Genomic DNA, 56,314 nt, shown 5'->3' on the forward strand with positions numbered 1-56,314 from the left:
TCGAGCCGGGTGATGAGCGCTCCCCCGATGATCGGTCCGAGCGCGCCGGAGATCCCCGCGACGGCGCCCCAGACACCCATCGCGGCGCCCCGCCGGTCGGCCGGGAACACCTCCGTGATGATCGACAGGGTCTGCGGCATGAGCAGCGCCGCGCCCAGCCCCTGGACCGCGCGGAAGGCGATCAGTTGGGCCGGGTCCTGCGCGAGGGCGCAGGCCAGGCTGGCGAGCGTGAACACGGCGACGCCCGCCATGAACAGATTCCGCTTGCCGCGCAGGTCGCCGAGCCGGCCCGCGGTGATCAGCAGGACGGCCAGCGCGAGGGTGTAGGCGTTGACGACCCACAGGATCTCGTCGAGGGAGGCGTCCAGGTCCTGGCCCATGTCGGGGATCGCGATGTTCACGATCGTCAGGTCGAGCAGGGTCATGAAGAACCCCAGGGAGAGCGTGACGAGGATCGCCCATGGGTTGCCGTGCCATTTCTTGAACACGATGTGTGTCTCCTTGTGCCGGAGCTGCGAACTCGCGTTCAAGAGGGCGCTCCCGCCGACGGGTGTGACGCCGGACGAGCGCCCTGAGACATACGTCACATCCGGCCCGTCGGGTGTCACATTCGGACCGCCTCCGCCCCTCGCAGTAGTGAGCACACCAAGGGAGGCGAGGCATGTCCGAGAGCCACCGAGCGGGGACCGGCGGCGTGGGTCCGGGCGCGGGTCGCGCGCCGGCCGGCGCCGTCGAAGGGGGGTCGCGTCCGCGTGGCGCGTCACCCGGCGGCGCCGAAAGGCCCGGCGCGCCCGACTGGACGTCGCCGGGCCGCCGTTCGGGGACGCTCCAGGAGGACGGGCCGCACGGCACGAACGGCGGGGCGGACGGCACGAACGGCAGGGCGAGAGGCACGCAGGGCGACGGGGCGGGCCGCCCGAAGGGCGGGCCGGGCGCCGGAACCGGCGGGCCGGGCACCGGAAACGGCAGGCCGGGCGGCGCGGACGGCGCGACGCGGGTCTTCGTGGACCACCGCGAGCTGCTGTTCGCGATCGTCTACAACATGCTCGGCAGCGTCGCCGACACCGAGGACGTGCTCCAGGAGACCTGGCTGTCCTGGCAGGGCCGCGCCGGCCGCTCCCCGCTGGACGGGATCGCCAACCCGCGCGCCTACCTGGTCCGGATCGCCGTGAACCAGGCGCTCGCCCGGCGCGCCGCCATCACCCGCCGCCGGGAGACCTATGTGGGCCCCTGGCTGCCGGAACCGCTGCTCGACGAACCGGCCCCCGCCGGCGCCGCCGATGACCGGACCCTGCGCTCCGAGTCCGTGTCCCTGGCGATGCTCGTGGTGCTGGAGTCGCTGACCCCGCTGGAGCGCGCGGTCTTCGTCCTCAACGAGGTGTTCGGCTACGCGCACACCGAGATCGCCGGAGTCCTCGACCGCAGCCCCGCCGCGGTGCGCCAGCTCGCCCACCGGGCCCGGCAGCACGTGCACGCGCGCCGGCCGCTGTACCGGGCCCACCCCCGGGTGCGCCGGCAGGCGACCGAACGCTTCGTGGAGGCCGCGCTGGGCGGTGACATCACCGCGCTGATGGAGATCCTGGCGCCGGACGTCACGGTGTGGACGGACGGCGGTGGCAAGACCCCGCGGGCCGGGCTGCGGCCGGTGCACGGGCGGGACAAGGCGGCCCGGCTGTTCGCCGGTTACGCGACCCGCCGCGCGACCGGTCTGGACATCCGCTACCGGCGGGTCAACGGCGACGACTCCGCCGTGATCTTCGAGGGTGACTCCCCGTACGCCGTCATGGTCATGAACCTCGCGCCCGACGGCGAGCACGTCCGCGACGTCTACATCGTCACCAACCCCGAGAAGCTCGCGCACGTGCGGCGCGAGGAGGAGACGGACGGCCAGGAGGGCAGGCAGCCATGACGACCGGCGAACGGCACGGGACGGTCACCCGTGCGCACAGCGCCGCCGAGGGCCCCGACACCGGGACCGCGGCACGCCCGGCGGGCACGGCGTCGTCCGGCGAGCGTGTGGCGGACTGGTTCGACGGCCGGCTCGGCATCCACGCCTTCGGCGCGAAGTACCTGCGCAAGGTGTTCCCGGACCACTGGTCCTTCCTGCTCGGCGAGATCTGTCTCTACAGCTTCGTCGTGCTGGTCCTGACCGGGGTGTACCTGACGCTGTTCTTCCACCCGTCGATGAACGAGGTCGTCTACCACGGCAGTTATGTGCCACTGAACGGCATCCGCATGTCCGAGGCGTACGCGTCGACCCTCGACATCAGCTTCGACGTGCGCGGCGGACTGCTCATCCGGCAGATCCACCACTGGGCGGCGCTGATCTTCCTGGCGGCGATGCTGACGCACATGATGCGGCACTTCTTCACGGGGTCGTTCCGCAGGCCCCGCGAGGTGAACTGGCTGTTCGGCTGGACTCTTCTGCTCCTCGGCTTGTTCGAGGGCCTGTTCGGCTATTCGCTGCCGGACGACCTGCTGTCGGGGACCGGCATGCGGTTCGTGGACGGGGCGCTCCTGTCGGTGCCCGTCGTCGGCACGTATCTGTCGATGTTCCTCTTCGGGGGCGAGTTCCCGGGCCATGACATCGTGCCGCGCTTCTACTCGCTGCACGTACTGGTGATCCCCGGCATCATGGCCGCGCTCGTGGTCGCGCACCTGATCCTGGTCGTGTACCACAAGCACACCCAGTTCGGCGGGCCGGGCAGGACCGAACGCAACGTCGTGGGAACGCCGTTCATGCCGGTGTACATGGCGAAGGCGGGCGGATTCCTGTTCCTGGTGTCCGGTGTCATCACGCTGATCGCGGCGGTCGCCAGTATCAACCCGGTCTGGTCGTACGGCCCCTACCGCGCCGACCAGGTGTCGACGGGCGCCCAGCCCGACTGGTACCTGGGCTTCGCCGAGGGCCTGGTGCGGGTCATGCCGGGCTGGGAGATCACGCTGTGGGGCCACACCCTGGTGCTCGGCGTGCTCATACCGATCGTCGTCTTCCCGTTGCTGCTGGTCCTCATCGGCGTCTACCCGTTCGTCGAGGCCCGGGTCACCGGGGACCGGCGCGAGCACCATCTGCTGGACCGGCCGCGCAACCGTCCGGTGCGCACCGCGCTGGGCGCCGCGTGGATCAGCCTCTATCTCGTCCTGCTCGCGGGCGGCGGCAACGACATCGTGGCGACGCGCTTCCATCTGTCGATCAACACCGTGACGTGGACGGTGCGGATCGCCCTGCTGGTGGTGCCGGCCGTCGTCTTCGTCGTCACCCGGCGCGTCTGTCTGGGCCTTCAGCTGCGGGACCGTGAACTGGTCGCGCACGGCCGTGCGACAGGGGTCGTCAGACGCCTGCCGCACGGCGAGTACGTCGAGGTCCACCGGCCCCTCGACCGTGCCGAACTCCACACGCTGACCGAGCACGAGCGGCGTGGGCTGCCGCCCGCCCACCCGGCCGGCCCGTCAGGCGGCGGGGACCTCCAGGCGGCTGATCCTGATCGCGCCGTCGGACGCCCCCGGGTGGGCGCCGGTCATGACGAGACGCAGCCGTGAGCCGCGCACCGCGTCGAAGGTGATCACGGTCGGGGCGTCGGACGTGGTGGCGCGGTCGAGGACCGCCCCCTTCACGGGCACGTACCGCTCGCCGTCCCACACGGAGACCTCGACGGAGGCGGGCTGGGCGTGGGTCGCGTCCACGGTGAAGGACACCTCGACGCGGTCGACGGTGCGCGGGCGCGCCCAGGTGACCGAGACCCAGTCCTCGGCACGGGGGCCGTCGAAGGCCGGCAGCAGGGCCGTCGCCGACTTGTGGAAGGCGTTGGACCACCCGGTGCCGGCGTCGCCGTCGAGCATGGCGGCGGGCAGGGTGTCGGGGCGGCCCGAGTAACTGGCGTCCGCGTACGGATAGTTCGGGGCCGCCGGGTGGTCGGGCCCGAACACCGGCGCCGGAGTGGTCGCTCGCGACCCGGCCCGGGTCGTGCGCACGCTCGTGGTCACTCTGCGCAGGCCCTCCGCCCGGGCCGTCACCTTCAGGGTGCCCGACTTCGTCCCGGACCGGACGATGGCGAGCGCCTTGCCGTGGAAGGCGGTGCGGGTCGCGGCCTGATAGCGCTCGGCGCTCTCCTGCCGGCCGTTGTCGAGTCCGGCGACCGAGCCGCCGTCGACGTCGAAGGCGATCCGGTGCTCCGCGTCGGGCACGAGAACGCCGTGCGCGTCGACGACCTCCGCGGTCACGAACACGAGGGAGCGCCCGTCGGCGGGCAGCGACGTGCGGTCCGGGGTGAGGCGTATCGCGTGGGGGGCTCCCGCGGTGCGCAGGACGTCCGTCGCGACGACCTTGCCCCCGCGGCGGGCGACGGCCTTCAACTCGCCCGGCTCGTAGGCGACCTTCCAGGTGAGGTGGAGCTTGCCCGCGCTGCCGTTGGGGCTGGTGTAGCTGCCGGGGTAGGGGCCGTCGGTGAAGGTCTTGTCGTCGCCGGTCGCCTCGGTGGTCTCCAGGTAGGTGCGGCCGTCGGTGGTCTTCTTGGTGTCGAACCGGCGTGTGCCGAGGGATGTGCCGTTGAGGAGGAGTTCGACGGTGTCGACGTTCGCGTAGGCCCAGACCTCGACCGTGTCGCCCGGCTCGTGGTTCCACGTCATGGGCACGAGATGGACCATGGGCTCGGTCGTCCACTGGCTCCTGAAGAGGTGGTACATGTCCTTCGGGAAGCCCGCCGTGTCGACGGCGCCGAAGAAGGAGGCCTTCACCGGGAAGACGTCGTACGGGGTGGGCTCGCCGATGTAGTCGATGCCCGACCACAGGAACTCGCCCGCGAACCACTTGCGGTCCCGGTCCTTCTTGTGGCCGTACTCGCCGCTCATCGTCCAGGAGGCGAGGTTGTTGTCGTACGAGGAGGTCGCCCGCCGGCCGGGGGTGTGGTTCTCCCCGGTGTTGAGGTGCTGGGGCTCCTGGTAGGCGCCCCGGGTCGAGGTCTCGGAGGACGACTCGGACTCGAAGAGGAACAGGTGCGGGTAGGCGGCGTGCAGGTCGTCGACCGACTTGGCGGTGTTGTAGTTGAGGCCGAGCCCGTCCAGTTTGGCGAGCATGAGGTCGGCCGCCGAACCCTTCGCCGGCAGGCGGCGGTACTTGTCCGAGCCGATCACCAGCGGCCGGGTGTCGTCGGCGGCCCTGACGGCGGCGATGATCCGGTCGGCCATGGCGAGTCCGGCCGTGGAGGTCGAGTCGGGGATCTCGTTCCCGATGGACCACAGCACCACGGCGGGTGAGTTGCGGGCGGCGAGGACCATCTCGGTGGCGTCCTTCTCGCACCACTCGTCGAAGAACCGCCCGTAGTCGTACTTCGTCTTCCCGGTGCGCCAGCAGTCGAAGGCCTCCACCATCATCACGATCCCCAGTTCCTCGCAGACCTGGATCATCTGCGGGGAGGGCGGATTGTGCGAGGTCCGGAAGGCGTTGACACCCATCGACTTCATGACGGTCATCTGGCGGCGCACCGCGTCGAGGCTCACGGCCGCGCCGAGAGCGCCCTGGTCGTGGTGGAGGTCGACGCCCTTGATCTTGGCGTGGGTGCCGTTGAGGTGGAAGCCCTCGTCCGGGTCGAAGCGGAAGGACCGGATGCCGAAGGGGGTGCGGCAGGTGTCGACGGTCGTGCCGCCGGTGCGCAGTTCGGTCTCCAGCGTGTAGCGGTGCTGCGGCGTCGCGAAGTCCCACAACCTGGGCGCGGGCACGGAGAGTTCGTGGGTCTCGTCGGCCTGCTCGGCGACGGTCGCCGTGGTGGTCGTCCGGGCGGCCGTCCGGCCGTCGGGGTCGAGGATCCGGGAGATCACCTGGACCTCGGCCGGGGTGCCCGACGCGTTGACGACGGTCGTCCGCACCCGTACGAGCGCCCGCTCCTTCGTGATCTCCGGCGTGGTGACGTGGGTGCCCCACCGCTGGACGTGCACCGGCTCGGTGACGACCAGGCGTGCGTCGCGGTAGATGCCGCTGCCCGAGTACCAGCGACTGCTGGGGAGTTGGTTCTGCACCTTCACGGCGATGACGTTCGGGGTACTGCCGTCCGTGTGCAGCAGTCCGGTGAGGTCGAGGGCGAAACCCGTGTAGCCGTAGGGGTGTCGGCCGACCTCGGTGCCGTTGCAGTACACGTAGGAGTCCATGTACACGCCGTCGAACTCCACGGACACCCGCTTGCCGGCGTACGCGGGCGGCAGGGTGAACGTGGTGCGGTACCAGCCGAGACCGCCGGGGAAGAATCCCGTCCCGCTGGTGGTGCCGTGCTCGGTGGTGGGGGTCTGCTCGATGCTCCAGTCGTGCGGTACGGCCACCTCGCGCCACGCCGAGTCGTCGTGGCCCGGCCGCGCGGCGTCCGCGTAGGCGCCGGTGGGGTCGGTGACACCGCCCGGGTCGACCAGGGCGAAACGCCAGCCGTCGCGCAGTTCGACGGTGTGCCGCCCCGGGGTGTGCCCGGCCGCGGCCCGGGCGTCGGCGGCGCCCGTGAGTGCGCCGGCCGCGGGCACGGCCGTGCCTGCGATCAATACCGCTCTTCGTGTGACCGTCATGGCGGCTCTCCCTCATCAGGACCCAGAAGTCATCACAACTGATCGTGAACAAACAGATTCTGACGAGGCGACACACACGGCCGTCAAGGGTGCGGAACTCACTTCCGACCCACCGAACACATCCGCCGGAAATCCGCCCTCCGGATGTCGTCCCGTCGGCCCGTGTTCAGGGGTGCGCAGGGCGCCCACGCACTAGGCTGGAACCCGAGTGACGCGCTTGTTCACTGTGAGTGTGCGCAATGGAGTGGCGACGATGAGCCCGGTCCACCACCTCGACGAGGCAGCCACGGCACGGGCGGTCATCGACGAGCACGGAACCCTGATCCACTGGAGCGAGGGGGCCCGCCGACTGCTGGGGTACCCGCCCGACGAGGTCGAGGGCCGCCCCGCGACGGCACTGCTGGACCACACCGTCGCCGCCGCACCGTCAGAACCCGCCGGCGACCGCTGGAGCGGCACCCTGCCACTGCGCCACCGGGACGGCCACGTCCTGCCGGTGTGGCTGCTGGCGCACCGCCGCGACGAGGGCGACGGCTGGTTCGTCGTCACCCCCCTCACGGTCGCGGAACCGCCGCCCCGGGACGACCCGCTGATCCGGGCGGTCCTCTCCCAGTCGCCCTGCGCCACGGCCGTCTACGACACACGACTGCGGCTGCTCGGGATCAACGACGCGATGGCCGGGGTGCTCGGCCTCGTGGAGGACCGTATCCGGGGTCTGCGGATCTCCGAGATCGGTGGCAAGCGAGCAGGCGAGCGGCTGGAGGAGGACATGTACGACGTCCTCGCCTCCGGACGGGGCCGTGACGTGGAGACCACCATGCGGACGGGCGGCGAGGGCCGCCCGCACGCCTGGCTGGCCCGGATGGCCCCGCTCACCGACACCGACGGACAGGTGCGCGGCGTCTGTGTGGTCGCGCACGACTTCACCGAGCAGTACAAGGCCCGTGAGCGGCTGCAACTGGTCAACGAGGCGAGCGTGCGCATCGGCACCACCCTCGACGTCACCCGGACGGCCCAGGAGCTCGCCGACGTCTGTGTGCCCGTGCTCGCCGACTTCGTCCGCGTCGACCTGCTCGACCCCCCGGAACCGGGCACCGAGCCGCAGGCCGGCCGGCCGACCGCTCCGGTCACCCTGCGCCGGGCCGCCCACCAGTCGGTGCTCCCCGGCTCCCCCGAGGCGCTCGTCAAGCCCGGTGACGTCGACGTCTACCCCGCGTCCTCGCCCCAGGCGGACGCCGTGGTCACCGGCCGGACGGTCGTCACCGCGGACGTCGCGACGGCGTTGCGGACCTGGCTGTCCGAGGACGAACGGCGCGGGCGACGCGTCGCCGAGTACGGCATCCACGCCACGATGGCGGTGCCCATCCAGGCCCGCGGCCAGACGCTCGGCGTGGCCGTCCTGACCCGCTACCGGCGGCCCGACCCCTTCACCCCGGACGACGCCCTGCTCGCCGAGGAGGTCACCGCCAGGGCCGCCGTCTGCATCGACAACGCGCGCCGGTTCTCCCGCGAGCGCGAGACCGCCCTCGCCCTGCAACGCAGCCTGCTGCCGCAGTCGCTGCCCCGCACCGCGGCCGTCGACGCGGCCTCGCGCTACCTTCCCGCGGCGCGCGCCGGGGTCGGCGGCGACTGGTTCGACGTGATCCCGCTGTCCGGGATGCGGGTCGCCATGGTCGTCGGCGACATCGTCGGCAACGGCATCCAGGCCTCGGCGACCATGGGGCGGCTGCGCACCGCCGTCCGCACGCTCGCCGACATCGACCTGGCCCCCGACGAACTGCTCACGCATCTCGACGACCTGGTCGTCCGGCTGTCCGTGGAAGCCGGGGCCGAGGGCGTCACCGGCGAGATGGGCGCCACCTGTCTGTACGCCGTGTACGACCCGGTCTCCCGGCGGTGCACGCTCGCCCGTGCCGGACATCCGCCGCCCGTCATCCTCCGCCCCGGCGGCTCGCCCCACCTCGTCGACCTCCCCGCCGGGCCGCCGCTCGGGCTGGGCGGCCTGCCCTTCGAGGCGGTGGAACTCGACCTGCCCGAGGGCACGGTGCTCGCCCTCTACACCGACGGGCTGATCGAGGGCCGCGACCGGGACCTCGATGCCGGCCGACGCCTGCTGTTCCGGGCCCTGGAGCAGCCGTCGCGCTCCTTGGACGAGGCGTGTCACGCGATCCTCCAGTCCCTGCTGCCCGTCGGCGGCGCCCTGGACGACGTGGCCCTGCTGCTCGCGCGCACGCGCGGCCTGGCCGCCTCCCAGGTGGCCACCTGGGACATCCCGGCGGACCCCGCCCTCGTCGCCCCGATCCGCAAGCAGGTCGTCGAGCAACTGGACCACTGGGGGCTGAGCGAAGTGACGTTCACCGCCGAGCTGGTGGTCAGCGAACTCGTCACCAACGCCATCCGGTACGGGGAGCCGCCGATCCGGCTGCGCCTCATCCACGACCCCGACACGCTGATCTGCGAGGTCTCCGACAGCAGCCACACCGCGCCGCACCTGCGCCGGGCGAAGATCTTCGACGAGGGGGGCCGCGGGCTGCTGCTCGTCGCCCAGCTCACGCAGCGCTGGGGCAGTCGGCACACGCCGGAGGGCAAGACCATCTGGGCGGAGCTGACGCTGCTCGGCGAGGAGTGACGGCCGCAGCGGGGCGGGGCACCGGGCGTTTGATGTGATGGTGGGGCGTCACGACCATCCTCGGAGGACCGAACTCTGAACAGCCCGCTCGGCCCGGGCGGCCCCGCCGCCGCCGGCACCCCGCTCGCCCAGGCCCTCTCCGCCCCCCTCGGCAGCCCGTTCGCCGAGGCTCTTTCCGTCACCCTGCTCGTCGTCGTCCTCGTCTGCGCGGTGGTCCGGCCCTTCGGCTGGCCCGAGGCGGTGGTGGCGGTGCCTGCCGCGGCACTGGTGGTCGTCACGGGCGCGATCTCCTTGGACCACGTCCGCGCCGAGGCCGCGCATCTCGGTCCGGTGATCGGCTTCCTGGCGGCGGTTCTCGTGCTGGCCCGCTTCTGCGACGACGAGGGGCTGTTCCGAGCCTGCGGCGCCTGGATGGCGCGCTGGGCGAAGGCCCGCCCCGGACGGTTGCTGACCGCCGTCTTCGCGCTCGCCTCCGCCATCACGGCCGTGCTCAGTCTCGACGCGACCATCGTGCTGCTCACCCCGGTCGTGTTCGCGACGGCGGCCCGGATGGGAGCCCGCCCCAAGCCGCACGTGTACGCCTGCACCCATCTGTCGAACACGGCCTCGCTGCTCCTGCCGGTCTCCAACCTCACGAATCTGCTCGCGTTCACCACCAGTGGCCTCAGCTTCACCCGGTTCGCCGCGCTGATGGTCCTTCCCTGGCTGGTCGCGATCGGCGCCGAGTACGTGGTCTTCCGGCGCTTCTTCGCCCACGACCTGGGCGCGGCGGCACCCGAGCCGGGTGCCGAGGAGCCGCCGGAGATCCCCCTGTTCGCCCTGGTCACCGTGGGTTGCACCCTGGCGGGCTTCGTCGCCGCCTCCGCGCTCGGCATCGACCCGGCGTGGTCCGCGGCGGCGGGTGCGCTGGTGCTGGCCGGGCGCGCGCTCGCGCGGCGCCGGGCCACCCCGCTGACCGTCGTGAAGGCCGCGGCGCCGTCGTTCCTCGCCTTCGTACTGGCCCTGGGCGTCGTCGTCCGGGCGGTCGTCGACAACGGTCTGGCCGACGCGCTGGGCCGGCTCCTGCCGGACGGCAGCGACCTGCCCGCCCTGCTCGGCATCGCCGCGCTCGCCGCCGTGCTGGCCAACCTGATCAACAATCTGCCCGCGGTCCTCGTCCTGTTGCCGCTGACCGCGGCGTCCGGCCCCGGCGCCGTGCTGGCCGTCCTCCTCGGCGTCAACATCGGGCCGAACCTGACCTACGCGGGTTCCCTCGCGACGCTGTTGTGGCGGCGTATCGTGCATCAGCACGAACACGGCGTCGATCTCAAGGAGTTCACCCGGCTGGGTCTGATCGCCGTGCCCGCGGCGCTGATCCCCGCCGTACTGGCACTGTGGTTGTCTCTCCAGGTCGTCGGAGGCTGATGAGCATGCGGGTGGTCGTCTGGCTGGTCGAGGGGACGTGGCCGGCGTGCGTGGACGCCGTGCGCGGGCACGTGCCCGGCACCGCCGAGGTGGTCCTGCTGCACGTCTCGGAACCCGACGTGCCCGGTCTGGCGCACGGCGCGTTCGCCGGACTGCTCGGCCGTGCGCGCTCCGAGCCCGACCCGGGCGACCGGATGGAGACGCTGGGCACCACCTCGGCCGCGCGGCTGCTCGACGCGGCGGCGCGGCGGCTGGACCGTCCGGCCGCGAAGCTGGAGCGCGCGGGGCGCGCCGAACGGGAGGTCGTGGCCGCCGCCGAGGGCGCCGACCTGCTGGTACTGGCCCGTGACGGCGACCGGGCGCACCTCGGCCCGCGCAGTCTGGGACCGGCCGGACGGTTCGTCGTCGACCACGCGCCCTGCCCGGTGCTGCTGGTGTGGCCCGAATCGCCGCCGGACGTCGCTACGTTGCCGCCGCCTCCCCCGCACCCGTGATGGCCGCGTTCCGGTAGGCGCCCGGCGGCATGCCGTAGCGCTGCCGGAAGACACGGTTGAAGTGGAAGGCGCTGGTGAAGCCGGAGGCCGCGGCCACTCGTCCCACGGGCAGTTCGGTGGCTTCCAGGAGCCGGGCCGCGTGCAGCAGCCGCGCGTCGCGGAGCGCCCGCATCGGGGACCGGCCGAGCTGCTCCGTAAACAGGTGCGCGAAGCGGGACGGCGAGAGGGAGACCGCCGCGGCCAGCGACCGTACGGAGTGCGGCACGCTCGGGTCGGCGGCGATCAGGGACTCGGCGTGCCGGATCCGCGCGTCGACACCGGGGCCGCGGTGCTCGGCCCGCGCCGTGGCGAGCAGCACGATCTCCTCCAGCGAACAGAGCGTCAGCTCCCGGGCGGCGGTGCCGTGCGCCACCGCGACCCCGCCGGGGGCCGGCCGCACCGGACCGGGTGGCGGTCCGGCCCCCGTCCAGCGGGCGTCGGAGTACATCCGCCGGAAAGCGGTCTCGATACGGCTCCGAAGCGGACCGGCGCCTGTCGCGTCCGGCCCGCCGGGTCCCGCGTCGACGGTGACGAGGCCACCGGCTTGTGTGTCGCGGCCGACCGGCCCGCCGGAGGCCGTGCCTCCGCCGACCAACCCGCCGAATTCCGCGCCGCCGCCGACCGGCCCGCCGGATTCCGCGCCGCCGGATTCCGCGCCGCCGGTGTCCGGCCGACAGGGGTCCGCGCCGCCGGCGACCGGCCCGCCGGTGTCCGGGCGACAGGGGTCCGTGCCGCCGGCGACCGGCCCGCCGGATCCCGCGCCGCCGCCGACCGGCCCGCCTGATTCCGCGGCGTCCGTCTCCGGTCGGACCGCGTACAGCCCGTCGGTGAGCGCGTACGGCCGCAGCCGGGCCACCCAGGCGGGGCGGGCCTGGCAGTGCGCCCACCAGAACGCCCAGTGCCCGGCGCCCGGTTCGACGGAGTAGCGGTGCGCGGTGCCGGGTCCGAGAACCACCAGGTCCCCCGCGCGTGTCACGGTCCGGGCCGCGCCCTGTTCGAGCAGACCGTGGCCGCCGGTGGTCCAGGTGAACAGCCAGCTGTCCGAGCCGCGCGGGCGGTTGACTCGGTAGCCGGGGCGCTGGTCGAAGCGGCCGATCGTCACCAGGCCGGGCGGCGGCGACGGAGCGGCAGCCCCGGACAACTCGTCAGCACGCACAGGCATCCTCCGCTGGAACGCACCGGCCTAGCGTGGAACACCTGGCACACCGGGCGGAAGGGGCGGTCTCATGGCAGTCGGGGACAACAGCGGGGTACGGCGTCCCGCGAAGGCTTCCGGGCCGCGGCGGTGGGGCGCCGAGTTCGCGGAGCGGGGATTCGTCGTGGAGCGCGGCCTGTTCACCACCGCCGAGATCGACGAACTGTGCGCCGAGTTCACCGCGCTGCACGCCGCGGGACCGGTCCCGGGGCATTTCGAACCCCGCGCCGCGGAGAGCGACGGCCCGGCCGACCCGCTGCACACCCATCCCCGCGTCATGCACCCGCACCGCATCAGCGCCCCGGCGCTGCGCCTCCTGCTCGACCCCCGGCTGCGCGAGGTGCTGGAGTCCCTGCTGGGCGAGGAGGTCCTGGCCGCGCAGAGCATGTTCTACTTCAAGCCGCCCGGCGCCCGCGGCCAGGCGCTGCATCAGGACAACTTCTATCTGCGGGTCGAGCCGGGCACCTGTGTGGCGGCCTGGATCGCCTGTGACGCGATCGACCGCGAGAACGGCGGTCTGGAGGTCGTGCCGGGCACGCACCGCATGGACCTGTTCTGTCCCGAGGAGGCGGACCCCGAGGTGTCCTTCGCGCGCGAGTACGTCGCGCCGCCGCCCGGCCTCGCCCCCGTACCCGTCGACATGGCCCCCGGCGACGTGCTGTTCTTCAACGGCAGCCTCGTGCACGGTTCCGGCCCCAACCGCAGCGCCGACCGTTTCCGCCGCTCCTTCATCGGCCACTACGCCGGCCGTTCCGCGCAACGCATCGGCCGCTTCTACCGGACGCTGACGATGAACGGGTTCCCTGTCGCCCTGCCGGAGAGCGAGGGCGCGGGGCCCTGCGGCACCGAGTTCGCGCCGACCGGCCCGCACTGACGGTCAGGACGGCTCCTCGGGCAGCACGTCCCGCAGTTGCGCCCGCGCGGTGATGCCGAGCTTCGGGAAGATCCGGTAGAGATGGAAGCCGACCGTGCGCGGCGACAGGAAGATACGTTCTCCGATCTCGCGGTTGGTCAGGCCCGCGGCCGCGAGGCGGGCGATCTGGACCTGCTGCGAACTCAGTTCGGCGAGCGCGTCGTGGGACGTGGCCGACGGGGTGCCGGGGGTGACGCCCGCGGCACGCAGCTCGGCGCGGGCCCGCTCGGCCCACGGGCGGGTGCCGAGCCGTTCGAAGACCTCCAGGGCCGCCGTGTACAGCGGGCGTGCCGCCGACGCGCGGCGCCGCCGGCGCAGCCACTCCGCGTAGTCGAGGCGGACCTGGGCCCGTTCGAAGGGCCACCGGTCGCCCGCCGGATCCGCCAGCGCCGCGACGAAGTGCCGTTCGGCGTCGTCCGGTTCGGCGAGCAGGGCGCGGGCCCGGTGCACGATCGCGTCCAGCCGCGGGGACACCTCGCCCTCGGCGAGCCGCGTCAGCGTCGCGTCGAGGACGAGCCGCGCGTCCTCGGTGCGCCCCGTGCGTACGGCGGCGGCCGCGAGGTCGCCGAGGTAGTAGTCGGACGCGTGGTAGTGCAGGGGCGCGGGCCGCGGGTCCTGGGTGTAGACGGCTCGGAAGCGGTCGTAGGCCGCCGCGTGGTCGCCCTCGGCGAGCGCGGCGGCGCCCAGCGCGTAGTGCGCGCGCACCTGGAGGCTGCGGCAGTGCGGCAGGTCGATGCCGTGCACGGCGCGCTGCACGGTGGCGCGGGCGGCCTCGGTGTCGCCGCTCAGCGCGAGCAGCGTGGCGCGCAGCAGCGGCGCTCCGACGGCCACGTTCTCCAGTCCGGCCTCCGCCGCCGTGCGGTATCCCTCGTCGAGCGCCGCGCGGCACTCCGACCAGGCCCCGCTCTCGTGCAGGGCCAGTGCGAGCGCCTGCGCGACGGTCGCGTTGGCGCCGGAGGTCGGGGACCGGCGCAGGTGTTCCAGGGCTCCGCCGAGCAGGCGCACCGCCTCGGCGGTCTCGTCGAGCACCCAGGCGGCGCCGCCCGCGACGACCATACGGGTCAGCGGGACGTCGGCCTCGGCCCCCGCCTCGGGTTCGGGCAGGGGTTCGCTCCAGCCCTCGGCGAGCAGCGCGAGCGCCCGCCGCCGGTTGCGTACGGGGTCGCAGCCTGCCAGGACCCAGAGGCGGGGCGTCTCGTCCAGCTGGGTCGGCACCCGTTCCAGGGTGCGCAGGATCCGCTCCCGGTGTTCGGGGGCGCCCGAGTTGTACGCGGGCGTGGTGGCGGTACCGAGGGCGTCGAGGGCGAGGCCGGGATGCGTGTCGGCGGCCGCTTCGGCGACCGGCAGCAGGAAGCCCAGCGCGCCCGCGAACTGGGTGGTCACGGCGAGCGCCCAGCCGGCGCGGAGGGAGGCCTCTGCGAGCAGCTCGGGGTCGTCGGTGAGGGTGGCGACGCGGGCGCTGATCTCCCCCACCCAGCGGGGGTGTCCGGCGTACATCGCCATGGTGGCGGCCCGCACCAGGCGCCGGGCGCGGACGGCGGGGTCGGGGCTGAGCCTGGCCGCGCGTTCCAGGGCCGTCGCGGCGGCCGCGTAGCCGCCGCGGCGCTGCGCCCGCGCCGCGCTGTCCTCCAGTTCCCGGGCGGCGTCCTCGTCCACTCCGGACACGGCGGCCGCGTGGTGCCAGGCGCGGCGGTCCGGGTCGCCCGCGAGCGCGTCGGCCAGCTTGCGGTGGGCGGTGTGGCGTTCGGCGTAGGTCGCGGCCTGGTAGACGGCGGAGCGGATCAGCGGGTGGCGGAAGCGTATGCGGCCGTCGTCGATGCGGACGAGCCCGGCGCGTTCGGCGGGCAGCCAGTCGTCCGGGGTGGCCGACTCCCCGGCGGCCGCGTGGATGGCGGCGAGTTCGGCGCTCTCCGCGGCGGCGGCGAGGAGCAGCAACTGCCGTGTGCTGTCGGGCAGTCCGGGCAGGTCGGCGGCGAAGATGGCTTCCAGCCGGTCGGTGAGGGGCAGCGCACCGTCCTCGGCGGCCCCGGGGTCGCGCCCGACGGCCCGGGCGAGCTCGACGAGGGCCAGCGGCACGCCCGCCGCCTGTTCCAGGACGCGGGAGCGGGCCCGGCCGGACGGTGGACGCGGCTGGCGGTCCAGGAGCCGTCCGGCCGCCGCGCGGTCGAGCGGTTCCACCGTGACGCGGCGTATCTCGCGGGTGAACTGCGCGGGTACGAGGGTGTCGCGGGCGGCGACGAGCAGAGCGACCGGTTCGCCTTCCAGCCGCCTGGCCACGAACGCGAGGACGTCGAGCGTGCCCACGTCCAGCCAGTGCGCGTCGTCGACCACCAGCAGCAGCGGACCGCGTTCGGCGGCGTCGGACAGCAACGTCAGGGCGCCGAGCGCGGTCAGCATCGGATCGGACGCCGGGCCGGTGGCGTCGTCGAGTCCGAACACGCCCAGCAGTGCGGCCCGTTGGCGTGCCGGCAGTCCCTCGGCCAGGTCGAGCACGGGCCGCAGGAGCTGGTGCAGTCCGGCGAAGGAGAGCTGCGACTCGCTCTCGCTGCCGCGGCAGCGCAGCACCCGTACGCCGGCCCGCCGGGCGAGGCGGGCGGCGGCGTCCAGCAGGACGCTCTTGCCCGCGCCCGGAGCGCCCGCGAGGGCCACGGAGGCCGTCCCGCCCGCCGCCAGCTCCTCCACCAGGCGGGTGAGCAGGCCGAGTTCGGGCTCGCGCCCGACGATCCATTCGTCACCGGCCGACGTCATGCGGCGGGCCCCGGGAGCGTCTCGGAGGTGAACCGGAGGACCGCGTCGGCGACCCCTCGGGGGTTCTCGAGGAGCATCGCGTGGGTGCCGTCGATCCCGGCCACGCTCACCGTGGGGCGCTCGGCGGCCAGGAGGTCGAGATCCCTGGCGAGCCCCCGGCCGTACGCGGTCATCAGCTCGTCGAACCAGTCCACGCCGGGGACCGGCGGCACGGGGCGCAGGGCGCGCCCCAGCAGCAGCGGTACGGGTACCCGCCAAAAAAGGGCGAACAGGTCGAGCGATTCGATCGCGGCGAGCATCTCCAGTGCGCGGTCGTGCTCCGGCCGCAGCTCCAGCCGCCCGTCCGGCCGTTCGGCGACCGAGCGCCGGACGCCCGCCTCCAGCAGGTCGTAGGGGATGCCGAGCTGTCCGGACAGCTCGCGCTGCCTGGCGAGTTCCTGCGCGAGCCCGTCGGCCGGCAGCGGACCGCGGGCCGACGCCGCCTCCGCCATCTGACGCACCTGGGCGAGCCGTTCCTCGACGTACGCCGGGTCGAGGCCCACGTACTGGTCGGGGCGGCCCCAGGCGTAGCCGTCGAGGTTGACCGCGCCGGGCACGGCGTCCGGGTGGGCCAGCGCGTGCAGGACGGCGACCATCCCGCCGAGGGAGTGGCCGACCGGCAGCGCGTCCGGGATGTCGTGCTTCTCCAGCACCGCCTCGATGTCGGCGAGCACCCCGGGGAAGTTCCAGGGCCCGGAGGGCGAGAGACCGTGTCCGCGGAGGTCCACGGCGAGCACCCGGTGGCGGCGGGCGAGCAGCGGGGCGACGGCCGCCCAGTCCGCGAGGGTGCGGCCCGCGCCGTGCAGCAGGAGCAGGGGCGGCCCGTCGCCCCCGTGGTCGTGCACGGCCAGTGAGATACGGTCTCCGGTCATGTCCTGACAATAAGCCCCGCATCAGGACTCCATGACGAGGTGAAGGGTGGCGAGCGGGCCGTCGGGGACCTGCTGGAGCCGTCCGCCCTCGGCCAACGGGCCGAGATCCACGGCCGCCCAGCCCACCCGCCCGGCGATCCGCGCCACTCGGCCGTTGGCGCCCGGATGGTTGCCGGAGAGAAAGATCACACGGCGTCCTGCCGGAGTCCGCGGGTCGGCGCCGAGGACGTCCGGCCGCAGCGTGTTGAACGCCTTCACCAGCCGGGATCCGGGCACCAGGCCGGCGACGACCTCGCTGGAGGTCCGGCCGCCGAGGCCCTCGGGCCCGGAGCCGGGCGGGCCGGTCGGAGGGCCGGGCGGGCCGGTCGGAGGGCCGGGCGGGCCGGTCGGAGGGCCGGGCGGGTTGGTGGTGTCGATGACGATCCGTTCCTGCCAGTCGGACACGTCGGCCGCGGCCACCGCCGCGCGCAACCGCCGCCACGGTACGGCGAGCACGACGACCTCCTCCTCGGCCGCCTCGGCCACGGTGGCGGCCAGCAGACCCGGCCCCGTCGAGGAGACGAGCCCCCGCAACGACCGCGGCCCGCGGCTGTTGCTGATGACGACCTGCTCGCCCGCGGCGACGAACCGCCCGGCGAGTGCCTGTCCGATCGCTCCGGCACCGATGATTCCGATGGTCATGCTGTGCTTGCTCTCCTCGATGTGCCGCGTTCCGGTGAGGGGCGTCCCGGACGCGAGGTGCGGCCAGCATCGGCCCCGGCGGCACGGCCGGGTATCCGTCGGGTGACCGGCGCGTTCCGATCGGCCGCCTTGACGCGGGCGCAATCACACGATTTGATCCTGCACGTGCCGTGGTGTCACCCGGCACACCAGAGGTGCGCCCAGCCGGTAGCGGACTCCGTTCAAGTCCGGCCCAAGTCGCCAGGATCGCGGGAAGCGTCCGAGGCGGGGTCGTACTCGCGAGGGCTGGAGCAACATGCCCGACACACGCGTTTCCCCCGTCAGGGGGGTGGCCGCGGCTGCCCTGACGATGGTCCTGGCGCTGGCCGGCTGCGGCTCGGGCGGGGACACCGACGCCTCGCCCAAGGGCTCCACGACGGCGAGGTCGGGCAAGGACGCGGTCGAACTCCCGCCGCTGCACGCGGACTTCGACTACCAGATCGGCGGCGCCTATCCCCCGCCCGCCGGGGTCCGTGTCGTCAGCCGGGACCGTGCCGCGTCCCCCGCGCCGGGCCTCTACAACGTCTGCTACGTGAACGCCTTCCAGGCGCAGCCGCAGGAGCGCGGGCAGTGGCCCGCCGACCTGCTGCTGCGGGATACCCGGGGCAAGGTCGTCGTCGACGAGGACTGGGACGAGGCCCTGCTCGACATCCGGACGCCGGCGAAGCGCGAGCGGGTGGCCGAGCGGGTCGGCCGATGGATCGACGACTGCGCCGACAAGGGCTTCGACGCCGTCGAGCCGGACAACTACGACAGTTACACGCGCTCGAACCGCCTGCTGACCGCGGACGACGCGACCGCGTTCATCACGCTGCTGTCGGCCCACGCGCACGCCCGGAACCTGGCCATCGGCCAGAAGAACGCGGTGGAGCTGGCGGGCGTGCGGGCACGCACCGGGCTCGACTTCGCGGTGGCGGAGGAGTGCGGCGAGTACGACGAGTGCGGGGAGTACGCGAAGGCGTTCCACGACCGGGTGCTGGTCGTCGAATACACGGACAGCGGTCTGCGCAGGGCCCGTTCGGGCTACGGTGACCGGCTGAGCATCGTGCGCCGCGATGTGCTGGTGTCGACACCGGACAGCGCGGACTACGTGCGCAGGACCCGCTGACGAGTCCGGGGCGGCGTCCCTGCTTCCTCGCCGGTTCCCGCCGCGCGGAGCGGCCGGTGCGGAACCACCGCGTGCCGCACGCGCCGGGTCGGGCCGCGGTGCATACTCGTCTCCCTGCCGTCCGTCCGGGCGGTCGTGGCAGGTCCGCGGACCGGTGCGCGCCCGAATCCGGGTGCTCCCGGATGAGCAGGCCCGTACGGAGCGGACGTAACCAAGGGCATGTCCACATTCCTGGCCGGCAGGCACGACGAGCAGCTCCCGGTGAGCGGCGCGGAGCGCCCCGCGCGACGGCGGCTGCCGCGGCGGCACCGACGGCTGCTGTTCGTCCTGGCCGTGGTCGCGCTGCTGGCCGAGATGGCGGTGGCGATGGTCACGACGGCGGTGCAGCAGACCCCGACGATCGACGAGCCCGTCTATGTGGGTACCGCCGTGGTGTACACGCAGCAGCACAGCCTGCGCTACAACCCCGAGCACCCGCCGCTGGGCAAACTGATCGTCGCGAGCGGGCTGGTCTTCGCCCACCCGCACCTGGACGAGGGGTTCACGGGTGACCAGACGGAGCTCGGGCGACGCGTGCTGTACGAGTCGGGCAACGACCCCTGGCGGGTGATGTTCTGGGCGCGACTGCCGGTGATGGTGCTGACGCTGCTGTTCGGCCTGGTCGTTCTGGCGTTCGCCAGGGAACTCGTCGGCCCCGTGGGCGGGTTGACGGCGCTGGCGCTGTACGCGTTCTCGCCCGATGTGATCGCGCACGGCTCGCTGGCCACGCTCGACGTCCCGGCGTCGGGCTTTCTGCTGACCTCGGTGTGGCTGCTGTGGCGAGCCCGGCGGCGCCCGGTGCTCCATCTGCCGCTCGCGGGGGCGGCGCTGGGCGCGGCGCTGGCCACGAAGATGAGCATGTTGCCCGCCGTCCCGGTGCTGCTGCTCCTGGCGGCCCTGTCGGTGTGGCACGCGCGCCGCGCCGGACCGGCGGCCGCCGGTCCGGCGCAGGACGGCGGGGCGGTCGACGCCCCGGCCGCGGCCGAGCCGTCCGGCAGGCACGGGTGGGTCCGGCTCCTGGGGTGCGGCGCGGCGGGCGCGGCCGGCACGGCACTGGTGGCCGTCGCCGTGGTGTGGGCCGCGTATCTGGCGGTCGACCCGCGGCTGCGCTGGACGGCGCCGGCGGACCTGCCTCCGGTGCACGGACTGCGCGCCCTGCTCGTCGACGTGCTGCCGTTCCCGCGGCCGTACCGGGACGGCATGCGTGTGCAGTTCGGCTTCGAGAACGCGACCTGGCAGGGCTTCCTGTTCGGCCGTCTCTACGCGGGTTCGCTCTGGTACTACCTTCCGGCGGCGCTGCTGGTGAAGACGCCGCTCGGCATGCTCGCGCTGGGGGCGGCCGGGGCGGCCGCGCTGCTCGCGGTGCCCCGGCTGCGGCCCGCGGCCCCGTACGTCCTGATCCCCCCGGCGCTGCTGCTGGGCACGGCCATGCTGGGGTCCCGCGACCTCGGAGTGCGCTACGCCCTGTTCGTACCGGTGTTCCTGGCGGTCGCGGCGGCCTGCGTCGTGACCTTCGGGCGTCGCTGGGCACGCGGGGTCACGGCGGCACTGGTGTTGTTCGTCGCCGTCAGTTCACTCGCCACGTACCCCTTCTACCTGCCGTACTCGAACGAGGCGTTCGGCGGGCCGTCGAAGACCCGGCTGCGCCTGCACGACTCGAACGTCGACTGGGGGCAGGACCTCGGGCGGCTCGCCGACCGGCTGCGCGAGCGGTACCCGCGGGAGAAGGTGTGGCTCGTCTACAAGGGTGCGGGCGTACCGTCGGCGTACGGCATCCACGCGGCCGATCCCCGCACGGCGGACCCGGACGACGTGCACGGGCTGCTCGTCGTCTCGGACACCTCGGTCGCGAAGGCCGACGGCCGGCTGGCGGCGCTGCTGGCCACCAGCCGGCCGATCGACGACGTCGGCCACTCCATCACCGTCTACCGCAGGCCCTGACCCGCCGCGTTCTCGGGGGTGAGCAGGTCCAGCACCCGCTCCCAGCGGAACTCCCGGCGTCCGCCGTCCTGTTGGAGCTCACCGGAGTACGGGTCCCCGAAGCGGACACCCATCCCCCGCAGCCGCTCGACGCTCGCGCGGTAGGCGGGGTGCGACGCCAGCGCCTCGTTCACGCAAGGGAGTACGGCGATCGGGACGCCGAGCCCGTACGCCTCGCACAGGGTGCCCAGAGCGAGGGTGTCCGATATGCCGGCGGCCCACTTGTTCACGGTGTTGAAGGTGGCCGGGGCGACGGCCACCGCGTCGGGGGCCGGGAACGGACGCGGGTCGCCGGGGGCGCGCCAGGCGGAGCGGATCGGGCGGCCGGTCTGCTCCTGCACGGCGGTCGCGTCGATGAAGCCGAGGCCCTGTGGGGTGGCGATGACGCCGACCTCCCAGTCCCGGTTCTGTGCCTCGGTGATCAGGTCGCCGACGTCCTCGGCGATGCCGGCCGCGCAGACGACGACGTAGAGGAAGGGCCTTTCCGCGTGTTCGCTCACGCGGGAAACCCTAGTGAACGGGGAAGGACTCCCCGCGCTCCGCCTCCGGACGCGGACCGTGGATCCGGCGCTCCTGCTCCTCGATGCGCACGTCGTTGATGCTGGCCTCACGCCGCGTCATGAGGCCGTGCTCGTCGAACTCCCACAGCTCGTTCCCGTAGGAGCGCCACCACTGGCCCTCGGCGTCGCACGCCTCGTACTGGAAGCGGACGGCGATGCGGTTGCCGTCGAAGGCCCAGAGGTCCTTGCGCAGGGCGTACTCGCGCTCGCGTGCCCACTTCGCGGTGAGCAGCTCCACGATCTCGGCGCGGCCGGTGACGAAGGTGTCGCGGTTGCGCCAGACCGAGTCCTGCGAGTAGGCGAGCGAGACCTTGTGCGGGTCCCGGGTGTTCCAGGCGTCCTCGGCGGCCTGGACCTTCTGGGCGGCGGTCTCCCGGGTGAAGGGCGGCAGGGGCGGGCGGTCGGTCATGGCGATTCCTCGGTTCGGTGTCGGGAACACGAGTGAGAACGGCCGTTCTCACTCTGGCTGCTAACGTAGAGAACGACCGTTCTCACGTCAAGGAGACCTCCGCATGGACCGCACGACCGCCCGGGACCAGGCCCTCGTCCTCGCCCGGGAACAGGCGCTCGACGCGGCCGAGGAGCTGTTCTACGGCCGTGGTGTGCAGAGCGTCGGCATGGACGACATCCGCGGCGCGTCGGGGGTCTCGCTCAAGCGGCTGTACCAGCTGTTCCCGGCCAAGGACCGGCTCGTGGAGGCGTACCTGGAAAGACGCGACCTGCGCTGGCGCGGGCGGCTGGCCGAGCACGTCGACCGCCACGAACAGCCCGAGGAGCGCGTCCTGGCCGTCTTCGAGTGGCTGGGACTGTGGTTCGCCGAGCCCGGTTTCCGCGGCTGCGCCTGGATCAACGCGTACGGCGAACTGGGCACCACCTCCCCCGGCGTCACCGACCGGGTCACGGCGCACAAGGAGGCGTTCAGGGACTACCTGGACGGCCTCGTTTCCGACGCCGGGCTCCCCTCCGTGCTCACCGGCCGCCTCTTCCTGCTGGCCGAGGGGGCCATGGTGACCGCCGGCATCACCCGGAGCGCGGAGCCGGCGGGACAGGCGGCGGACGCGGCGCGCGTGCTGCTGGCGGCCGCGCGGCAGGACGCCGGCGGCGGGGCAGGGCCCGGCGGCGAGCGATGAGAGTGCCGCTCAGGAGGCGAGTGCCGTGACCTCCGCCCGCGCCGCCGCGAGCCCCTCGAAGTCCGCGCGATGCGGCTCCGGTGGTGCACGGCGCCGAGCTCGACCGGCACCGGCGGGTGGCCGAGGCGTTCCTCGCCTCAGCCCCGGGCGGTGACCTCGGGGCACTGCTCGCGGTGCTCGACCCCGACGTCGTACGCCGCGCCGGCCCCGTCGCCGTGCCTGCCGGCACGGTGCGTCCGCCCTCAGGTCCCGGTCACCGTGATGGCGCCGACCGGGCAGGCCCGCGCCGCCTCCCGCACCATGGGGTCGCCGCCGCCGTCCTCGCGACCGGGCAGCAGCTCGCTGAATCCGTCGTCGTCCTGCGTGAAGACGTTCGGGGCGGCCAGCGCGCACTGTCCGGCGCCGATGCACACGTTCTTGTCGATCGAGATCTCGATGCTCATGCCCGAAAGCCTCTTACCAGGTCACGGGGAGTTCCAGCATCCCCTGGATCGTGTCCCCGGGTTTGAACGCGATGGTGTCCGCCGGTGCGTCGAGCCGCAGCCCGGGGAAGCGGTCGAAGAGCGACAGCAGCGCGATCTCCATCTCGGCGCGCGCCAGGTTCTGGCCCAGGCACTGGTGGATGCCGAAGCCGAACGCGAGGTGCTGGCGGGTGGACCGGTGCCAGTCCAGGTCGTCCGGTTCGGGGAAGGTGTGCTCGTCGCGGTTGATGACCGAGGTGGAGAAGACGACGCCCTCGCCGGCGCGGATGGTCGTCCCCGCCGTCTCGATGTCCTCGACGGCGACGCGCAGCAGACCGTCCGCGATGGACAGGAAGCGCAGCAACTCCTCGACGGCGGCGGGCATCAGGGCCGGCTCGGCCCGCAGCTCGGCCAGCTGCTCCGGGTGCCTCAGCAGGGTGAACGTGCCGAGCGAGATCATGTTGGCCGTGGTCTCGTGCCCGGCGACGAGCAGGATCGTGGCCAGCGAGATCAGCTCCTCGCGGTCCAGCGCCCCCTCGCTCAGCCGGTCCCTGACGAGCTCGTCGAGGAGCCCGTCGCCCTGCCCGCCGTGCTTGCGGTCGATCAAGGTGCCGAAGTACGCGTCCAGTGCCTCCCGGGCCTTCTCGGTGTCGGCCGCGGTGGGCCCGCGCAGCAGCCTGCGGGACTGCTCCTCGAAGAAGTCGTGGTCTTCGTAGGGCACGCCGAGCAGGGCGCAGATGACCATGGACGGCACGGGCAGCGCGAAGGCGTCGACCAGCTCCGCGGGCGGGCCCTGCCGCTCCATCCGGTCCAGGAGGCGGTCGACGGTCTCCTGGATGCGTGGCCGGAGACCGGCGATCCGCTTGAGGGTGAAGCTCGGCACCAGCATGCGCCGCTGGATGCGGTGCTCGGGATCGTCGAGACCGAGCAGCGCGACACGGCGGTTGCGGACCTCGGCGAACCGTCGTGTCGGCGCCGGGAAGGCGGGCCGGGTGCGGTCCGACGACAGTCGCGGGTCGGCCAGCAGGTCGCGGGCGGCGCCGTGGCCCGTGACGACCCACACGGTCCTGCCGTCGAACAGGGAGACCCGTGAGAGCGGGCGCGCCTCACGCAGCGGGTCGTAGGCGGTGGGCGGGTGGTAGGGACACGTGCGGTCCTGGGGGAAGGCAACCGGATCTGTCGTGAGGGGTTCTGTCATGGATGACCTCGCAAGCGCTGGTTCCCTCTTGCCGATCTTCATTAGATGCCCGGGGCATCTAGACGGCCACGCGAAGTTCGGCCAGATGCCCCGGACCGGCGATCTGTCCGAAGCCCGTGCGGCGGACCTCCTGTTTCCTCGGACTTCCGGCCCGTGCGACGGGCCCGGCGGTCTCCGCGTGGCCTGATCTCCCTCGGCACGGCCCCCGCGTAATTGGCTTGCGTGGGCGGATCCGGTGGCCCGAGGATCTGCCCATGCCCACGATCGAAGCCCTTCTGCCGCCGACTTCCGCCGCCGCTCGTCCGGTGCGGGTCCAGCAGCAGCCCGGCCGACCGCGGAGGCTCTCGCTCCCTCGGTCGTGACCGCCGCGCTCGTCGCGGGGCTCGTCGCGGGCTATGGCATCGCCATGCCCGTCGGGGCCGTCGCGACATATCTAGTGTCCCTCACTGCACGTACGTCCCTTCGGACAGGCGCCTGCGCGGCGCTCGGCGTCGCGACCGCGGACGGGCTGTACGCCCTGGTCGCCGCGCTGGGCGGTGCGGCGCTCGCGGCCACGCTGCGGCCGGTGACGGTCCCGCTGCGGTGGGCCTCGGCGCTCGTCCTGGCCGTGCTCGCGGTCCGGGGTGCGATCGCCGCGGTCCGTCAGTACCGCGGGCGGCGATCGGCCGCCCGGACGGGACAGGACCCGCCCCGGCCGGCCCGCGCCTACCTGGCGCTGCTCGGCATCACGCTGCTCAACCCGACCACCGTCGTGTACTTCGCGGCGCTGGTGCTCGGCAGCGGCTCCGCCGACGCGGCGTCGCCCCTGGAGCAGGGGGTGTTCGTGCTCGCCGCGTTCGCCGCGTCCGCGAGCTGGCAGCTCGTGCTGGCCTGCGGCGGAGCGCTGCTCGGCCGCGCCCTGACCGGACACCGGGGACGGCTGGTGACGGCGCTCGCGTCCAGCGCGGTGATCGCGGCGCTCGCCGTCCGCATGCTCCTGGCGGCGCCGTGACGGTCCGGGGCCGCCCCGCGCGACGGGAGGACGCGCGGGGCGGCGTTGCGGAGGTTCCACGTCCGCTCTGGTGTTGAATCGTGCCGACAGCACGACCGGCTACGACACGACGATGGGACGGAAGCCATGCCGCTCGAGGGCGAGTACGAGCCCAGCCCGGCTCAGTGGGTGCGGGACCAGGTGGAGCTGTACGAGAGTTCCGGCGGGACCAAGGGGACGACGCTGCTCGACACGGGCCTGCCCGTCATCATCCTCACGACCCGCGGCGCCAAGAGCGGGAAGATCCGCAAGACGCCGCTGATGCGCGTCGAGCACGACGGGCAGTACGCCGTCGTCGCCTCGCAGGGCGGCGCCCCCAAGCATCCCGTCTGGTACTACAACGTCCTCTCCGACCCGCATGTGGAGCTCCAGGACGGCCCCGAGCGCCAGGACATGACGGCCCGTGAGCTCAGCGGCGACGAGAAGGCCCAGTGGTGGGAGCGGGCCGTCGCTGCGTACCCCCCGTACGCCGAGTACCAGGAGAAGACCGACCGGGTCATCCCCGTCTTCCTGCTGGAGCCGTCGGGCTGATCCCCACGCCTGCGGAACCGGACATCCGGGCCGTCACCGGCCTCCGTGGCGCCGCCGGAAAATCTTGGAATCGGTGCGCATGATCCGCCGGGTGCCGGGCACCCGAGCGTCAGGCCCCGCCGCGCTCCCCCGTCGCGGCGGGGCTTTCCGCTGCCCGCGCGCCGCGTGCGGCCGCCCTTGCCGTCCGCGCGTCGGTGACATCGAGGAAGATCTGGTCGGCATCCGGGAACGTGTGGGCGACGGAGCTCTTGATGCGCACCGCGACGTCCTCCACCTCCTCGCTGTCGAGCCCGGGGACGAGGTCGATCCGCGCGGCGACCAGCGTCGAGTCCAGGCCCAGTTCCATGGTGAGCAGCGCCTCCACGCTGTCGATCTCGGGCTGCGCCTCCAGCAGGGCGCGGATCCTGCCGCGCTGCTCCTCGTCGGCGGCCCGGCCGATCAACTGGTCGCGTGCCTCGCGGCCCAGCCGGTAGGCGACGTACATGAGCAGCGCCCCGATGGCCAGGGAGGCGGCGGCCTCCCACACGACCTGGCCGGTGACCATGTGCAGCGCCATGCCGGCCATGGCGAGGACCACACCGAGCACCGCCGTGCCGTCCTCGGCGACGACCGTGCGCAGGGCGGGGTCCCGCATGCCGTCCGTGCCGCCCTGCCGGTGCGCCTGATGGAGCGCCCGCCACAGGGAGGCGGCCTCGGCGAGGAAGGCCACCCCGAGGACCACGAGCCCGGCGCGGTAGCCGCCGAGGGACTCCTCGGCACCGTTCCTGAGCGCCTCGATCCCCTGGAAGAAGGAGAAGCAGCCGCCCATGACGAAGATGCCGACCGCGGCCAGCAGGGACCAGAAGAACCGCTCCTTGCCGTAGCCGAAGGGGTGCCGGCTGTCGGCGGGGCGGCGGCTGCGCCGCAGGGCGGCGAGGAGGAACACCTCGTTCAGGCTGTCGGCCACGGAGTGCGCCGCCTCCGAGAGGAGGGCCGGTGAACCCGCGAGCAGGCCTCCTACCGCTTTGGCCGCGGCGATCAGTAGATTGGCACCCAGTGCCACCAGCACGGTGACCCGGGTCTTCCGGTCCGATCCGTCCGAGGCGGACGAACCGTCCGATGGAGCCGAGTGATCAGGGGGAGCCGGGTGGTCCGGAGGCGTCGGGCGGTCGGCGGGACCGGAGCGGCTCGGGGCATCCGGGCGGTCCCGGTCACGCGGAGGGGACTCGTCCGGGCGATCCCGGTCACGCGGAGGGGACGGCTGGTCCGGGCGGTCCAGGGGCGAGCCGTTCGGCCTGTTCGTCGGGTCGTTGCGCACACCGTCCGGCTTCCCGGGTCCGCGAACCTCACACCGTGGTGGCGGCCTGAATCGAGCCCGTTCACCGGGGCACCCGTATCAGGGCACAGCAGGGAGGCGACACCTCATGGGCGAGAGCGCGGGCAACGCGAGTCTCGGCAAGAAGGCGTTCAAAAGGTCCAGGAGCCACTTCGCGGACCGCATCACGGCGGACGGCCGCGACGGCTGGCCGGTGGAGGCGGGGCGTTACCGGCTGGTCGTCAGCCGTGCCTGCCCCTGGGCGAGCCGCGCGCTGATCTCGCGGCGGCTGCTCGGTCTGGAGGGCGCCCTGTCACTGGCGGTGGCCGATCCCGTGCAGGACGACCGGAGTTGGCGCTTCACCCTGGACCCGGACGGCCGGGACCCGGTGCTCGGCATCCGCTTCCTCGGCGAGGCCTACGACGCACGGGAGAAGGACTACCCCGGCGGTGTCAGCGTGCCGGCCGTGGTGGACGTGCCGAGCGGCAGGCTGGTCACCAACGACTACCAGCAGATCACGCTGGATCTCGCCACCGAGTGGACGGCCCTGCACCGGGAAGGGGCACCGGACCTCTACCCGGAACGGCTGCGGGGTGAGATCGACGAGGTCGTGGCGGACGTCTACGAGGACGTCAACAACGGTGTGTACCGGGCGGGTTTCGCGACGGGGCAGGAGGAGTACGAGGAAGCCTGCGCGGGGGTCTTCCGTCGTCTGGAGCAACTGGCCGGGCGGCTGGCGGACCGCCGGTACCTGGTCGGCGACACGATCACCGAGGCGGACATCCGGCTGTTCACCACGCTCGTCCGCTTCGACGCCGTCTACCACGGCCACTTCAAGTGCAACCGCTGGAAACTGGCGGAGAACCAGGTCCTGTGGGCGTACGCCCGTGACCTCTACCAGACGCCCGGATTCGGTGACACCGTCGACTTCGACCACATCAAACGGCACTACTACCAAGTCCACACCGGTATCAACCCGACCGCGATCGTCCCCCTCGGACCGGATCTGGCGGGCTGGCTGACGCCCCATCACCGCGAACGCCTCGGCGGGCGGCCCTTCGGAGAGGGCACCGCGCCGGGCCCGGTGCCCGAGGACGAGCGCGTCCCGGCACACGGACGTCCCTGACCGCACACGCAACGGAGAGACCCAGGTGTCCAGGAAGAAGCAGCAGAAGAAGCTCAAGCTCGTCTACAAGCCGGTCGGCATGGCGCTGAGCTGGGCGGGCGGCGCCCTCGCCGGGCTCGCCTTCCAGCAGGCGTGGAAGGCGATACGGCACGAGGACGACGCTCCCGACGCCCTGGACAAGGACCGCGGCTGGGGCGAGATCCTGCTGGCCGCCGCGGTCCAGGGCGCGATCTTCGCCGTCGTGCGCAGCGCGGTGGACCGCACGGGCGCCAAGGCCATCGAGCGCTCCACCGGTGTGTGGCCGTCCGCGGACAAGGGCGGCCGGGACTGACACGCACCGGCCCGGCGGGGCGTGATCCGTGACGGAAGTCCGTACGGACCACGCGCCGCCGGGCCGGCCCTGTGCGCCTCGGCGTTGCTCGCCTCAGCCCTGTTTGGGTGCCGTCGGGCGCGAGCAGCGCAGCGTGAAGGAGTGCCCGGCCGGGTCGGCATAGCCCCGCTCCTCGAACGGACCGGCCGCGTCCTTCGTCTCGATCGGCCTGCCGCCGAGACCGATGACCCTGCGTTCCGCCTCGTCCAGGTCCTCCACGAGGAAGTCGAGGTGGACCTGGAGGGAGTTCTCGGGGCGTGGCCAGCTCGGCGGCGTCGCCGTCACGTCGCGGCGGAACGCCAGCCGGACGCCGTCGGCGCCCCGGATCTCCACACGGTTCGCCGACGCGTCCGTCTCCTCGGCCTCGAGTAGGTGCTTGTAGAAGGCGGCGAGATTCTCGGGCTCGACGCAGTCCAGCACCACGACGCCTGCCGTGACCAGTGCCATGTGTCCTCCGTAGGGTTCCGGAACGGCGCGGCGGCATCCGGCCGCCGCTGCGCCGTCTTCCCGCGTACCCCCGGATTCAGTCGGTCACGAGCCACTCGCCGTCGCGCATGAGGTCGCGGCCGGTGAGCTCCTCGACCTCGCGCCAGGCCTGGACTCGCCGCGGGGTGATGGTGAAGTACAGGTAGCGGGTGGTGAGTTCACGCGGGTCGAAGCCGGTCTTGCGGGCGAAGGCGTCCCCGACCCCGTCCGGCAGCTCGGCGGCTTCCCTGGCCGTCACGGTGCCCTCGACGAGGACGACGTCGCGGGTCGCCCCGATGCCCAGGCGTGTTCTGCCGGTCGCCCGCAGGTTGCGGCCGGTGGGGCTCTCGGCCGGGGTGGCCACCAGCAGGGTCCTGCCGTCCCAGAGGTAGGACAGCGGGACCAGATACGGGGTTCCCCCCTCGCCGTCGGCCGTGGACACCCAGGCGTCGACGTCGTTCTCCAGCCGGTCGAGGGTGTCCTGCTTGCGCTGTTTCGCGGTGCGGGCGGGCGGGTTCATCGTCGGGCAGCCTCCTGGTGACGACGTACGGAACGGTTCCGCGACCATCATGATCGAGCGGGGCGACGGGCACAGCCGTTCGCACCGCTCCCCCGGTGTGCACTCCGGGTGCGCCTACGCCGTCCGCTGCCCCTCGATCTCCGCGAGCCGGGCCGCCGCGGCGGTCAGCAACAGGTCCAGGGCGGCGGGGTAGGCGCTGCGCCGCATGTCCGCCACCAGATGACGGGCACTCGCCGCGATGTGCGGGTGGCTGTCGGCGGGCAGCCGGGCGTACGTCGCCCGCCAGACGTCCGCCTCCGCCTCGCGGGCCTGCCGCGGCAGCGCGACGCTCGCCGCGTCGAGGGCGGCGAAGGCCAGGGCCTGGTCGACGAACGCGTGGTAGATCCGTACGGCCTCGGGGTCGGGGAAGCCTGCACCGCGCAGGACGCCGAGGATCGTCTCCACCGCCTCGATCTCGTGGACGCGGCCCGTGACGCGGTAGGAGCTGAGCACCGCGGCCTGCGGGTGCGCGAGGGAGTCCGCGTGCATGCGCAGGCCCAGGTCGCGCAGGTCGGCGCGCCAGTCGCCGGTGGGCCGCCAGGTGCGCAGCGTACGGCCGATGAGTTCGTCGGCGATGGCGAGCAACAGGTCGTCGGTGTCACGGAAGTAGCGGTACAGGGCGGTGGGGTCGGCGCCGAGCGCGAGGCCGAGGCGGCGGACGGTGAGCGCGTCGGCCCCGTGCTCCTTGAGCAGCCGCAGCGCGGTCTCGACGATCAGCTCCTCGGAGAGCACGACCCCCGTCTTGGTGGGGCGTCGGCGCCGACGGGCGGCGGGCGGGACGACTCGGTCGTTCATGGGCTCTCCTTCCGGTGCCGGAACCTTATGTCAACAGCGTTGACCTGTTAAGTCCCCGAGCAGTTTCATTTCCGGTCATCGGGCCGGTCCCAGGCCCCGGGTGCGATCGGAGCAGGACATGTCGCAGCAGCCGTACGGCGGGGATCCCCCGTCCCTGCGCAGAACCCTCGGCGTCGTCGACGGCGTCGCCATCGCCGCCTCCAGCACGGCGGCGACCACCAGCATCGGCATCGGTCTCGGAGTGACCGCGGGAGTGGTCGGACTGCATCTGCCGGCCATCATGCTGCTGGCCTTCCTGCCGGTCCTCGGCATCGCGGGCGCCTACTCCCGGCTCAACCGGGTGGAGCCGAACGCGGGCAACGGCTACACGTGGGTGGGCCGTTCGCTCACTCCCTGGCTGGGCTTCCTGGTCGGCTGGGTGAACATCGTGGCCACGGTGGCCTTCCTCGCGTACACCACGGCGGTCACGGGGTCGGCGATGCTCCAGCTCGCCGGTGACGCGGGGCTGCACGACCTGGGCGGCCTACGGCTCGACCCGGGCTCCACCGCGCAGACCACCGCGGTCGGCATCGTGGTCCTGGCCGCCGTCACGCTCACCGCGGTCACCGGCGTGCGCACCGCGGCCCGGTTGCAGAGCGCGCTGCTGGTCTTCGAGTACGTGGTGCTGCTGGGCTTCTGCGGCTACGGCATCGTGACGGGACCGCATCCCTTCAGCCTGAGCTGGTTCGATCCGTTCGCCATCCCCTCCACGACCGCGCTCGCCCAGGGTCTGCTGCTGTCCGTCTTCTGCTACTGGGGCTTCGACGCGGCGTTCACGGTGAACGAGGAGGTGCGCGATCCGCGGGACGCGTCGCGGGCCGGGACGATCACGCTGGTGACGATGCTCGGGCTGTTCCTGCTCGGTTCCGTGGCCTTCCAGCGCGTCCTGAGCGAGCAGGAGCTGGCCGGGCACGGCGCGGAGGGACTGGCGTTCTTCGGCGAACGGCTGGCCGCCCAGCCGCTGGCCGCGCTGCCGCTGGTGGCCCTGCTCTTCTCGGCCGTGGCCTCGCTGCAGTCCGGGGTGATCCCGACGGCACGCGGGATGTTCGCGATGAGCCGGGACCGTACGCTCGGCCCCGTGTGGTCCAGAGTCAGCGCGCGGTACGGGACTCCGGCGGCCGGCACCCTGCTGATCGGCGCGCTGGCGACGGCCGTGGCCGGGCTCGCCCTGGTGATCCCCCGGCTCGCCGACATGATCATGGCGACGGTCAACGCGGTCGGCATCGTCGTCGCGCTGTCGTACGCACTGATCGCCCTCGCCGCCGCCGCGCGCTTTCGCGCCCTGCTGCGCGAGGACCTGCGGCAGGGCATACGGGCGGTGGTCCTGCCCACGGTGAGCGCCGTGGCGCTGCTGGGGCTCGGCGGATACCTCGCGTACTCCTTCTACACCTCGGCCGACCATCTCGAAGTCAGCGCGGACAACGGCTGGTTCCTGCTGCTGACCCCCACTGTCATGATCGCCTCCGGCTTCGTGGCCGCCGCGTGGGCGAAATGGGTGCGCAGGTCCCCCTACTTCGTCACGGGGCTCGGCACCGACGCCGACGCGCCCGGGCCACTGATCCCGTCCGACCAAGGAACCGAACATGCACGCTGATCTCCTCTTCACCGGAGGCCCGGTCCTCACCCCCGAGGGCCGCACCGCCACGGCCGTCGCCGTGACCGGCGACCGGATCACCGCCGTCGGGCACGCGGAGGTCCACGACCTCGCGGGACCGGGCACCGAGGTCGTCGACCTCGCCGGACGCCTGCTCCTGCCGGGGTTCCAGGACGCACACGTCCACCCGGTCCCGGCGGGCCTGGAACTGACCCAGTGCGACCTCACGGAGGCGAAGACGGCCGAGGAGACGCTCGCCGCCGTCCGCGCGTACGCCGCCGCGCACCCCGACCGCGAGTGGATCACGGGCGGCGGCTGGTCCATGGAGGCCTTCGAGGGCGGTACGCCGACCAGGCAACTGCTGGACGCGGTCGTACCGGACCGGCCGGTGTACCTGCCCAACCGGGACCATCACGGCGCCTGGGTCAACAGCCGCGCGCTGGAACTCGCGGGAGTCACCCGGGACACGCCTGATCCCGCCGACGGCCGGTTCGAGCGCGACGCCGCGGGCGAGCCCACCGGCATGCTCCAGGAGGGGGCGATGCAGTCCGTCGGCCGGCTCACCCCGCCGGCCACCGCGGCGGACCGGCTCGGCGCGCTGCTGCACGCCCAGCGGCATCTGCACGCGCTCGGCATCACCGCGTGGCAGGACGCGCTCCTCGGGTCCTTCCTCGGCATGGACGATCCGTCCGAGGCGTATCTGACGGCGGCCCGCGACGGGTCGCTCACCGCTCGTGTGGTCGGCGCGCTGTGGTGGGACCGCGCCCGGGGCGCCGAGCAGATCCCCGAACTCGTCGAACGACGGGCCGCGTTGACGCACGACCGGTTCGCCGCCGGCAGCGTCAAGCTCATGCTGGACGGGGTCGCCGAGAACGGCACGGCCTCACTGCTCAGCCCCTATCTGGACAAGTGCGGTTGCGCGACGGCCAATCGCGGCACCAGCTTCATCGACCCGGACCGACTGCACACGTACGTCACGGAGTTGGACGCGCTCGGCTTCCAGTGCCACTTCCACGCGCTGGGCGACCGGGCCGTGCGCGACGCCCTGGACGCGGTCGAGGCGGCCCGGAAGGCGAACGGCCCCAGCGACACACGTCCGCACCTGGCCCACCTCCAGGTCGTGCACCCGGACGACGTGCCCCGGTTCGCGCACCTGGGTGCCACGGCGAACATCCAGCCGCTGTGGGCGGCGCACGAGCCGCAGATGGACGAGCTGACGATCCCCTTCCTCGGCCCCGAACGCGCCTCCTGGCAGTACCCGTTCGGTGCGCTGCTGCGTTCCGGGGCACGACTGGCGGCGGGCAGCGACTGGCCGGTCAGCAGCGCCGACCCGATGCAGGGCATCCACGTCGCCGTCAACCGGGTGAGCCCCGACGAGCCCGGACCGGTGTTCCTGCCCGGCGAGCGCATCGGCCTGACGGACGCGCTGACGGCGTACACCGCGGGCTCGGCGTACGCCAACCACCTCGACGACACGGGCCGGGTGCGGGTGGGGGCGCTGGCGGATCTCGTGGTGCTGGACCGCGATCCGTACCAGGGCCCGCCGGAGGCGATCGGCGGAACCGGGGTGGCGCTCACCTACGTCGGCGGCGAGCGCGTGTACGCGGCACCGGACGCCTGATTCGTACGACCCGGTCCCCGGCGCGACGGGACCGGCGAGGGGCGCGTCACCTCTGCGGAGGGACGCGCTCCTCGTCGTGAGGTGCGTGCCCCTCGCGCCCTGAGGGGCGCGTCTGTGGTTTCACACCCGTATCACGCGTTACGGATGTCACACCATAGATCGTTTAGGCTCTGGGCAGTCTCGAAGCGCGCTTGAGTCGTCAACTACCGGCTCAAAAAGCACAGTTCGAGTCAGCGGGCGTCGAGAGCGATCGCCCGTGCACAGGGGCGGGGGCCTGTGAATCGCCTCAGGAAAGGACGCGAATGCCGCAGGACGTCAGGTTCGACCTCCCGTTCAGGACCCCCGTCAGCGAGCACCTGGAGTACGCCCGAGAGCGCCACCTGCGCTGGGTGTGGGACATGGGGCTGGTGCGCAGCCAGGCCGGATTCGAGGAGTACCAGTCCTGGGACCTGCCCCAGGCGGCGGCGCGGACCTATCCTCACGCCTCGGCCGACGACATGGTCGTCCTGATGAACTGGTTCTCGCTGGCCTTCCTGTTCGACGACCAGTTCGACACGGGACAACCGGACCGCGCGGATCGCATAGCCGAGGTCGCCAGGGAGTTGATAGCCACTCCGCTGCGCCCCGCGGGGACCGCTCCCCGGGTCAGCTGCCCGATCACCGTCGCCTGGGCGGAGGTCTGGGGCCATCTCTCGGATGGCATGTCCCTGACGTGGCGGACGCGGTTCGCCGCCTCCTGGGGGCGCTTCCTGGTGGCTCACACGGAAGAGGTCGACCTCGCCGCGCGGGACCTGGCCGGCACCCTGAGCCTCGCCGAGTACGCCGAGTTCCGGCGCCGGACGGTGGGCATCCATCACAGCATCGACGCCGGTGAGCGCAGCCGTGGCTTCGAGGTGCCGGCACAGGTCCAGGCGCATCCGCTGATGGTACGGATGCGCGATCTCGCCGCCGACACCATCGGGTTCATGAACGACATCCACTCCTTCGAGCGCGAGAAGCGGCGCGGCGACGGGCACAATCTGATCGCCGTGCTGCACCGCGAGCGCGGCTGCGGGTGGGAGGAGGCCGCCGCCGAGGCCTATCGGATGACCACCGACTGCCTCGACGAGTACCTCGCGCTGGAGGCGCGCGTGCCGGAGATGTGCGAGGAGCTCCGGCTGACCGCCGAGCAGCAGGCCCAGGTCCGGATGGGTGTGGAGGCCATCCAGCACTGGATCAACGGCAACTACGAGTGGGGCCTGACCTCGGGCCGCTACGCCGCGGCCAAGGAGGGCCCGGCGGCGACGGCCGAACTGGCGGGCAGGGGATCGCTGGACGACCTGCTCGCGGTCTGACGTGCCGCTGCCCGGCCGGAGCGGTCCGGCCGGGCAGCGCGAGCGGGCGGTCAGACCGTCGTGGCCTGTGCCGCGAACTCCACCGGCAGCCGGTCGAGCCGGGCCTCCCAGGTGGAGGCGGTCGAGGTGAGCTCGTCGGCCGACACGGCCAGACGCAGGCCCGGCAGCCGGTGCAGGAGGACGTCGACGGCGGTCTCGATGATGGCCTGGCCGATGTTCTGGCCGGGGCACTCGTGGGCGCCACCGCTGAAGGCCAGGTGCGACTGGTTGCCCTGGACGGACACACCCGCGTCGGGCCGGATCTCCGGATCGAGGTTGCCGGCCGTGAGGCCGAGCACCAGGAGGTCGCCCTCCTTGATGTGGTGGCCGCCCAGTTCGAGGTCGACGGTGGCGAAGCGGCCCGGGAGCACGGCCAGCGGCGGTGTGTTCCACATGACCTCCTCCACCACCGCGGAGACGTTCAGCTGGCCGCTGACGAGTCCGGCGAGCCGGGAGGTGTCGGTGAGCACCAGTTGAAGCACCCGGGCCAGCAGGTTGCTGGTCGTGGTGTGCGCGGTGATCAGCACCAGCCGCAGATGACTGAGGACCTCGTCGTCGTCGAGGTCCGCGTCGTGGCCGAGCAGTCCGGTGGTGAAGTCGGCGCCCGGCTCCTCCTTCTTGCGCTCGGCGAGTTCGCCGAGGATCTCCATGATGCGGCCGTTGTGCACCACGGCGTCCTCGCCACCCTTGATGACCTGGGCGCAGGAGACGGCCAGACTGTGCCCCTCGCCGGCCGGCAGCCCGAACAGCCGGGTGAGGACGAGCATCGGCAGGTACTCGGCGTAGTCGGCCACCAGATCGGCGGTGCCCTCGTCCGCGAACGCGTCGATCTGCTTGTTGGCGAAATGCGTGATGTGGCGCCGGATCCCGCGGCCCGCGACCGTCTGGAGGTTGTCCGTGACGGCCCCGCGCAGCCTGCGGTGCGGCTCGCCGTCCTGGGACACGCAGTCGGGGCGCCAGCCGAGCATCTGGATCAACGGGGAAGTGGCCTCGATGCGGCCGTCCTTCCAGTCCCGCCAGATGCGCGCGTCACGGCTGAACTGCCGCGCGTTGTCGAGCACCCGGCGGTTCTCCCGGTAGCCGAGGACCAGCCAGGCGGGTATGTCGCCCTCCAGGAGTATGGGGGCGACGGCCCCGTACTCCTTGCGCAGCCGCGCGTAGATCCCCTGCGGATCGAGCGCGGCCTCCGGCCCGTACAGCCGGGTGGTGTCGCTCGCGCCGCCGTGGGCGACGGGGCAGCCGCGGGGGGCGTCGGGACCGTTTGAGGGCTGGTCGTTCATCGGGGCTCCATTGCGGCGGCAGAGCGTTCCTGCAGGTGGCGTATCAGGGCGATCAGCACGTCACGGCTGGAAGCACGGTCGCGGGCGTCGCAGGCCACGATCGGGGTGTGCGGAGATATGTCCAGGGCGTCGCGGATCTCCTCGATCGGGTGGTCCTTGGAGTCCGGGAAGACGTTCAGGGCGATGACGAACGGCACGTTCTGCCGTTCCATCTCCTCGATGGCCCGGAAGCTGGAGGCCAGCCGCCGGGTGTCGACCAGGACCACCGCACCGAGGGCACCCTTGAACAGACCGTTCCACAGGAACCAGAACCTCTCCTGGCCCGGCGTCCCGAACAGGTAGAGCACCAGCTGGTCGTTGATGCCGATCTTGCCGAAGTCGAGGCTGACGGTGGTCTCCTGCTTGTCCGCCACCCCGATCAGGTTGTCGACGTCCACGCTGGCCTGGGTCAGTGTCTCCTCGGTGGTCAGCGGCTTGATGTCGCTGACGGACCGCACCATGGTGGTCTTGCCGGTGCCGAAGCCGCCGGCGATCATCACCTTCACCGAGCGGGGGCCCCCGGCCGTCTGCCGGTCGGGGTGGTCAAAGCCTTTGAAGTCCACTGAGTACCTCCTCAAGGAGCGCGAGGTCGGGCCCGCTGCCGGCGCCTGACGCCGGGATGGGATGACGGGCTTCGACGCGGCCTGCGTCCAGCAGATCGGCCAGGAGCACCGCGAGAATGTTGAAGGGCAATCCGAGGTGGGCGCCGAGTTCGGCCACCGACAGCGGATCGCGGCAGCGCCGGATGATCTCCTCGTGCTCGTGCTGCATGCCGGGGACGGCGGCGGCGCGGGAGACGATCAGGGTCGCCACGTCGAGGCTCGACGCCGAACCGCCCGGTCCGCTGCGGCCCCCGGTGAGGACGTAGTAGCGCTCGAGACCGGACGGGTCCGTGGGCGGGCGGGGAGCACTCATCCAGAGTGCTCCTCCAGGCGCGGAGTGGTGCCCAGAAGCTCACCCATCCTGCGGGCCAGGTCCCTCATCTGATGGCCGAGGAGGCCCTGGTCGAGGCCTTCCTTCGCGAGCACACCCAGGTACGTCTCCACGCCGGCCCGCACCACGAACAGGTGGCCGCCGTCGACCTCGATCATCGCGAGCCGCAACTGCCCCGCGTACTGGGGGAACTGCTCGGCCACGGGCTGGGCCAGCGCCTGGAGGCCGGCGACCACGGCGGCGAAACGGTCCACGTCGTCGGGGTCGTCGGCGCCGTAGGAGGTGATGGCCTTGCCGTCGCTCGATGCCACGAGGGCGAAGCGGATCTCCTGGATGCTCTCCGTCAGATCGCGGAGCGCCCAGCTCACGTCGGTTCCCTGTTGCGTCATGGGACTAGTCGCTCTCTTCAGTGCGGTGCTCGTTGAACTCGGGCCCGGCGGTCTGCTCGCCGCCGGCTGCCGGGTCTCGGTCCGCGGTCGTCCCGCGCGCCGGTTCGCTCTCGCGTCCGGCGGTGGCGAAGGCGGCGAGGCCGGCGAAGGACGCGTCCGGCGGTACGGCGGCCACGTTCTCCTCCGTACGTCCGGCAGGCCTCGGCCGGTCCGCCGTCGTCGCGTCACTGCGCCTGCTCCTGCGCCGGGGCAGACCGCCGGGAGTGGTGTCCATGTCCTCGGTGGTCGGTGCGGGCGTCGTGGGCTCGGTGCTCGGTGCGGTCGCGGCGGCGGCCGGAGCCGGGTCGGTGACGGCGGCGGGCAGCGGGCTGAAGTACTTGTGCGGGACCACGACGACCACCGAGGTGCCGAGCCACGGCGAGTCCGCGAAGGTGACACGGATGCCGTAGCGGCGCGCCAGGGTGCCGACGACCCGCAGGCCGAGGTTGGCGTCCTCCGAGATGCCGCCGAGGCCGGGGCCCGCGGCGGTGCCCGTGAGGGACTGCTCGGCCTCGCGCTTCTTCTCCTCGCTCAGGCCCTTGCCCGAGTCCTGGATCTCGATGCCGACGCCGTTGGGGACCTCCTTGCCGGAGACGACCACGGGCTCGGTGGGCGGCGAGTAGCGCGCCGCGTTGTCGAGGAGGTGGGCGAAGATCAGCGTCAGATGGTCCACCAGGCCGCCGTCGACGCCGAGTTCGGGCAGGTGACGGACCTGGATCCGGTCGAAGTCCTTGATGCGGCCGATGCCGCCGCGGACCACGCTCAGCAGCCGCTGCGGTTCCTGCCACTGGCGTCCGGGCCGGTCCGAGCCGCCGAGCACGCCGATGCTGGCGGCGAGACAGTCGGCCGGGCCGATCTCCTGGTCGAGCTCCATGAGGCCGCTGGCGACCGCGGGCAGCCGCCCGTGCTCGCCCTGCATCTCGTGCAGGCGTCCGCGCAGTTTGCTGGTCAGCACATGGATGCGGCTGCCGATGCTGATGACGGCCTGTTCGGCCGAGGTGGAGCGGTCGAACTCCTCCTCCATGCCGATCAGCGCGGTGCGCAGGACCTTGCGCAGCTCGCCGCGCAGCTCGGGGCCCGCCTCGGATTCCTCGGCGAGCTCCGCCAGGATGTCGTCGATGGCTTCGCCCGAGCGCAGCCGCTTGAGCGCCTCGGGCAGCTGGACGTCGGCGAGTCGCGCCACGGCGGCCTGCTGCAGGGCGAGTTGCTCCTGCCAGACCTCGGCCTCGGTGGTGAGGCGTGCCTCGTAGCCCTGGCCCTCCGAGACGAGCCGGGTCTCGTACGCCTTCGCCTCTTCGGCCAGCCGGCTCTCGTAGGCCTGGGTCTCCTCGGTGAGCCGGGCCTCGAAGGCCTGCGCCTGCTCGGCCAGTCGGTGTTCGAGGCCGGATCGCTCTGCGGTGAACTTCCGTTCCAGACCGGCCACATGCTGCTGCCACTGCTGCGAGTGCTCGGCCTGCGAGGCGCGGAACTCACCGTTGGTGCGGCGCAACTGGGACTGCGTGCGGACGAGGAGGCGCACACAGGCGGCACCGGCCGCGGTGGCCGCGGCGCCGGCGAACGTGGCGGGTATCTGGACCTGGTCGGGGCCCGCGACCGCGGTGGCGACCGTGCCTGCGCCTAAGGCGAGGGGCATGAGCCACCAGCTGTACCAGGCGACGGGTGCCCGCGCCGCCGGGGGCGGAGTGGCAAGTTCCATCTGCATCCTTCGAAAGCAACACGCTCGAACGGGGGGAGTGTGCAGGCGCCGTACGCGTCGGGGAACGCCGGGCGAGACGACCGAGTGTGTTCGCGTCAACTCGCAGCGCCGCAGGGGAGCTTATCGGGTTGGACACCTAAAGGATCAACTCCCCCATCCGGCACCCGTGAGTGTTCGGTCACGCTCCGGCGGGCGCGGCCACGTCGACAAATCCCCACGCCGACAACGCAGTAGCAAACGATGCGGGGCGTCCAGGACGTCGGATGCGATCAAGTACCAGGGGTGCCGAATGATCTCGGGCTCCCCCACCACACCCCCACCGCTGCGCACGCAGGGCAGCGTCGTAGGGATCCTTCTCGACCCCACGCCCGCCCACGTCGTCACCGACCCCGCCGTCGGACGACCCGTGCTCGCCGTCCGTCGGACGACCCGCGCTCGCCGTCCGTCGCGGCGAGCGCGGCCTCCCGCCCGGAGGCCGAAGGGGTCCGCTCGCCGAACCAGTGGCGGCGATGGCGCCAGCGGGGCGGCGGCACGTCCGCGATACGGCCTGCGAGGCGTTCACGCAGGTCCGGTACACGGACGCCGTTGACGAGGAGGGTGGCGAGCGCGGTGCCGAAGGCGAGGGCGTCGTCGGTGTTCTCCCGCAGGGTGGGGACGACGAGCGTGCCGGCCGGCTGCTGCGGCCCTGCTGTGTTCGGGGTGATCTCCACGAAGACGCGGTGGCCGTCCTCCGCCGCCGCGCCGAGGGCCTCGGGCAAGCGGGCGGGCCCGGTCAGGTTCGCCTCCCAGTGCGCGCTGTCGTACCGGGCGTCCCGGGGGTCGGCGAGCGAGGCCGAGTAACGGGCGCAGCCCGGGGCGGCCGCCGGCAGATCGCCCAGCTGCCGAGTGAACTCCTGTGCCCTGTGGACGAGTTCCGGCTGATACAGGTCGTCGGCGTTTGCCGTCGGTCGGCCTGCCGACGGGGTCGGTCCGTCGGCCCCCGGACCGGCGCGGAGCCGACAGCGCGCGGCGACGATCCGCGCCCCGGTGACGGGGTCGATGGCCCCCGACACGACCGCCGCGGCGATCTCTCCCGCCGCGTGACCGATCACGGCGGCGGGTTCGAGCCCGAAAGAGCGCCACAGTGCGGCGAGGCCGAGCTGGAGACCGTAGAGGACGGGCATCGCGACGGCGGGTGAGGAGAGGTCGGCGTCCGCTTGCAGGCCCTCGGCAAGGGAGATGCCCGCGTGCCAGCGCAGCAGTGGTTCCAGGCGCTCGACGGCGTCCGCGAACGCCGGTTCCGTTTCCAGGAGTTCATGGCCGGCGCCCGGCCACGGGCAGCCGTCGCCCGGGAAGATCCACACGGCCCCGGCGCCGTCACGGGGGTCCGCCGCGCCGGTCACCACGTGCGGGGACCTCTCGTCCGCGGCCAGACGGCTCAGCGCCTCCACCGTCGCGGCACGGCCTCGGGTCACCACGGCAGCACGGTGGTGTCCGCGCCCTGTGCGGCCGGCCAGGGTGCGGGCCAGGTCGGCGTCGCGCACCCCGGGTCCGGCACGGAGCCAGTCGGCGAGCTCACCGGCGTACGCACGCACGCGTTCCGGGCTGGGCGCGTCGAGCAGCAGCAGCGCGGGCCCGGTCCGGGGGCCCCGCGGCCGGGGGCGCGCGCGGTGCTCGGTGAGGACGACGTGTGCGTTCGTGCCGCTGTATCCGAAGGCCGACACACCTGCGGTGGCCGTACCCGAGTGGCGCGGCCACGGCTCGGTCGAGGTGACCACGCGCAGGCCCGGTGCCAACAGGCCTGCACCGGTGACGGCCTGGGTGACATGCGGGTGCGGCGGTATCTCACCGTGCTGGAGGGCCAGTACGGTCTTGATCAGCCCGGCGATGCCGGCCGCTGCCCGGAGGTGTCCCAGGTTCGCCCTGACCGAGCCGATGAGCAGCGGCCGGTCCGGCGTGCGCGCGGAGACCAGCGCCGCGGCGAGGGCACACGCCTCGGCGGGATCGCCCTGCGGGGTGCCGAGGCCGTGCGTCTCCACGTAGTCCACGTCAGCGGGGTCGGGGTGCGCCTCGGCGAGGAGGGCGCGCCGGGCGTCCGCGTTGGGTGCCGCCGGGCCGCCGGAGCGCCCGTCGGAGTTGACGGCGGTCGACCGGACGAGCGCCAGCACCCGGTCCCCGTCGCGTTCGGCGTCCGCGAGGCGCTTCAGCACGACGACACCGCAGCCCTCACCGCGTACGGTCCCGTCGGCCCCGGCGTCGAACGCCCCGCGGCGGCCGTCCGTCGCGGGCGCGCCCGCCCGGTGCGGGGCGCGGGGCGTGAGCAGCAGGCTCACACCGGCGGCGAGCGCGGTGTCGCTCTCCCCCGTCGCCAGACTCCGTACGGCGTGGTGCACGGCGACGAGCGCGGAGGAGCACGCCGTGTCGACGGCCAGGCTCGGGCCGCGCAGGTCCAGGGCGTGGGAGAGACGGGCCGCCGCGACGCCCGGCGCGCTGCCCGCCGTCGTCCAGGCGTCCGGCGCGCCGGCCGTGACCTGGGCGTACTCGCTGCCGCTGATGCCGACAAAGACCCCGGTGCGGGTGCCCGCGAGGCGTGTCACCGGCAGCGCCGCGTGGTCGAGGGCCTCGCGGGCCACTTCGAGGAGCACGCGGTGCTGCGGATCCATCGCGGCGGCCTCGTCCGCGCCGATGTGGAAGAAGTCCGCGTCGAAACCCGCCATGTCGTCGAGGAAACCGCCGTGGGGCGTGCCCTCGTTCGGCGGGCCCTCGTTCGGCGTGCCGCCGGAGCGTGGTGCGACGGCCGGGTGCGGGCGGGCCTCCCGGCGGTCGTCCGGGAGTGCGCCGACCGCGTCGCGGCCTTCGCGGAGCAGACGCCAGTACGCGTCGGGAGTGTCGGCACCGCCGGGGAAACGGCAGCCCACACCGACGACGGCCACGGCGGCCCGGTCCGCGTCCCGTTCCGCCCGCGGGCCGTGCCACGGCGCCCCGGGTCCGTCCGGCCGTTCCCGTGTCAGTCGCTCCACGAGCGCGTCGATCGTCTGCACGTCCCCCAGCAGGGTCTCCGGCAGCCGTCGTCCGACGACCTCGCCGAGCAGAGCCGTCAGGGTCACCGCGTCGCACGAGGTGAGACCCAGTTCGGCCAGCGGGCGGTCGTCGGCGATCTCGCCGGGTTCGAGGGCGTACCAGGAGCGCAGCCGCCCGGCGACCACGGCCCGGATCTCGGTCCGCGAGGGGCTCATCGGTGGTCGAACCCCCCTTCCAGGAACCGGGCCCGGCCGGCCGCGCGCGCCACCTTGCCGCTGCTGGTGCGCGGCACCGAGCCCGGAGGGACCAGGAGCAGCGATCCCAGACGCAGCCCGTGGCGCGCCGACACGGCGGCACGCACGGTGTGTTCGGCGTCGCGCAGCTCCTCCGGCGTGGGTTCGGTGTCCCGGCCGTACTCCGCGACGACGACGAGTTCCTCCCCGGTGCCGTCCGCGCGGGGTGCCCCGAACGCGGCCAGCCGGTCCCGGCGTACGAGGTCCAGGGTGGTGCGCACGGTCTCCTCGATGTCCTGGGGGTAGTGGTTGCGTCCGTCGACGACGATCAGGTCCTTGAGGCGTCCGGTGACCAGGAGCCGCCCGTCGTGCAGGGCGCCCAGATCGCCGGTGCGCAGACGGCCCCGCGGGTCGAAGGGGGTGGGATCGGCCCGTTTCCAGTAGCCGCGGGCGATGTTGGGGCCCGTCAGGCGGATCTCACCGACCTGGTCCTCCGGCAGCTCTTCGCCCTCGGGCCCGACGATCAGCAGTTGCTGTCCGGCCGGCGGGCCGCACGCGACGAGTTCGGCCACGCCGCGCTCCGGCGTCGTCCGTTCCGACGCCGCTTCGATGCGCCCGGCCGCGAGCGCTTCGGCGTCGCACCGCACCGTCGTGGGGGCCGCCGCACGGGCCTGGGCCGTCACCAGCACGGTGGCCTCCGCGAGTCCGTACGCGGGCCGGTGGGTCGCCGGGTCCAGCCCCGCGGGCGCGAACGCCGCGTGAAAGCGGTCGATGGTCCCCGGCCGTACCGGCTCCCCGCCGTTGATCAGGACGTGCACCCGGTCCAGCCGCAGGGTTTCGGCGGCGCCGGGACCGGAGCGGGCCACGCAGTAGTCGTACGCGAAGTTCGGCGCCGCGCTCACGGTGCCGTCGTACGAGCCGAGCAGGCGGAGCCAGCGTGCCGGGTCCTCCAGGAACGCGACGGGATCCATCAGGACGGACTGGAATCCGCCCATGACGGGAGCGACGACGCTGAGGACGAGACCCATGTCGTGGAAGAGGGGCAGCCAGCCGACGGCCGTGGTGGCCCCGGGGTCGTCGACGAACGTGTGAAGGGCCTGGCGGGCGTTGGCCGCCAGGTTGGCGTGGCTGATCATCACGCCGGCCGGGTCGCGGGTGGAACCGGAGGTGTACTGGAGGTAGGCGGTCTCGTCGGGATCCGGCACGGACTCGTACTCGTCGAACCCGAAACGCTGGATGGGCAGGTGGTCCACGGGCACGACCGGCACCGCGGGCAGGTCGTGGTCCAGCGCGAACGCCTCGACGGAGATGAGGTCGGCGGAGTCGCAGAGCAGGACGGCGGGTTCGCAGTCGGCGAGCACGCCGGCCAGTCGGGCGTCGTGGCCCGCGAGTTGTGGCCTGGACAACGGGACCGCGATCACCCGGGCGTAGAGACAGCCGAGGAAGGCCGCCGCGTAGTCGAGGCCCTGCGGCATGAGCAGGGCGGCCCGGTCGCCGGGCGCCGCGAGGGTCACCAGACGGGCGGCGACGGCGCGGGCGCGGGCGTCCATGGCACGCCAGCCCAGGGTCCGGTGCCGTCCCTCGGAGGCGGAGCCGGCGAACTCGACGTGCCGGAAGGCGCACTGCTGGGGGCGCCGGCGGGCCCAGTACCGCAGATGGTCCGTGAGCAAGGCGTCGGCCCCGGGCCGGGCTGCGGTCATGATGGCTCCAACTCGTGGGGAGGGCAGTGCTGTTGCGCCCTGGAGGCGAGCGGTGGGTGGTCTCCCCCAGCCTCCGCCGACGGACGCCGGTCGAGTTAGACGGTCCGCTGACAGTTCGTCATGCCGCTTCTGTCAGCTCGCTGACAAAGGCGATGTGACGAACCGCACCCTTATGTCCGTCCGCGGTGGATGAGCCGGGACGGGTCGCCTGTCGTATCGTCTCGGAGCCCCTGATCCCGTGCGCAGGAGGAGCCCGAGCCGTGGACGACGAGCCCAACGGTCCGTTCAAGGTGTTCCCTTCGGACCTGCACGACCACCTCAGGCCCTTCTTCGCCGACATCGCCGAAGAGGTCGTACGGGCCATCAGGACCGAGATCCCCGAGTACGCCCGGCCGACCGACGACACGTACATGCATGTCGTGCACCAGGGTGTGCAGCACGCGTTGCAGGGGTTCCTGGAGCGGATGGCGAAGCCGGACACCGACTGGGAGCCGGTGAAGGCGACGTACCTGAGGATCGGGCGGGGCGAGGCGGAGGAGGGGCGAAGTCTCGACTCGTTCCAGTCCGCGCTGCGCCTCGGCGCGCGGGTGACCTGGCGGCGGGTGAACGCGCTGGTCGACGCGGAGTTGCTGCCCCGCGAGGTGCTGGCCGCCCTCGGCGAGGCGCTGTTCCTGCACCTGGACGAGATGGCGGCGGCGACGACGGCGGGCTACACGGAGGCGCGGCTGCACGCGGCCGGGGAGTTGCAGCAGCGGCGCAGTCGGCTGGTCGACCTGCTCACAGCGGATCCGCCGGCGTCGGCCGAGGCGATCAGCGATCTCGCGCACTCGGCGCGCTGGCCGGTGCCCCGGGCCCTCGCGGTCGTCGCGGTCGACCAGGGGGCGCGGCCGGGGGCGGTACGGCCGATCGTGCCCGCGGAGTTCCTGGCACGGTTCGACGTCCAGCCCGCCGTGCTGGTCGTGCCCGACCCGGACGGGCCGGGCAGGGCACGGGCGGTCGCCGGAGCGCTGCACGGACTGCGTGCGGCGATGGGTCCGACCGTGGCGCTCCAGGAGGGCGCGCGGTCCTGGCGCTGGGCGACCGAGGCGCTGGATCTGGCGCGGCGCGGCATCCTGCCGGGTGCGGAGCCGGTGCGCTGCCAGGACCATCTGGCGACGCTCCTGCTCTTCCGCGACGAGGCTCTGGTCGACGCGATGGCCGAGCGACGGCTCGGGCCACTGGTGGAGATGCGTTCGCCGCAGCGGGAGCGGCTGGCGGAGACGCTGCTCAGCTGGCTCCAGTGCGGGCACAACGCGAGCGAGGTGGCGGCGCGGCTCGCCGTGCATCCGCAGACGGTGCGTTATCGGATGCGCCAGCTGGACGAGTTGTTCGGGGACCAACTGCACGATCCGGCAGCCCAGTTCGAGATGCAGCTCGCCCTTCGGGCACTGACCTTGCGCACGGCGGCCGAGTCGCGCTGAGCCGGGCGGTCATCGCGGCCGAGTCGCGCTGAGCCAGGCGGTCATGGCCGCCGAGTCGCGCTGAGCCGGGCGGTCATGGCCGCCGAGTCGCGCTGAGCCGGGCGGTCATGGCCGCCGAGTCGCGCTGAGACCGGCGGACGGGAAGGCCTGGTCCGGCTGAGCCCGGTGGGCACGGCAGGTGCGCGCGAGCCGTCACGCCCTGCGCAAGGTCCGGTTGGCGGCCGCAGCGGCCGTCGTCGCGAGCAGCCAGCCCAGGCACACGAGGACCACGGCCGCCCACTGGAGTGCGCCGCGCGGACTGAACGCCTGCTCCTGGCCGAAGTCGACGAGCGGCAGCACGAGGTCGAAGGTGTAGATCGCGGCCTGGAAGTGGGGTGGCTTGCCCGGGTCGACCGCCTGTGGGGGCCAGCGGGTGAACAGCAGGCTGCCGCTGAGCATGATCGCGCACAGCCACCACACCGCCCGCATCGGCCGGTAGCCGTAGCCGAGGGTGATGTCCTGGAGGCCGCCCCACACCCGGCCCGGCCACGGCAGCGTGGTGTGCTGGCGCCGCTGTTTGGCGAGGAGCACCGTGCGGGCGTCGCCGTCGTGACCGTGCAGACGGTAGGAGGCGGCCAGTTGCTCGTAGGGCTGGGGGGTGAATCCCTCGGGATCGCGCATGAGCAGCGGAAGCCGCTGTGCGGCGGGGAGTTGGGGCAGCAGGCTGTCGTAGACCACCCCCTCCATGCGCAGGGCCACGGGCCAGCGCGGCGGGGTGCCCTTCAGCACGGTGACCCGGGTGTGGCTGAGGTCGACGGTGCCCTTCACCGGCTCACGGAAGCGCAGGTCGAGCTCGGAGGCGGTGGAGCGGCGGCTGATCAGGGCGGCCTGACCGGCGGGCGCCTCGATGAGGGCGTCCTTGAAGGACAGACGGCTGCGTACGGTGATGCTGCTCATGGAGACCCTGCCGCGCGCCGTGAACCCGTCGCACAGGTTGAACTCGGCGCCGACGTCTATGCCGTGAGCCCGCAGCGCGGGTCCGTGCCGTGAGTCGAGCAGGGCCTCCTGGAAGAGCGCGCCGCCGCCGACGCGGGCGTCGCACAGATCGACGGTGCCTTCGGCGACGAGGCCGCCCCGGCAGTTGAAGTCCCCTCCTATGTGGAGCCGGTTGGCCCTCAGGGCCGCGCCGTCCGGGTTGCGCAGTTCGGCGCGCTTGAGTACGACGCTGCCGCGGACGGAAGTGTCCCTGAGGTCGGTGCAGCCGTCGACGCGCAGTCCCGTGCCCGCCTGGACGTCGCCTCCGACGGTGGCGCACAGCAGTTGCAGGGCGCCCTCGCCCCGCCGCTCCCCGTGCCCCGTCAGCCGGCTGCCCTCCAGCCGCAGGGTGCCGCCGATCGAGGCGCCGTAGAGGTCGATGGGCCCGCGCACCTCGCACCCGGCGATCTCGCACTTCCAACCGATCGTGACACCCACGGCCGACAGTCCGGGCAGCTCGCAGTCGCGCATCTCCAGCGCCCCGAGGGTGGCGCCGTCGAGGCAGGGAGCCTGTTCGAACCGGCAGCCGTGCAGCCGCAGGGTCCCCGCGAGGACGGCCTCGGCCAGATCGAGCCGGCCGGTGATCGACACGTTCCTGAGCCTGAGCCGCGGCACATGTCCCGCCTCGGCCTGCGGTGGCGCCAGCAGGAGTCTCCGCACGACGCGGGCCCGCACCTCGCCCCGGTGCGTGAACCACTCCCCTCGCCGGAAGGCGGCCCACATCCTCCGCTCACTCCCGCTCCAGCCGGCCGGCGCGAGGCTGCCCGACACGTCAACTCCCCCTCAGGTAACGGAAATCCCGTGCATCGCTACCCCGACGGCGGAGGCCACAACCGGAGGTGCCGTGTGACCTCCCCGGCATATTTCCTGGACTGTTGTCCAGCTATAGTGGACAGCTGTCCAAGAAATACGAGACGACGGAGCCCGCTGACGATGGAGACGGTCGCGAACGTGCTGGTGGGGCTGGTGGCCGCGCTGCACGCGTACATCCTGGTCCTGGAGATGTTCCTGTGGGAGCGCGCGCCGGGACGGGGCCTGCACGGGTTCGACCCCGAGATGGCCCGGGCCACCGCACCGCTGGCCGCCAACCAGGGGCTCTACAACGGATTCCTGGCGGCGGGGCTGGTGTGGGGGCTCGTCGCGGACGATCCGACCGGCTTCCGCGTCCAGGTCTTCTTCCTTGTGTGCGTCGTGGTCGCGGGCGTGTACGGAGCGGTCACCGCCAACCGCCGGATCCTCTTCGCACAGGCCCTGCCCGGCGCGCTCGCCCTGGCCGCCGTCCTGATCGCCCGGTGACGTCCGGGGACCCGCGGGCCGCCCGGACCCGCGCCAGACTGCGCCGGGCGCTGCTGGAGGAGTGCGCCGAGCGGCCGCTGACGGAGGTCGGCGTCGCGGCGCTGGTGCGCCGGGCCGGGGTCGGCCGGGCGACGTTCTACGTGCACTACGCGGACCTGGAGGCGCTCGCCGTCGACGCCTGCGCCGATGTCGTACGGGACGCCGTGGAGGCCTTGCACGCCTGGCGCGGGCGGCCCGATCCGGTGTCGGCGCCGCCTGCCCTGCTCGCCTTCTTCGCCGGGCTCGCCCCGCACACCGCCCTCTACCGTGCGCTGCTGAGTCCGGGCGGCGGCGGCCCGCTCGGCAGCGTGCTGCACCGCGACCTGCGGGCCCGCAGCCTTGCCGAACGCACCCTGGTGGGCGCCCCGGACGCCTCGCTCGTCGCGTCCGCCGTCGCGGCCACCTTCGCGGGGGTCCTCGCGGACTGGCTGCACGGGCTGCTGGAGGGCACCGCCGACGAGATCGCCCACCAGGTCTGGCAGTTGCTGGTCGCCCTGCACCGCAGTCGCTGACGGCTCACTTGCAGCCGACGCCCTCCTTCACCGCCGGCCACACCTCGACCCCGTCGGGCGTGCGGACGTACGCCTTCGACCGGCCGGCGGTCAGCCACAACTGCCAGTCGTGGAACCGGTAGCCGGTGTCGCGTGCCGCGGCCGGCATGGTGCCGTCCGGGTCGTACGCGGAGGTGAGCATGCCGTCGAGGACGCCTTCGGGATCGCGCGCGTAGAGCCTGCCGTCCTCGCCGCGGCCGATCGCCAGGAAGCGTGCGCTCTCCCAGTCGCAGTGCGCGGCACCGACGGAGCTGTGCACCTTCGTGACCGGGACGCGCCGGCCGTCGCGGTCGGTCCAGATCTCGAACCAGGTCGAGTCGGTGAAGCTCGCGGGGAGTTCGGCCGGATCGCAGGACGCGCTGGTCTCCGGGCCCCAGCCGGGGCGGTGCGGACGGTCCAGCGCGACGACAACGGCGACCTTGGTGCGTCCCTCGACGTCGTACGAGAACAACACCCGCCCCTTCTCCTTGCGCTCCATCCGGTAGCCGGACTCGGGCAGTTCGGGCTGCTCCATGTCGAAGAACGCCCGCAGACCCTCCTCGGGCGTCGAGCCGCCGTCGCCCTTGCTCCACGGGTCGCTGCCGCCACCCGAGTAGATCTCCGCGTCGCACTCCAGGGCCCGCCCGGCCGCACCTGACCGCGCCTGCACCGCACGGGGGCTGTCCTCGCCGTCGTCCTCGCCGGCCGCCTCCTTCACGGGCACGGTCAGCGGACCGGTGTACGGCGTGGCGGGCGGTGTCCCGGTGACCACGAGGCCGCCTCCGTTCCCGTCCCCGCAGCCCACCGCGGCCGCACCGAGCAGAACCATCGTCGCCGCGAGTCCCTTGCGCATGCCCACCCCTTGCCCTCCGGCTGCCGTCTCCCTCCTTCGACGCCGCGAAGGCGCGGTTCGTTCGAGGGGGTGCAGGTACGGGGTCGCCGGGAAGGTGCGCCGGTACGCCTGGGGCGGCTCGCTCGCCGATCCCGGCACGCTGGGACACCATGAGCACTGTGAACACGATGCGAGCCATCAGCCAGGACGTTCTCGGCGGCCCCGAGGTCCTGAAGGAAGTACGGGTGGAGCGCCCCGAGCCCCGCGCCAACGAGGTACTGGTGCGGGTGCACGCCGCCGGCGTCAATCCGACCGACTGGAAGCACCGCGCCACGGGCGGCTTCCTCGGCGAGCCGCCGTTCGTCCTCGGCTGGGACGTCTCCGGCGTCGTCGAGGCGACCGGCATCGGCGTCGCCCTCTTCGAGCCCGGCGACGAGGTCTTCGGCATGCTGTCCTACCCGTGGGGCCACGGCTCGCACGCCGAGTACGTGACCGCGCCGGCCCACACCTTCGCGCACAAGCCGGCCGGCATCGACCACGTCCAGGCGGGCGCGCTCCCGCTGGTGTCCCTGACCGCGTGGCAGGCACTGGTGGAGACGGCGGACGTGCGGCCCGGGCAGCGGGTGCTGATCCACGCCGCGGCCGGCGGCGTGGGGCACGTGGCCGTGCAGGTCGCCAAGGCGCGCGGCGCGTACGTGATCGGCACCGCGAGCGCGGGAAAGCACGACTTCGTGCGGGGCCTGGGCGCGGACGAGCTGATCGACTACCGGGACACCGACTTCGCCGAGGCGGTCCGGGACGTCGACGTCGTGCTGGACACCGTCGGCGGCGACTATGTGCAGCGTTCGCTGCGCACGCTGCGGGAGGGCGGAATCCTGGTGACGATCCTGCCGCAGGGCTCGAAGGAGCTCCCGGCCCAGGCCGAGAAGGCCGGGGTGCGCGCGACCGAGATGCTCGTCGACGCCGACCACGCCGGGATGAAGGCGATCGCGGAACTGGTGGAGGCGGGCAAGCTGCGTGCCTCGGTCGCCGAGACCTTCCCGCTGGCCGAGGCCGCCGGGGCACACGCTCTCGGCGACACCGGACGGACGGCGGGGAAGCTGGTGCTCGTCGTCGCCTGACCCGGGCCTGGCGAGCCGGCCACGGAAGCACGCCGCGCCCGTGACCAGCCCCTTCGGCGCCAACATCCATATTTTCAGGGCGACTTGGGAACCGTGACCCGAGGGACGGACGGAGCCGCGCCGGCCTTCCGCGCCACGCATCCGTGGCGCGACTCGCCGATTAAATCGAAGACATATGTCAATCGAACATGCTGGAATTCACTCCATCGGGGGTAACTTGCAGAGCAAGGAAGAGCTCTGCAACCACCGGCGGCCCGGCAGCGTGTCCTCACGCGCCGGACGTCGTCGTCCGGCTCCCGGTCTCGCGGGCCCCTGCCGTCGGCAGCGGGCCGGCTGCCGGTTGGAGGTGATGTCTTCGTGCCGCACGACCCCGCACCCCCGACCCGGCATCTGCGTATCCACCAGGACCGCGGGCATGTCGTCCTGGAGTTCCACGGGGAGATCGACATCCTCGCGGCGTTGGAGATCACCCCGGCCCTGGACGCCGTCACCGACGGCCCGGCACCGCAGGTCGTCATCGACCTGCGGCCCGCCGACTTCTTCGACTGCTCGGGCCTGCGCCTGCTGTACCGCGCCAGGCGGCGCGTGCTCGCCCGCGACGGGCGACTGCACCTCGTCTGCACCCAGCCGCTGACACTGCGCGTCCTGCGGGCGACCGGTCTGGCACGCCTGCTGCCGCCCTCCGCGACCCTCGACGAGGCGTTCAGCCGCCCGGAGGCTACTTCCGGATCCTTGTGACCTGCCCTGCGCCGACCGTACGGCCGCCCTCACGGATGGCGAACTTCAGCCCCTCCTCCATGGCGATCGGCTGGATCAACTGCACCTGCATGGTCGTGTTGTCGCCGGGCATGACCATCTCGGTGCCCCTGGGCAGCGTCACCACCCCGGTGACGTCCGTGGTGCGGAAGTAGAACTGCGGGCGGTAGTTGTCGAAGAAGGGCGTGTGCCGGCCTCCCTCGTCCTTCGACAGGATGTAGGCCCGCGCCTCGAACTCCGTGTGCGGCGTGACCGATCCGGGCTTGATGACGACCTGCCCGCGCTCCACGTCCTCCCGCTTCACACCGCGCAGCAGCAGTCCCACGTTCTCCCCCGCACGCCCCTCGTCGAGGAGCTTGCGGAACATCTCGACGCCGGTCACCGTGGTCTTCGTCTTCTGCTCGTGGATGCCGATGATCTCGACCTCGCTGTGCACCTTCAGCACGCCGCGCTCGATGCGGCCGGTGACGACCGTGCCTCGGCCCGTGATGGTGAAGACGTCCTCGATCGGCATCAGGAACGGCCGGTCCACATCGCGCACCGGCTCGGGCACGAACTCATCTATGGCGGCGAGGAGTTCGAGGATTGAAGCGCTCCACTTCGGGTCGCCCTCGAGGGCCTTGAGCGCGGAGACCTGGACCACGGGCACGTCGTCGCCCGGGAATTCGTACTCGGTGAGGAGCTCGCGCACCTCCAGCTCCACGAGTTCCAGGATCTCCTCGTCGTCCACCATGTCCGTCTTGTTGAGCGCGACGACGATGTACGGGACGCCGACCTGCCGGGCCAGCAGCACGTGCTCCTTGGTCTGCGGCATCGGCCCGTCGGTCGCCGCGACGACCAGGACCGCGCCGTCCATCTGCGCGGCGCCCGTGATCATGTTCTTGATGTAGTCCGCGTGGCCCGGACAGTCGACGTGCGCGTAGTGCCGGTGTTCCGTCTGGTACTCGACATGGGCGATGGAGATCGTGATGCCGCGCTGGCGTTCCTCGGGGGCCTTGTCGATCTGGTCGAACGGCGTGAACGGATTCAGGCCGGGGAACCGGTCGTGCAGCACCTTGGTCATGGCCGCGGTGAGCGTCGTCTTGCCGTGGTCGATGTGACCGATGGTGCCGATGTTGACGTGCGGCTTGGTCCGCTCGAATTTCGCCTTCGCCACTGCGAGCCCTCCTGATCACCTGGGTGACGCCGAGCGTTGCTCGCGGCTTCCCGGCGCGCACCAGGCCGCTTCCCCGGCCCTGCGGACGGGCGGGAAGTTCCGCTCCTTCCTGTCTATTCGCTCTGGGGCGCGTCGAACAGGGCGCTGACGGACTCACCGTTGTGAATGCGCCGCACCGCCTCGGCGAGCGCCGGCGCGATCGACAGGACGCGGAGCTTCTCGGTGTGCTCCTCGGCCGGGACCGGAACGGTGTTCGTGCACACGATCTCCAGGACGTCGCTCTGCTCGCTGAGCCGCTTGAGCGCGCCGGCCGCGAACAGCCCGTGGGTGCAGGCGACGCGGATCGACCGGGGGCCCAGTTCCCGCAGCCTGTCCAGGAGTTCGAGGACGGTGCTGCCCTTGGCGATCTCGTCGTCCAGCACGATCACATCGCGTCCGGCGATCTCTCCGATGACGGAACTGATGCGCACGCGGTCGTCGGCGAACCGCTGCTTGGCACCGGCGGCCACCTGCGCCCCGAGCAGCCGCGCGAACGCCGCGGCCTCCTTGGCGTTGCCCAGGTCCGGCGACACCACGGTCGTACGCGACAGGTCGTGGCCGCGGAAGTGCGCCGCCAGCTCGCGCAGGGCGTGCAGATGGTCCACCGGAACCGAGAAGAAGCCGTGCACCTGCGGGGAGTGCAGCGTCATCGCGAGGACCCGGCTCGCCCCGGCCGCCACCAGCAGGTCCGCCACGAGCCGGCCGCCCATGGAGATCCGGGGCATGTCCTTCTTGTCCGAGCGGGCGTACGAGTAGTGCGGCATGACCACGGTGATCCGGCCCGCCGACGCGCCCCGCGCCGCGTCGCACATCATCAGCAGCTCGACGAGGTGCTCCTGCACCGGTGAGACAAGTGGCTGCACGAGGAAGACGTCACGCTCACGACAGTTCGCCTGGAGCTGGACCTCCAGGCAGTCGTTGGCGAACCGGCTGACGCGGGTCGGGCTGAGGGGGACACCGAGATGGGCGCAGACCTCCGCGGCCAGCTCGGGATGGGCACTACCGCTGAACACGGCGATGTCACGCACGACCGCTCCTCGCATGATCGAACCGGGCCGTGGCGCCGTGCGGCAAGATCGGCCCGGGGTGCGTGTTTCATGCTACTGGGGACCTCCCGGTCACTCGACCGGGGCCAAATTCGGTTGCGGACGACCGCCCGGACCACGCCATGATGACGGCGTCAGAGCCACTCGCCCCATACCGCCCGGACCACGCCATGATGACGGCGTCAGAGCCACTCGCCCCAGGAGAACGACATGCGCCGATTCCTCGGAACACCTCAGCGCCCCCACCGGACGACTGTTCCCGAGGACTCGACCACGCATGCACACCCTGAACATCGGAATTCTGGCCCACGTCGACGCGGGTAAGACCAGCCTCACGGAGCGGCTGCTGTTCGACGGCGGCTCCATCGACCGGCTCGGCAGCGTCGACGCCGGTGACACCCGTACGGACGACGGGGCGATCGAGCGGCAGCGCGGCATCACGATCCGCTCGGCCGTCGCCGCCTTCCGCGCCGGAGACGTCCAGATCAACCTGATCGACACCCCCGGACACTCCGACTTCATCGCCGAGGTCGAGCGCGCCCTGGAGGTCCTGGACGGGGCGGTGCTGCTGCTCTCCGCCGTCGAGGGCGTGCAGGCGCAGACGCGCGTCCTGATGAGGACGCTGCGGCGGCTCGGTCTGCCCACCCTGGTCTTCGTCAACAAGATCGACCGGGCGGGGGCGCGCGAAGGCACGCTCCTCGACGACGTACGGCGGCTTCTCACGCCGTACGTGGTCCCGCTCAGCCGCGTCGAAGCCCTCGGCACACCGGACGCCCGGGTCCTGCCCCGGCCGCTCGACGACGCCGCGGCCGGCACGCTCGCGGAAGTGGATCCCGGTGTGCTGGCGGCGCTGGTCGACGGTCCGGCGCCGACCCCGGACGAGTTGGAGGCCGCGCTCGCCGCGCGGACGGCCGACGGCTCGGTCCATCCGGTCCTCTTCGGATCGGCGATCGGCGGGCAGGGCGTCGCGGACCTGGTCGCGCAGCTGATCCGGCTGGTCCCCGGCCCGACCGCGGCGCCGTCCTCCTCCGGTGAGCCGCGCGGCACGGTGTTCGCCGTACGGCCGGGGCCCGGAGGCGACCGCACGGCCTGGCTGCGCCTGTACGAGGGAGAGGTGAGGCAGCGTCAGCGGCTCGTGTTCCGGCGAAGGGAGCCGGACGGCCGGACCGCGCAGGTGCCCGGGCGGGCCCTGGGCATGCAGGTGGTCGGACGCCCTGAAGCCGACCGGCTCACCCCGGGGAACATCGCGGTGCTCCGTGGTGCGGGCGCGCTCCGCGTCGGCGACCGGCTCGGCCCGTCCGGTGACCGGGCGCAACAGTTCGCCGCCCCGACCCTGGAGACGCTGGTCCGGGCCAGGCGTACCGAGCAGGCCGCCGCACTGCGCGCCGCGCTGCTGGCCCTCGCCGACCAGGACCCGCTGCTGCACGCCAGGCCCGCCGCGTCCGGCGCCACCGCGCTGCTGCTGTACGGGGAGGTCCAGAAGGAGGTCCTCGCGGCCACGCTCGCCCAGGACTTCGGCATCGAGGCCGACTTCGAGCCGAGCCGGGTGCGGCTGCTGGAGCGCCCGGTGGGCACCGGTGAGGCGTGCGAGGAGATCCAGCGGCACGGGCACGTCGGGTTCTGGGCGACGATCGGGCTGCGGGTCGAACCGGGACCGCGCGGCTCCGGCGGAGTCTTCGCGTACGAGACCGAACTCGGCGCGCTGCCCCGGGCGTTCCACCAGGCGATCGAGGACACGGTGCACGCCACGCTGCTGGGCGGTCCGCGCGGCCGCCCGGTGACGGACTACCGGGTCACGCTCGTCCGCTCCGGGTTCGCGGCGCCGATCAGCACGGCGGCCGACTTCCGCGGGCTGACCCCTGTCGTGCTGCACCGGGCCCTGGAACGGGCGGGTACCCGCGTGTACGAGCCGTACCACGCCTTCGAGGTGGAGATCCCGCTCGACGCACTGGCCGCGGTGACGGCCCATCTGGCCGCGTGCGGCGCGGAGTTCGGGGCCACGACCGGCGGCCGCACCTCGTGGCTGGTCACGGGTGAGCTGCCCGCCGGCAAGGTGCGGGACGTCGAGTTGCGGCTCCCGGGACTGACGCACGGCGAAGGGGTCTGGTGGTCGCGTGTGTCCGGCGACCGTCCCGTCCGCGTCGCGCGCTGACCGATGCGTCGTGCGGAGCGGCGGCTCCGGCCGGTGCCGTAGGACGGGCGGACGCCGTGCGCCCGTGGCGTACGGCGAACCACGGCGGCGACGGTGACCGGCCCGACACGTGGGCCTGTCCCAGCAGTTGGGGGGTATCCGGGTCGTTGAAAGGAGGACCGTCGACATGACGACGTCCATCAAACGCATGCCCGGTTGGGCGAAGGTGGTCAGCGCCTTCGTGCTGGTGCTCGTGGTGCTGTTCGCCGGGGTGCGGCTGGCCCTTCTGCCGGGGCTGCACGACGTGTTCGGCACCGAGACCCACGACCGGTCGGGTCCCGCGCTGCTCAAGTCCATCCAGGACATCAGCCGTTACGACGCCGCGTCGGGCAACTTCCAGGTGGTCGTGGACCTGGAGAAGGACGCCAAGTACCTGCCCGACGCGATCCGCGGCACCCGCACGCTGTACGTGGGCGCCGGCACGGTCGACGCGTACGTCGACCTCGGCAAGCTCGGCGAGAAGGACGTGACGGTCGACAAGGACCGCACGTCGGCCACGCTGCGGCTTCCGCACGCGGCGCTGGGCAAGCCCGCGCTCGACCCCGACCACTCGTACGCCGTATCCAAGCAGCGTGGCCTCCTCGACCGGCTCGGCGACGTCTTCTCGGACAACCCGAACGACGAACGGGCGGTCCAGCGGCTCGCCGCCAAGCACA

General features: G+C 72.8%; 48 protein-coding genes (2 of these 48 cut by a window edge). 23 read left to right on the plus strand and 25 right to left on the minus strand.

What is annotated here, in order from left to right:
* Positions 1–488 carry the 5' end (the start) of an MFS transporter gene (locus ABEB03_RS23110; RefSeq protein ID WP_345652485.1) on the minus strand. 1,126 nt of this gene lie to the left of the window's left edge, so only the first 488 of its 1,614 coding nucleotides appear in the window; it begins with the start codon at positions 486–488; its stop codon lies beyond the left edge, outside the window.
* 515 nt (positions 489–1,003) lie between these two features.
* Between ABEB03_RS23110 and ABEB03_RS23115 the strand changes: the two genes are divergently transcribed.
* Complete coding sequence (locus tag ABEB03_RS23115) at positions 1,004–1,909, plus strand: sigma-70 family RNA polymerase sigma factor (RefSeq protein ID WP_345652726.1); 906 nt, start codon at positions 1,004–1,006, stop codon at positions 1,907–1,909.
* On the plus strand, positions 1,906–3,540 hold the full coding sequence (qcrB, locus tag ABEB03_RS23120; protein ID WP_345652487.1) for a cytochrome bc1 complex cytochrome b subunit: 1,635 nt from the start codon (positions 1,906–1,908) through the stop codon (positions 3,538–3,540). The genes ABEB03_RS23115 and qcrB overlap by 4 nt, the downstream gene beginning before the upstream one ends.
* On the opposite strand, the gene ABEB03_RS23125 is transcribed toward qcrB, so the two are convergent.
* A complete protein-coding gene (locus tag ABEB03_RS23125; protein ID WP_345652490.1) occupies positions 3,451–6,543 on the minus strand; it encodes a glycoside hydrolase family 2 TIM barrel-domain containing protein in 3,093 nt (1,030 codons plus the stop codon). The two genes, qcrB and ABEB03_RS23125, sit on opposite strands and share 90 nt — an antisense overlap.
* Positions 6,544–6,796: 253 nt before the next feature.
* Between ABEB03_RS23125 and ABEB03_RS23130 the strand changes: the two genes are divergently transcribed.
* The 3 genes from ABEB03_RS23130 (at position 6,797) to ABEB03_RS23140 (ending at position 11,070) form a co-directional block, all read left to right on the plus strand.
* Positions 6,797–9,172, plus strand: coding sequence for a SpoIIE family protein phosphatase (locus ABEB03_RS23130; protein ID WP_345652491.1), 2,376 nt, complete (start codon positions 6,797–6,799; stop codon positions 9,170–9,172).
* A gap of 183 nt (positions 9,173–9,355) precedes the next feature.
* Positions 9,356–10,576, plus strand: coding sequence for an SLC13 family permease (locus ABEB03_RS23135; RefSeq protein ID WP_345652729.1), 1,221 nt, complete (start codon positions 9,356–9,358; stop codon positions 10,574–10,576).
* Positions 10,577–10,581: 5 nt separating this feature from the next.
* Complete coding sequence (locus ABEB03_RS23140) at positions 10,582–11,070, plus strand: universal stress protein (protein ID WP_345652732.1); 489 nt, start codon at positions 10,582–10,584, stop codon at positions 11,068–11,070.
* Here the strand turns inward: ABEB03_RS23140 and ABEB03_RS23145 are convergent.
* Positions 11,039–12,265, minus strand: a complete 1,227-nt coding sequence (locus ABEB03_RS23145) for an AraC family transcriptional regulator (protein ID WP_345652494.1) — start codon at positions 12,263–12,265, stop codon at positions 11,039–11,041. The two genes, ABEB03_RS23140 and ABEB03_RS23145, sit on opposite strands and share 32 nt — an antisense overlap.
* 70 nt (positions 12,266–12,335) lie before the next feature.
* Here ABEB03_RS23145 and ABEB03_RS23150 point away from each other — a divergent pair, with 70 nt between their 5' ends.
* Entirely contained in the window at positions 12,336–13,178 is an 843-nt protein-coding gene (locus ABEB03_RS23150) for a phytanoyl-CoA dioxygenase family protein (protein WP_345652497.1), read from the plus strand.
* A gap of 3 nt (positions 13,179–13,181) precedes the next feature.
* On the opposite strand, the gene ABEB03_RS23155 is transcribed toward ABEB03_RS23150, so the two are convergent.
* From ABEB03_RS23155 to ABEB03_RS23165, 3 genes are read right to left on the minus strand one after another with little or no spacing between them, the layout of a single operon-like run.
* Complete coding sequence (locus ABEB03_RS23155; protein WP_345652500.1) at positions 13,182–15,965, minus strand: helix-turn-helix transcriptional regulator; 2,784 nt, start codon at positions 15,963–15,965, stop codon at positions 13,182–13,184.
* Positions 15,962–16,876, minus strand: a complete 915-nt coding sequence (locus ABEB03_RS23160) for an alpha/beta fold hydrolase (RefSeq protein WP_345652505.1) — start codon at positions 16,874–16,876, stop codon at positions 15,962–15,964. Before ABEB03_RS23160 ends, ABEB03_RS23155 begins: the two co-directional genes overlap by 4 nt.
* A gap of 21 nt (positions 16,877–16,897) precedes the next feature.
* Positions 16,898–17,557 (minus strand): NADPH-dependent F420 reductase, encoded by a 660-nt coding sequence (locus ABEB03_RS23165; RefSeq protein ID WP_345652508.1) that lies wholly within the window; start codon positions 17,555–17,557, stop codon positions 16,898–16,900.
* Positions 17,558–17,852: 295 nt separating this feature from the next.
* On the opposite strand from ABEB03_RS23165, the gene ABEB03_RS23170 reads away from it, so the two are divergent.
* Together ABEB03_RS23170 and ABEB03_RS23175 are read left to right on the plus strand one after the other, a co-directional pair.
* Entirely contained in the window at positions 17,853–18,704 is an 852-nt protein-coding gene (locus ABEB03_RS23170; RefSeq protein WP_345652511.1) for an endo alpha-1,4 polygalactosaminidase, read from the plus strand.
* A gap of 219 nt (positions 18,705–18,923) precedes the next feature.
* A complete protein-coding gene (locus ABEB03_RS23175; RefSeq protein WP_345652514.1) occupies positions 18,924–20,684 on the plus strand; it encodes an ArnT family glycosyltransferase in 1,761 nt (586 codons plus the stop codon).
* On the opposite strand, the gene ABEB03_RS23180 is transcribed toward ABEB03_RS23175, so the two are convergent.
* Complete coding sequence (locus ABEB03_RS23180; RefSeq protein WP_345652517.1) at positions 20,669–21,223, minus strand: flavoprotein; 555 nt, start codon at positions 21,221–21,223, stop codon at positions 20,669–20,671. The two genes, ABEB03_RS23175 and ABEB03_RS23180, sit on opposite strands and share 16 nt — an antisense overlap.
* 10 nt (positions 21,224–21,233) lie before the next feature.
* Entirely contained in the window at positions 21,234–21,692 is a 459-nt protein-coding gene (locus tag ABEB03_RS23185) for a nuclear transport factor 2 family protein (RefSeq protein WP_345652520.1), read from the minus strand.
* A gap of 103 nt (positions 21,693–21,795) precedes the next feature.
* Between ABEB03_RS23185 and ABEB03_RS23190 the strand changes: the two genes are divergently transcribed.
* Positions 21,796–22,413: a TetR/AcrR family transcriptional regulator gene (locus ABEB03_RS23190; protein WP_345652523.1), complete on the plus strand. Its 618-nt coding sequence runs from the start codon at positions 21,796–21,798 to the stop codon at positions 22,411–22,413.
* Between the two features lie 242 nt (positions 22,414–22,655).
* Here the strand turns inward: ABEB03_RS23190 and ABEB03_RS23200 are convergent, their stop codons facing one another.
* Together ABEB03_RS23200 and ABEB03_RS23205 are read right to left on the minus strand one after the other, a co-directional pair.
* Positions 22,656–22,850 (minus strand): ferredoxin, encoded by a 195-nt coding sequence (locus ABEB03_RS23200; RefSeq protein WP_028798621.1) that lies wholly within the window; start codon positions 22,848–22,850, stop codon positions 22,656–22,658.
* Positions 22,851–22,869: 19 nt separating this feature from the next.
* Positions 22,870–24,072 (minus strand): cytochrome P450, encoded by a 1,203-nt coding sequence (locus ABEB03_RS23205; protein ID WP_345652525.1) that lies wholly within the window; start codon positions 24,070–24,072, stop codon positions 22,870–22,872.
* A gap of 358 nt (positions 24,073–24,430) precedes the next feature.
* Here ABEB03_RS23205 and ABEB03_RS23210 point away from each other — a divergent pair, with 358 nt between their 5' ends.
* The gene (locus ABEB03_RS23210; protein WP_345652528.1) at positions 24,431–25,063 is read left to right on the plus strand and encodes a LysE/ArgO family amino acid transporter; all 633 of its coding nucleotides are present in this window, start codon (positions 24,431–24,433) and stop codon (positions 25,061–25,063) included.
* Positions 25,064–25,189: 126 nt separating this feature from the next.
* Positions 25,190–25,633 (plus strand): nitroreductase family deazaflavin-dependent oxidoreductase, encoded by a 444-nt coding sequence (locus ABEB03_RS23215; RefSeq protein ID WP_345652531.1) that lies wholly within the window; start codon positions 25,190–25,192, stop codon positions 25,631–25,633.
* Positions 25,634–25,742: 109 nt separating this feature from the next.
* Here the strand turns inward: ABEB03_RS23215 and ABEB03_RS23220 are convergent, their stop codons facing one another.
* Positions 25,743–26,681 carry a cation diffusion facilitator family transporter gene (locus ABEB03_RS23220; protein ID WP_345652534.1) on the minus strand — a complete coding sequence of 313 codons (939 nt, stop codon included), beginning with the start codon at positions 26,679–26,681 and terminating at the stop codon, positions 25,743–25,745.
* A gap of 355 nt (positions 26,682–27,036) precedes the next feature.
* On the opposite strand from ABEB03_RS23220, the gene ABEB03_RS23225 reads away from it, so the two are divergent.
* Both ABEB03_RS23225 and ABEB03_RS23230 read left to right on the plus strand, forming a co-directional pair.
* On the plus strand, positions 27,037–28,053 hold the full coding sequence (locus tag ABEB03_RS23225; RefSeq protein WP_345652537.1) for a glutathione S-transferase family protein: 1,017 nt from the start codon (positions 27,037–27,039) through the stop codon (positions 28,051–28,053).
* 25 nt (positions 28,054–28,078) lie between these two features.
* A complete protein-coding gene (locus ABEB03_RS23230; protein WP_345652540.1) occupies positions 28,079–28,384 on the plus strand; it encodes a DUF4235 domain-containing protein in 306 nt (101 codons plus the stop codon).
* A gap of 93 nt (positions 28,385–28,477) precedes the next feature.
* Here ABEB03_RS23230 and ABEB03_RS23235 read toward each other — a convergent pair whose 3' ends face one another.
* From ABEB03_RS23235 to ABEB03_RS23245, 3 genes are all read right to left on the minus strand, one after another.
* Positions 28,478–28,870, minus strand: a complete 393-nt coding sequence (locus ABEB03_RS23235) for a VOC family protein (RefSeq protein WP_345652545.1) — start codon at positions 28,868–28,870, stop codon at positions 28,478–28,480.
* A gap of 76 nt (positions 28,871–28,946) precedes the next feature.
* The gene (locus tag ABEB03_RS23240) at positions 28,947–29,408 is read right to left on the minus strand and encodes a pyridoxamine 5'-phosphate oxidase family protein (protein WP_345652548.1); all 462 of its coding nucleotides are present in this window, start codon (positions 29,406–29,408) and stop codon (positions 28,947–28,949) included.
* 114 nt (positions 29,409–29,522) lie between these two features.
* Entirely contained in the window at positions 29,523–30,242 is a 720-nt protein-coding gene (locus ABEB03_RS23245; RefSeq protein ID WP_345652551.1) for a TetR/AcrR family transcriptional regulator, read from the minus strand.
* A 118-nt stretch (positions 30,243–30,360) separates the two neighbouring features.
* Between ABEB03_RS23245 and ABEB03_RS23250 the strand changes: the two genes are divergently transcribed.
* The 3 genes from ABEB03_RS23250 to ABEB03_RS23260 all read left to right on the plus strand — a co-directional run bounded on the left by ABEB03_RS23250 (position 30,361) and on the right by ABEB03_RS23260 (position 34,830).
* Positions 30,361–31,875: an APC family permease gene (locus tag ABEB03_RS23250; protein ID WP_345652553.1), complete on the plus strand. Its 1,515-nt coding sequence runs from the start codon at positions 30,361–30,363 to the stop codon at positions 31,873–31,875.
* On the plus strand, positions 31,865–33,496 hold the full coding sequence (locus tag ABEB03_RS23255) for an amidohydrolase (protein WP_345652556.1): 1,632 nt from the start codon (positions 31,865–31,867) through the stop codon (positions 33,494–33,496). The genes ABEB03_RS23250 and ABEB03_RS23255 overlap by 11 nt, the downstream gene beginning before the upstream one ends.
* A gap of 302 nt (positions 33,497–33,798) precedes the next feature.
* Entirely contained in the window at positions 33,799–34,830 is a 1,032-nt protein-coding gene (locus ABEB03_RS23260) for a 7-epi-alpha-eudesmol synthase (protein ID WP_345652559.1), read from the plus strand.
* 50 nt (positions 34,831–34,880) lie between these two features.
* Here the strand turns inward: ABEB03_RS23260 and ABEB03_RS23265 are convergent, their stop codons facing one another.
* The 7 genes from ABEB03_RS23265 to ABEB03_RS23295 all read right to left on the minus strand — a co-directional run bounded on the left by ABEB03_RS23265 (position 34,881) and on the right by ABEB03_RS23295 (position 44,178).
* Positions 34,881–36,149, minus strand: a complete 1,269-nt coding sequence (locus ABEB03_RS23265) for a cytochrome P450 (protein WP_345652562.1) — start codon at positions 36,147–36,149, stop codon at positions 34,881–34,883.
* Positions 36,146–36,751: a GTP-binding protein gene (locus tag ABEB03_RS23270; protein ID WP_028798635.1), complete on the minus strand. Its 606-nt coding sequence runs from the start codon at positions 36,749–36,751 to the stop codon at positions 36,146–36,148. Before ABEB03_RS23270 ends, ABEB03_RS23265 begins: the two co-directional genes overlap by 4 nt.
* Positions 36,732–37,103, minus strand: a complete 372-nt coding sequence (locus ABEB03_RS23275; protein ID WP_028798636.1) for a DUF742 domain-containing protein — start codon at positions 37,101–37,103, stop codon at positions 36,732–36,734. The genes ABEB03_RS23270 and ABEB03_RS23275 overlap by 20 nt, the downstream gene beginning before the upstream one ends.
* The gene (locus ABEB03_RS23280; RefSeq protein ID WP_028798637.1) at positions 37,100–37,510 is read right to left on the minus strand and encodes a roadblock/LC7 domain-containing protein; all 411 of its coding nucleotides are present in this window, start codon (positions 37,508–37,510) and stop codon (positions 37,100–37,102) included. Before ABEB03_RS23280 ends, ABEB03_RS23275 begins: the two co-directional genes overlap by 4 nt.
* 4 nt (positions 37,511–37,514) lie before the next feature.
* Positions 37,515–39,245 carry a sensor histidine kinase gene (locus tag ABEB03_RS23285; protein ID WP_345652577.1) on the minus strand — a complete coding sequence of 577 codons (1,731 nt, stop codon included), beginning with the start codon at positions 39,243–39,245 and terminating at the stop codon, positions 37,515–37,517.
* Between the two features lie 380 nt (positions 39,246–39,625).
* Positions 39,626–42,460, minus strand: a complete 2,835-nt coding sequence (locus ABEB03_RS23290; protein WP_345652581.1) for a type I polyketide synthase — start codon at positions 42,458–42,460, stop codon at positions 39,626–39,628.
* Positions 42,457–44,178 carry a fatty acyl-AMP ligase gene (locus ABEB03_RS23295; RefSeq protein ID WP_345652584.1) on the minus strand — a complete coding sequence of 574 codons (1,722 nt, stop codon included), beginning with the start codon at positions 44,176–44,178 and terminating at the stop codon, positions 42,457–42,459. Before ABEB03_RS23295 ends, ABEB03_RS23290 begins: the two co-directional genes overlap by 4 nt.
* Positions 44,179–44,438: 260 nt before the next feature.
* Here ABEB03_RS23295 and ABEB03_RS23300 point away from each other — a divergent pair, with 260 nt between their 5' ends.
* Positions 44,439–45,638: a PucR family transcriptional regulator gene (locus tag ABEB03_RS23300; RefSeq protein ID WP_345652587.1), complete on the plus strand. Its 1,200-nt coding sequence runs from the start codon at positions 44,439–44,441 to the stop codon at positions 45,636–45,638.
* A gap of 192 nt (positions 45,639–45,830) precedes the next feature.
* Here the strand turns inward: ABEB03_RS23300 and ABEB03_RS23305 are convergent, their stop codons facing one another.
* Positions 45,831–47,423, minus strand: coding sequence for an oxidoreductase (locus tag ABEB03_RS23305; protein WP_345652590.1), 1,593 nt, complete (start codon positions 47,421–47,423; stop codon positions 45,831–45,833).
* A 162-nt stretch (positions 47,424–47,585) separates the two neighbouring features.
* Between ABEB03_RS23305 and ABEB03_RS23310 the strand changes: the two genes are divergently transcribed.
* Together ABEB03_RS23310 and ABEB03_RS23315 are read left to right on the plus strand one after the other, a co-directional pair.
* A complete protein-coding gene (locus tag ABEB03_RS23310) occupies positions 47,586–47,948 on the plus strand; it encodes a DUF1304 domain-containing protein (protein ID WP_345652592.1) in 363 nt (120 codons plus the stop codon).
* A complete protein-coding gene (locus tag ABEB03_RS23315) occupies positions 47,945–48,499 on the plus strand; it encodes a TetR/AcrR family transcriptional regulator (RefSeq protein ID WP_345652595.1) in 555 nt (184 codons plus the stop codon). Before ABEB03_RS23310 ends, ABEB03_RS23315 begins: the two co-directional genes overlap by 4 nt.
* Positions 48,500–48,503: 4 nt before the next feature.
* Here ABEB03_RS23315 and ABEB03_RS23320 read toward each other — a convergent pair whose 3' ends face one another.
* Entirely contained in the window at positions 48,504–49,370 is an 867-nt protein-coding gene (locus ABEB03_RS23320) for a hypothetical protein (protein WP_345652598.1), read from the minus strand.
* Between the two features lie 149 nt (positions 49,371–49,519).
* Here ABEB03_RS23320 and ABEB03_RS23325 point away from each other — a divergent pair, with 149 nt between their 5' ends.
* On the plus strand, positions 49,520–50,470 hold the full coding sequence (locus tag ABEB03_RS23325; RefSeq protein WP_345652601.1) for an NADP-dependent oxidoreductase: 951 nt from the start codon (positions 49,520–49,522) through the stop codon (positions 50,468–50,470).
* A 357-nt stretch (positions 50,471–50,827) separates the two neighbouring features.
* Positions 50,828–51,208: an anti-sigma factor antagonist gene (locus ABEB03_RS23330; protein WP_345652604.1), complete on the plus strand. Its 381-nt coding sequence runs from the start codon at positions 50,828–50,830 to the stop codon at positions 51,206–51,208.
* Here the strand turns inward: ABEB03_RS23330 and tuf are convergent.
* Both tuf and ABEB03_RS23340 read right to left on the minus strand, forming a co-directional pair.
* A complete protein-coding gene (gene tuf, locus ABEB03_RS23335; protein ID WP_345652606.1) occupies positions 51,189–52,382 on the minus strand; it encodes an elongation factor Tu in 1,194 nt (397 codons plus the stop codon). The genes ABEB03_RS23330 and tuf overlap by 20 nt on opposite strands.
* A 113-nt stretch (positions 52,383–52,495) precedes the next feature.
* Positions 52,496–53,449, minus strand: coding sequence for a ribose-phosphate diphosphokinase (locus ABEB03_RS23340; protein ID WP_345652609.1), 954 nt, complete (start codon positions 53,447–53,449; stop codon positions 52,496–52,498).
* 295 nt (positions 53,450–53,744) lie between these two features.
* On the opposite strand from ABEB03_RS23340, the gene otr(A) reads away from it, so the two are divergent.
* Positions 53,745–55,619 carry a tetracycline resistance ribosomal protection protein Otr(A) gene (gene otr(A) / locus ABEB03_RS23345; RefSeq protein WP_345652613.1) on the plus strand — a complete coding sequence of 625 codons (1,875 nt, stop codon included), beginning with the start codon at positions 53,745–53,747 and terminating at the stop codon, positions 55,617–55,619.
* A gap of 166 nt (positions 55,620–55,785) precedes the next feature.
* Positions 55,786–56,314: the 5' portion of a DUF4230 domain-containing protein gene (locus ABEB03_RS23350; RefSeq protein WP_345652615.1), read on the plus strand. Its footprint extends 122 nt past the window's final position; only the first 529 of its 651 coding nucleotides appear in the window; the start codon lies at positions 55,786–55,788; its stop codon lies beyond the right edge, outside the window.

Origin of the sequence: Streptomyces siamensis (assembly GCF_039543605.1) — a bacterium.
Lineage (GTDB): Bacteria > Actinomycetota > Actinomycetes > Streptomycetales > Streptomycetaceae > Streptomyces > Streptomyces siamensis.

Bases quoted from the DNA above. Each gene is read 5' to 3' on its own strand.
- ABEB03_RS23205 (WP_345652525.1), bottom strand. From the start codon at position 24,072: ATGACAGAACCCCTCACGACAGATCCGGTTGCCTTCCCCCAGGACCGC.
- qcrB (WP_345652487.1), top strand. From the start codon at position 1,906: ATGACGACCGGCGAACGGCACGGGACGGTCACCCGTGCGCACAGCGCC.
- ABEB03_RS23320 (WP_345652598.1), bottom strand. From the start codon at position 49,370: ATGCGCAAGGGACTCGCGGCGACGATGGTTCTGCTCGGTGCGGCCGCG.
- ABEB03_RS23215 (WP_345652531.1), top strand. From the start codon at position 25,190: ATGCCGCTCGAGGGCGAGTACGAGCCCAGCCCGGCTCAGTGGGTGCGG.
- ABEB03_RS23275 (WP_028798636.1), bottom strand. From the start codon at position 37,103: ATGAGTGCTCCCCGCCCGCCCACGGACCCGTCCGGTCTCGAGCGCTAC.
- ABEB03_RS23225 (WP_345652537.1), top strand. From the start codon at position 27,037: ATGGGCGAGAGCGCGGGCAACGCGAGTCTCGGCAAGAAGGCGTTCAAA.
- ABEB03_RS23125 (WP_345652490.1), bottom strand. From the start codon at position 6,543: ATGACGGTCACACGAAGAGCGGTATTGATCGCAGGCACGGCCGTGCCC.
- ABEB03_RS23325 (WP_345652601.1), top strand. From the start codon at position 49,520: ATGAGCACTGTGAACACGATGCGAGCCATCAGCCAGGACGTTCTCGGC.
- ABEB03_RS23235 (WP_345652545.1), bottom strand. From the start codon at position 28,870: ATGGCACTGGTCACGGCAGGCGTCGTGGTGCTGGACTGCGTCGAGCCC.
- ABEB03_RS23170 (WP_345652511.1), top strand. From the start codon at position 17,853: ATGCCCGACACACGCGTTTCCCCCGTCAGGGGGGTGGCCGCGGCTGCC.
- ABEB03_RS23260 (WP_345652559.1), top strand. From the start codon at position 33,799: ATGCCGCAGGACGTCAGGTTCGACCTCCCGTTCAGGACCCCCGTCAGC.
- ABEB03_RS23190 (WP_345652523.1), top strand. From the start codon at position 21,796: ATGGACCGCACGACCGCCCGGGACCAGGCCCTCGTCCTCGCCCGGGAA.
- ABEB03_RS23155 (WP_345652500.1), bottom strand. From the start codon at position 15,965: ATGACGTCGGCCGGTGACGAATGGATCGTCGGGCGCGAGCCCGAACTC.
- ABEB03_RS23250 (WP_345652553.1), top strand. From the start codon at position 30,361: ATGTCGCAGCAGCCGTACGGCGGGGATCCCCCGTCCCTGCGCAGAACC.
- ABEB03_RS23165 (WP_345652508.1), bottom strand. From the start codon at position 17,557: ATGACCATCGGAATCATCGGTGCCGGAGCGATCGGACAGGCACTCGCC.
- ABEB03_RS23240 (WP_345652548.1), bottom strand. From the start codon at position 29,408: ATGAACCCGCCCGCCCGCACCGCGAAACAGCGCAAGCAGGACACCCTC.
- ABEB03_RS23265 (WP_345652562.1), bottom strand. From the start codon at position 36,149: ATGAACGACCAGCCCTCAAACGGTCCCGACGCCCCCCGCGGCTGCCCC.
- ABEB03_RS23245 (WP_345652551.1), bottom strand. From the start codon at position 30,242: ATGAACGACCGAGTCGTCCCGCCCGCCGCCCGTCGGCGCCGACGCCCC.
- ABEB03_RS23130 (WP_345652491.1), top strand. From the start codon at position 6,797: ATGAGCCCGGTCCACCACCTCGACGAGGCAGCCACGGCACGGGCGGTC.
- ABEB03_RS23280 (WP_028798637.1), bottom strand. From the start codon at position 37,510: ATGACGCAACAGGGAACCGACGTGAGCTGGGCGCTCCGCGATCTGACG.
- ABEB03_RS23160 (WP_345652505.1), bottom strand. From the start codon at position 16,876: ATGACCGGAGACCGTATCTCACTGGCCGTGCACGACCACGGGGGCGAC.
- ABEB03_RS23185 (WP_345652520.1), bottom strand. From the start codon at position 21,692: ATGACCGACCGCCCGCCCCTGCCGCCCTTCACCCGGGAGACCGCCGCC.
- ABEB03_RS23150 (WP_345652497.1), top strand. From the start codon at position 12,336: ATGGCAGTCGGGGACAACAGCGGGGTACGGCGTCCCGCGAAGGCTTCC.
- ABEB03_RS23255 (WP_345652556.1), top strand. From the start codon at position 31,865: ATGCACGCTGATCTCCTCTTCACCGGAGGCCCGGTCCTCACCCCCGAG.
- ABEB03_RS23140 (WP_345652732.1), top strand. From the start codon at position 10,582: ATGCGGGTGGTCGTCTGGCTGGTCGAGGGGACGTGGCCGGCGTGCGTG.
- ABEB03_RS23175 (WP_345652514.1), top strand. From the start codon at position 18,924: ATGTCCACATTCCTGGCCGGCAGGCACGACGAGCAGCTCCCGGTGAGC.
- ABEB03_RS23285 (WP_345652577.1), bottom strand. From the start codon at position 39,245: ATGGAACTTGCCACTCCGCCCCCGGCGGCGCGGGCACCCGTCGCCTGG.
- ABEB03_RS23295 (WP_345652584.1), bottom strand. From the start codon at position 44,178: ATGACCGCAGCCCGGCCCGGGGCCGACGCCTTGCTCACGGACCATCTG.
- ABEB03_RS23290 (WP_345652581.1), bottom strand. From the start codon at position 42,460: ATGAGCCCCTCGCGGACCGAGATCCGGGCCGTGGTCGCCGGGCGGCTG.
- ABEB03_RS23310 (WP_345652592.1), top strand. From the start codon at position 47,586: ATGGAGACGGTCGCGAACGTGCTGGTGGGGCTGGTGGCCGCGCTGCAC.